This is a genomic window from Flavobacterium chilense, assembly GCF_001602525.1.
Taxonomy (GTDB): Bacteria; Bacteroidota; Bacteroidia; order Flavobacteriales; family Flavobacteriaceae; genus Flavobacterium; species Flavobacterium chilense.
Genome location: NZ_LSYT01000001.1, coordinates 1095757 through 1153427, shown reverse-complemented (window position 1 = coordinate 1153427; position 57671 = coordinate 1095757). Strand labels below are relative to the sequence as shown.

Genomic DNA, 57671 nt, shown 5'->3' with positions numbered 1-57671 from the left:
AAATTCTCCAATGGATTTTGGAGGCGGAGGTTTCAGCGGAGGAGGTTCAGAAGGAAGTTTTTAATTAATTGTTAATTGTGAAATAAAAAAGTGAGATGTCAACTTTGTAAAGCCTGCATCTCACTTTTATTAATATCATTTCACATTTTACACTTTACTTTTCAACGCTTCAGCATCAATATCACTATGAGAAACATCATAAACAGCTTTTCCGTTTCTTATTAATATCAATTGTGGCGATTCATGATATACATTAAATCTGCTGGCAATTTCATTTGATATATCGCGATGTGCAATCAAATCTAAAAAATAAGCAGCAACTGTATCATTTAAATCGTATTCACGTTCAAATTGTTTCAGTGCCATACGGCTAATACTGCATCTTGTACTGTGTTTAAAAATAACCACTGGTTTTTCATTAGAGATCGCTTCAATTTCCATTAATTGAGCGATGTCAGTTAATTCTGTCCAGTTTACATTGCTTTTTGGAGATTCTGTGTTGTCTGAATTTCCGAAGATTGAATTTAAAAAACTCATATTTGACTTGTTTTATGACTTTTTGACGTTTAAAAATGATAAAAATCAGGTTTTTAATGTCATTTTGTCTGTATTTTTAATGTGGAATATAATTTGAATGTTCTCAGGCAAAGTTATATCATTTAAGTTAAACATTTAATCCAATAAATTGTAATTTTAATGGTATTGAACTTTATAACTAAAAATCAAACCTAAATCGTATACATATGAACATAAATAAATTTACAATTAAGTCGCAGGAAGCCATTCAGTTATCGCAACAATTGGCTCAACGCAACGGACAGCAACAAATAGAAAATGAACACATTTTTAAAGCTATTTTTGAAGTAGATGAAAATGTTGCTCCTTTTATCTTGAAAAAACTCAATGTAAATGTTCCGTTGTTTTTACAAATATTAGACAGTACCATTCAGAGCTTTCCAAAAGTTTCCGGAGGAGATATTTTACTTTCCAGAGATGCTAATAAAGCATTGAATGAAGCGGAGATTATTGCACAAAAAATGAACGATGAATATGTTTCTATTGAGCATTTGATTTTGGCAATTTTCGACTCAAAAAGCAAAGTTTCCCAAATCTTAAAAGATCAGGGTGTTACCGGAAAAGGACTTAAAGCTGCAATTGAAGAACTACGTAAAGGAGAAAGAGTGACATCGGCTTCAGCTGAAGAAACGTATAACTCATTAAATAAATATGCTAAAAATCTAAACGAATTAGCACGTACAGGGAAACTAGATCCTGTTATTGGACGTGACGAAGAAATCCGTCGTGTATTGCAGATCCTAACCCGTAGAACAAAAAACAACCCAATGTTAGTAGGTGAACCAGGAGTTGGTAAAACCGCTATTGCAGAAGGTTTAGCACACAGAATTGTTGATGGTGACGTACCGGAAAACTTAAAAGATAAAATTGTTTTCTCTCTGGATATGGGAGCGCTGATTGCAGGTGCAAAATTCAAAGGAGAATTCGAAGAACGTTTAAAATCGGTAGTAAAAGAAGTTACAGCTGCCGAAGGTGATATCGTATTGTTTATCGATGAGATTCATACACTTGTAGGTGCAGGTGGAGGAGAAGGTGCAATGGATGCAGCTAATATCCTGAAACCAGCTTTGGCTCGTGGTGAGTTAAGAGCAATTGGAGCTACAACTCTGGATGAATATCAAAAATATTTTGAAAAAGATAAAGCTTTAGAAAGACGTTTCCAGAAAGTACTAATTGATGAACCGGATACCGAAAGTGCGATTTCAATTTTACGTGGAATCAAAGAAAAGTACGAAACACATCATAAAGTTCAGATTAAAGACGAGGCAATTATTGCGGCAGTTGAACTTTCTCAACGTTATATTACAAATCGTTTCTTACCGGATAAAGCGATTGACTTAATGGATGAAGCAGCTTCTAAACTGCGTATGGAAATCAATTCAAAACCAGAAGAATTAGACGTTTTGGATCGTAAAATCATGCAGTTAGAAATTGAAATTGAAGCCATCAAACGTGAAAAAGAAGAAAGTAAGCTGAAAATTTTAGGCATGGAGCTGGCGAATCTCAAAGAGGAACGCAATGAAATTTTTGCAAAATGGAAATCAGAAAAAGATATTGTTGACGGAATTCAAACCGTAAAACAGGAAATCGAAGATTTTAAATACGAAGCAGAACGTGCAGAACGTGATGGTGATTACGGAAAAGTAGCCGAAATTCGCTACGGAAAAATTAAAGAAGCACAAGAACGTCTTGACGTTTTACAAAAACAATTACAAGAATACCAATCAGGTACATCTTTGATTAAAGAAGAAGTAACCCGAGAAGATATTGCAGAAGTAGTAGCTAAATGGACTGGAATTCCTGTTATGAAAATGCTTCAGACAGAAAGAGAAAAACTCTTGCATCTTGAAGACGAATTACACAAGCGTGTAGTAGGGCAGGAAGAAGCAATTGAAGCCGTAAGTGATGCTGTTCGTAGAAGCCGTGCCGGTTTGCAGGATATGAAAAAACCAGTTGGAACGTTCTTATTTTTAGGAACAACCGGAGTGGGTAAAACTGAGTTGGCAAAAGCTTTGGCTGAATATCTTTTTGATGACGAAAATGCGATGACCCGTATCGATATGAGTGAGTATCAGGAACGTCATAGTGTGAGTCGTTTAGTTGGTGCACCTCCGGGATATGTAGGTTATGATGAAGGTGGTCAATTGACCGAAGCAGTTCGTAGAAAACCATATTCTGTAATTTTGTTAGACGAGATCGAAAAAGCGCATCCGGATACGTTCAATATCTTATTGCAAGTTTTGGATGAAGGTCGTTTAACAGATAACAAGGGGCGTCTGGCAGATTTTAAAAATACTATTATCATCATGACATCCAATATGGGAAGTCAGATCATACAAGATAAATTTGAAAACTTAAAAGGAAGCATTGAATCTGCTACAGAAGCTGCAAAAGTGGAAGTTTTAGGATTGCTGAAACAAACCGTTCGTCCGGAGTTTATAAACCGTATCGACGAAATCGTAATGTTTACGCCTTTAACAGTAGATAACATTTCTAAAATTGTTAGTTTACAACTTAAGAGTGTTACAAAAATGCTGGCTTTACAAGGTATCACCATGGATGCAACTCCAGAAGCGATCAAATATTTATCAGACAAAGGCTATGACCCACAGTTTGGTGCAAGACCAGTAAAACGTGTGGTACAAAGAGAAGTACTCAATCAATTGTCTAAAGAAATTTTGGCAGGAAACATCACTACAGACAGCATTATTTTATTAGATGCTTTTGATGGGCAATTGGTCTTTAGAAATCAAACCCACATTGAAAAATAATTTTTTAGTTTTAATATTCAGAAAACACCAGCGGAAACGTTGGTGTTTTTTTTATATGTTTTTTATGAATCCCTTCTTTTTATTAATGTGTTTATGTAAGAATTAATATATATTTGAATAATGAAATAAGCTTTGATTTTATTCAAATAAAAGAATTAACAACTAAAACTATTATATGAGAAGAAACCAACAAACTTTTTTTACTTTATTTATTAGCAGTATTTCGTTTATTACCAGTAGTTATTCTCAGCAGAGTGTAGTAGCTGCAGGCGGAACTGGTATGGGAACAGGAGGCTCATCGAATTATTCAATTGGTCAGATCGCCTATACAGGCTTATCCGGATCAAATGGTTCTGTTTTGCAAGGTGTTCAACAAACTTATGAGATAATTACTTTGGGTAATGATGAATTTTCAGGAATTAAGCTTATGATGACTGCCTATCCAAATCCTACTACAGATATACTTAATTTAATTGTGGTTAATGATAAACAAAATGATTTATCCTATAATTTATATGATATTAATGGCAAAATAGTATCTAAAAAATCTAAAATAACCACTTCTGAGACCAGTATTTCAATGCAGGAATTAAATCAGGGAATTTATTTTCTATCGGTAAGCGATAACAATAAAACAATAAAAACATTTAAAATCATAAAAAAATAACCATTTAACCGAAGAAAGATATATGAAAAAAATTACTCTGATAGTACTATTATTAAGTTCTTTTACAATTTTATTTGCGCAGGTTCCGCAGAGAATGAGTTACCAGTCAGTCATTCGTAAAGCTGACGGAACACTTGTTACGAATACGTTAGTAAGTATAAAAACCAGTATTATATTCGATATTGCAAATGGTAACCCTAGTTATATCGAAACACAAACAACAACAACAAACAACAACGGATTAGCAACTATTGAAATAGGTGGAGGAACTGCAGTTACTGGAACTTTTGCAGCTATAAATTGGGGGGCAGGTTCTCATTTTATCAAAACAGAAATTGATCCAACAGGAGGAAGCAACTACACCATTAGCGGTACAAGTCAGCTTTTAAGTGTGCCTTATGCTTTATATGCTGGCAATAGCAAATCTAATCAAGGAAAAACAAGTATTGTAATAACAGGTGATATTACAGATGCACAAGCAGTAGCACAAGTAACAGCAGAGTTTGGACCCAACACAGAAAACATTTATGTTAATGGTACAACAAATTTGACAACTTTAGATTTAGCAGTAGTAAAAAAACTAATAAATCTAAGAATAATAGACAATCTAAAATTAACGAATGTAAGTTTAAATAACCTTACTGAAGTTTATAGTGATTTGAATATAGGAAATAATGCAAAATTGAGTTCAATTTCATTTCCTGTTTTGAAAACTATTTATGGATTTGATTCTAGTATTAGTAGAAATTCTTCTTTGCAATCTATTTTGATGCCTTCATTAATCAAAGCTCAGAGTATTTTTTTTAGAAAAAATCCTTTTTTAAGTTCTATTGAAATACCGGTTTTAACTACAGTTTATGGTGAAGAGGCAAGTCTAAATTTTGATTATAATGCACTTTCTAGTTCTCAAGTTAACTTGATTTTAAGCCGAATATTAAATATTTCTCCGGCTTCAGGTAAATATATTCAATTGCAAGGACAAACTCCACCAGCTCCTCCTACGGGACAAGGAATCGTTTACAAGACAAATCTAATCAATGCTGGCAATAGCGTTACAACGGATTAATTTATTATAATAATTATATAACTAATTATTATTCAGAAAACACCAGCAGAAACGTTGGTGTTTTTTTATTTACAAAAGTTTCAAAACCGTAAATCATGAAACTTTTAGTTAAAGTAATATAAATAGAATTAGAGATTAGTTTATCAAATTTACAATAGTATACTTTTATTTATAATTAATTGAATAACACTATAAAATCAACATCATGAACAATATTTTTAGAGGATTAATTGCAGGTTACGGTGCGAAAAAATTAGGAGGCGGTTGTTTGGGGACTGTTTTAGTTTTTGTAATTATCTGGGTGCTTTTAGGACAATGCAGTTAATCTTTAAATGAAAAAATTAACAAAAAAGTCTTAGATTAGCACAGATAAATAACCCAATTTGTGAATTAAATTGATTGCTAAAAGTCAGTGAATTACACAATTTTTAAAACAAATAAATTAAAATGGCATCAGGTTTTTTTGTACTATTAGATGATATTGCGGCAATTATGGACGATGTTGCAGTAATGAGTAAAGTTGCAGCAAAAAAAACAGCAGGAATTTTAGGCGATGATTTAGCAGTAAATGCAGAGAAAGCTTCAGGTTTTGCTTCATCCAGAGAACTTCCGGTATTGTGGGCAATCAGTAAAGGTTCATTACTTAACAAAGTAATCATTTTACCAATTGCATTTTTGCTAAGTGCATTTTTGCCAATTGCAATTATTATAATTTTAGTACTTGGCGGACTTTTCCTTGCTTATGAAGGAGCCGAAAAAATATACGAATTTATCTTTCCTCACGCACACGAAGAATCTGAAGGAATAACAGCAGAAACTTTAACAGAAGCAGAGATTCTGGAAGCTGAAAAAGGAAAAGTAAAATCAGCAATCCTGACCGATTTTATTTTATCAGTCGAAATCGTCATTATTGCATTAGGTACTGTAATTGGAAAACCTATTTTTCAGCAAATCATTGTAGTATCTATAATTGCTGTAATAGCAACAATTGGTGTTTATGGCATTGTAGCTCTAATTGTCAGAATGGACGAAGCAGGGTTTAAACTCATTCAGATTAGCAAAAAAGAAAATAGCATTTTAAAATTCATTGGTAATATTTTAGTTCAGGCACTTCCTAAAGTTATCAAAGCGTTGACAGTTATTGGTACAATCGCATTAATTTTAGTGGCTGGCGGAATCTTTGTGCACAACATTGATTTCTTTCATCATTTAGTACCACAATTACCTTCAATCATAAAAGAATTTGTTGTTGGATTAGTACTAGGATTTATAGTTCTGGCAATTGTAAACGTATTTAAAAAAGTATTTTCAAAGAAAAAATAAATATAGTTTATTATAAAATTTCAAAACACCAGTCAGGAGGCTGGTGTTTTTTTTTGGAGCAAAACAATCATTTTCAATAGACCATTTGTCCCGCTGTTCACTATATCTTTTTCCTGCTTCAGTCAGCAGGAAAAAGGATGCCGTTTCCATCGGGGCTAGGTTAGTGCAATTTAATTTTTACAAGAAAATACTGTTATTGTGTGATTTTTTTTATTGAGGTAAGTTTTTGATTTGTAATTGTTTAGTCTTTATTTGAAATTATTTAACAATTTATCTAAGCAACCAAAGCAACGCATTTACATCTTCATAGTAATTAACAATTAATTATTATTTTATATGAAAAGTTTTAAATTAAAATCAGCTTTAGTAGTATTATTTTTATCAACAGTATTTGTTTCGTGTAGTAATGACGATGATCATGCAGTTGCTCCTGCAAAAACAAAAGTAGCATTAGTAACCGAAGTTAAAGGTCCGGCAACCGGAAAAGTAAATGAAGAATTGAGTTATGATGTTACTTTTATTGTAGACAATGCCTGCGGAGAATTCGATAAAATTGAAGATACTAAAATTGGAGAAATAAAAGGTTTGCAAGTTGTAGCAAAATATCCATCAGAAGTTTGTACACAGCAAGTTCCGGATCCTAAAAAAACAGTTTACAAATTTAAATCAGCTACAAAAGGAAGTTTTGAGATTAAATTTAAAAAATCTGAAACTGAATTTATTACAACAAAAGTCGTTATTGAATAATTCAGTTTCTGGTTGGTAAGTTTTGGTTATGAAACCATTTTGCAGAGATTAATTTTTTAATTAATGCAAAATGGTTTTCTGCTAATAGCAAGAAGATAAACTTTACATTGTTTTTGGGCTCTTTGAGGTGAATAACGAAACTTTGTCATTCCTTTAAAAATTACTATTTTTGCACTCTAAATTTTATGTCATGCCGAAAAGAAAATATAAAATAGCCGTTATTCAGTTAAATCTGAATGACGTTGCCGAAAATAATCTTAAAAAGTGTATTAGCTGGGTAAAAGATGCTGCCAATAAAGGCGCCGAAGTAATTTTATTACCAGAATTATATAGTAGTCATTATTTTTGCCAAAGTGAAGATGTAGATAATTTTGCATTAGCAGAACCACTTTACAGTACTTCATTTATTGCTTTTAGTGAACTGGCAAAAGAATTAGGAGTAGTAATCATTGTTCCTTTCTTCGAAAAAAGAATGGCAGGAATTTACCACAACAGTGCTTATATTATTGACACTGACGGAACAGAAGCTGGTTTATACCGTAAAATGCACATTCCGGACGATCCGCATTTCTACGAAAAATTCTATTTTACTCCTGGTGATTTAGGATTTCAGGCAATCGAAACCAAAAAAGGAAAAATTGGAACCCTTATTTGTTGGGATCAATGGTATCCGGAAGCAGCACGTATTACAGCTTTAAAAGGTGCTGAGGTTTTATTCTATCCAACAGCAATTGGATGGCATCCAAAAGAAAAAGAACAATACGGAGAAAATCAATACGGTGCATGGATGAACGTTATGAAAGGTCATGCTGTTGCAAATGGTGTTTTTGTTGCCGCTGCAAACAGAATTGGTTTAGAAAAATATATTGAAGGAACAGAGGGAATTCAGTTTTGGGGAGCTTCATTTATTGCCGGACCACAAGGCGAAATTTTAGCTCAGGCTTCTCACGATCAGGAAGAAATTCTAATTGCCGAAGTTGATTTGGATTTACAGGAAAATGTGCGTCAGAACTGGCCGTTTTTCAGAGACAGAAGAATTGATGCTTTTGGCGATATCACAAAAAGAGCGATTGACTAAATAACTATAAAGTTAATGTGTAAATATAAAAAAGGACGAAATATTAATTTCGTCCTTTTTTAGTTTATATAGAATTGTAATTGAAAATCATATTTTTAAAGATATTTCAAATACGTTTTTCTCTGACAATGAATTTTTGGATCAAAGTTTTTCCAGAGTAAATGAATTGCTGTATTCTCTGCTAATTCAGGAGTTCTGATACAATTCTTAATTCCTTTTTCAGAGAAAGTTTTAAAATACTCATCGAAAATAATGGCAGTCACACCTTTGTTTTGATATTCAGGATGAACACCAATTAAATAAAAAACAACGTCTTTACTCTTTTTTCTGGCTCTTAAAAGATGAATAAAGCCAAACGGGAATAATTTTCCTTTAGCTTTTTGTAAGGCTTCGGAAAAACTAGGCATTACGATACTAAAAGCAACTAAATTATCGTCTTTATCAACTACAAATTTAATATATTCAGGATTGATAAAACTGATGTATTTCTTCTTGAAATATTCTTTTTGAATATCAGAAATAGCAACAAACGAGGCTAATTTGGCATACGATTCGTTGAACAAATCAAACATTTTGTCAACATGAGGCATAATGTCTTTTGTTTTGGTAAAAGTCAATGCACGTAAACCATATCTTTTTTTAATTAATTCCTGGGCTTTTAGAAAAAATTCAGGTTTAACATTTGAGAAAGGAAAAATACTTTCGATATATTCTTTTTCTACCTGAAAACCAAGTTTTTCAAAATGAGTTACATAATACGGATTGTTGTACCATGTAATCATAGTTCCCATTTGATCGTAACCTTCAGTTAAAACACCAACTTTATCCAGATTTGAAAACCCCATCGGACCTTCGACATGTTCCAGATTATGCTGTTTCCCTAATTCGTATACTTTTTCTAATAAAGCTTTTGTGACTTCAATGTCATCAATAACATCAAACCAGCCAAAACGAACTTTTCTTTTATGCTGATTATTTACTTCAGACCAATTGATAATGGCTGTAATTCTGCCAACAATTTCGTTGTCTTTATAAGCGATATAAAAATAAGCTTCTGCATTGTCAAAAGCAGGATTTTTTGTTTTATCAAATGATTCTAATTCATCAGCAATAATGGGCGGAACCCAATATGGGTTGTCTTTATATAATGAAAACGGAAATTTGATATAATCAGTTAGTTCTTTCTTGGTTTTGGCTTCTTTAATTGTAATCATTAAGGTTTTCTTTGTTAAGAATGTTGCTTTAAACTAAATCTTGAGATTTTAGAAACGAATATAGGTATCTTTGAATTAACAAAAAAAGAATTAAATAAAAAAGCCCAAATTAATGGGCTTGAATAATCGTTTAAAGTGTACCAAAATAACTTGGTTAGATAGTGAAATTTTGTTCTGTCTTGACTTTTTGTCAATGTCTTTTCGTATTTTTTTATAAGCTCCTAAAATCAGACCATCAGAAGTTTTGGCGAAATTAAAAGAACTGGAATCTTTATCTGCATGAACGGAGCCGTTAACTGTTTTAGAATAAATAATTTCTAAATTGTTCAAATCATATATTTCCATCACAAATACAATTTCATTTTTATGCTCTTTGGATAGTTTGTTATGTGAAGAATAATCAATAGCTCCTATTTCGTCTTTAACTACTTTAGCTTTTATATTTATAAAATAATCAAAATTGGTTCCGGTTTTTAAGTTAGAGAGTTCTTTTCGATTTGGATTAAATGTTATGTTTTGTGGTAATAATAAACCTTTTGTTGTGGGGACATAACTTAAGCTTGTTTTTAAATGTTTGTTAAAATCATCAATAACATTTTTAGTTAATTTCTTATTTACAAAATATGGGGCATCAATAGTATTCAATAACCATTTTCCAGAGGTAAAGTCTAAACCACTTTGCATTTTTTGATCCTGAAAAACATATGTTGGAAAAGAGCAGGAAGTTAATAGAAAATAAAAGATAAATAATAATGATATATTTTTTTTCATTGAAAACATTTAATAAAGTATGTCTTGTTTAATTGGTATTTAAGTTTTTTGAGTAATGATATATCTTAATGACTATTCGTATTTTGCTTTACGTTTTCTTTCTTTAGCCTGATAATCTATTTCTCTTTGTTCCATCTCATTATCTTTATTCTTTTTGGCTTTTTCCTTGTTCTTAAATTCCATTTGTTTTTCTTTATAACTTCCGTCATAACGCCATGAAACACCAACTCCGCCGTATAAAATTGAAGGCGTATTTTTAAAATTAGTACTCACTGATGCATCCACCTGAAGGTTGGAGTTGATTAAGTAAGCTGCACCGCCACGAACAATGGCATCGCTGTAGAAATCACTTTTGTATCCTTGATTTTCGATAAAACCAGACCATTTATCATTAAAACCATGTGTTAAGGTTAATACATAGCCATAACTTGGATAATCTGTGCCAATATAATCTGCAATGATATTGGTTACAAAAACCCATTTTCCGCCTCCGAATAAATTTTGTGTAATCAAAGCCACTTTAGGTGAAATGGCTGATTGCGGAGAAAAGTAATAAGGGTTATCTGCTCCAACAAAATTTGCTCCTGCAAATAGGGAAACAGCTGGGATTAGTTCGTGCCAGTTGAAACTATGATTGGCTTTATAGCTGTAGATGTTTGCTTCTTTCTTATAGTTTTTATACGGGTCATAAATTAAATACTTAGCTCCTAAAACTGTTTGTCTGAAATTGTTCTTTTTATAACTGGTGTAAGGAGTATCAAAATTTTCCATTTGGTACTGAAGATCCAGTATAAATTCCAGTTTTTCTAAAAACGCACCATAACGCAAAGTTAAATCTGTACCAAATCCGCTAGCATCATAATTTAATAAATCGTGTTTTTCTTTGATACCATATACACCAAGTTCTGCCTGAATAACAGATTTACCAACTGCATACGCCGACATGGTTTCACCAGGACGATTCGAATTAATGACATCAGTATACTGAGCGAAGAAAAATTGTGGAATAAAACAAAGAGCTGTAAGGAATAAGTTTTTATTTTTTAACATATATGTTTTTTTTGATTAAAAAGTAATAACGCATTTCAAATGTACTATATTTTATTATTTATTTAAGATTGATATTTTAATTTTAAACAATGGATTTATTAATTTTGGAAAAAAATTATATGATCATGCAAGAAGCATCTTTTACAAATTTGTTTAAAACGATAATGTGGATTATTGCGTTTTATTATATTTTTAAATTTTTGGCCCGAATCTTTTTACCGGTATTAGTAAAAAAAGCTGTTGAAAAAGCAGGGGAGAATTTTCAGAGACAACAACAATACAATCAGGATAATACATGGCAGAAAACGTATAAAAACAATGATGAAATTATCATTGATACTGCTAATGCAAAAAAACCGCGTGAAACCAAAAAGGTTGGCGATTATGTTGATTACGAAGAAATAGATTAAATTTGTGACCTAGAGTTATAGGATTCATCATTTAACCCAAACCAACCTAAATTGAAAATAGTAAATAAGTTCTATCCGCATGCCCTTGTTATACTGGGCTTTATTATCGTTTCATTAATTTATTTTTATCCGGTTTTACAAGGAAAACAAATCTTCCAGTCGGATATTGCTCAATACACCGGAATGGCAAAAGAGCAAAATGATTTTAGAGCTACAGAGCATTCTGAACCCTATTGGACAAATTCAGCTTTTGGTGGTATGCCAACATATCAGTTAGGAGCAAATTATCCTAACGATTATGTGGGGAAAATAGATGATGCGTTGCGTTTTTTACCGCGTCCTGCTGATTATTTATTTTTATATTTCTTAGGTTTCTACGGTTTATTACTGGTCTTGAAAACAGATCCTTTAAAAGCATTTATTGGAGCCATTGCCTTTGGTTTTTCTACCTATTTAATTATCATTCTTGGAGTTGGACATAATGCAAAAGCACATGCTATTGCTTATATGCCACTTGTTATTGCAGGATTTATACTCGTCTTTCAGAAAAAATATATTTGGGGAGGTTTGCTCACCATGTTTGCGGTTGCCTTAGAGATTAATGCCAATCACTTTCAAATGACCTATTATTTATTGATATTCTTATTGATTTTATCCGGTTATTTTGCTTTTAATTTCATCAAAGAAAAACAATACAAACCACTTTTGACTGCTATTGGAGTTTTGGCTGTAGCCGGAATTTTTGCCATTGGTGCTAATGCTACTAATTTAATGGCAACCAGCGAATATGCTAAATTTAGTACACGTAGTAACAGCGAATTGACTTTTAATCCTGATGGAACTAAAAAGACAAACGAAAATGCTTTAAGCCGTGAATACATTACAGAATACAGTTATGGAATTGCAGAAAGTTTTAACCTGATTGCTCCAAGACTTTTTGGAGGTTCAAATCATGAAAATGTAGGTACAGACAGTCGTATGTATTCGTTTATGATTGAGCAGGGAGTTCCGTCAGAGCAAGCACAGGATTTTGTATCCGGAATGCCAACTTATTGGGGAGATCAGCCTATTGTTGCTGCTCCGGCATATATTGGGGTAGTTGTTTTCTTTTTGGCAGTTTTAGCCTTATTTATCGATGATCGAAAAATAAAATACGTATTCCTTTCCGGAGCACTGGTTTCATTGGTACTTTCATGGGGAAAAAACTTCTCATTACTGACTGACTTTTTTATTGATTATGTTCCAATGTATGATAAGTTTAGAGCGGTTTCATCAATTCAGGTTGTTCTTGAATTGTGTTTTCCTGTTTTGGCCATCATGGGATTACAATCCTTTTTTAAAGCTAAAGAAGAGCCAAAATTACAGCAAAGTGCACTTGTAAAAACAGGTGTTTTTGGTTTAGGAGTTATTTTGATTTTGGTATTTGCAAAAAGCATGTTTCATTTTACAGGAAGCAACGATAATTATTTCCTTCAAAGCTACGGTCCGGCTTTTGTCGATGCTTTAAAAGAAGACAGAATGAGTTTGTATTCTGCTGATTTATTGCGTTCAGGCTTTTTTATTGTAGTGACTTTTGGAATTTTATGGTTGTTTATCAAAAATAAACTGGCTCAGAATACTACTTTAATCATTGTAGGGATTTTAATGATTTTTGATTTGTTCTTTGTAGATAAAAAATATGTTTCAGCTAAAGATTTCGTGAGCCCTGTTCAAATTGCAGCTCCGTTTCAGGAAACAGCTTCAGATGCGAAGATTTTACAAGATACAACACATTACAGGGTTTTTGAGGTAAGTGGTAATATGTCCAGTGCACGTGCTTCTTATTTTCACCATTCTTTGGGAGGATATCATGCTGCAAAACCTAGAAGAATTCAACAATTGTTTGATTACCAGATTGCAAAAAACAATATGGAAGTGCTGGATATGCTAAATGTAAAATACATTATCCAAACAGATAAAGAAGGAAAAGAATTTCCAACGATAAATCCAAATACAAATGGAAATGCGTGGTTTGTAAGCACTGTGAAACTGGTTAATAAACCAGATGATGTAATGAAAGCATTAGATCATATTGATACAAAGAGAGTTGCGGTATTTAATGTTCATGAAAATGAAGCAAAATTCCAAAATGCCCGTATGAAAAAACAATGGGATACAACCGGAACTATTAAAGTAGTACAATACAAGCCAAATTATATCAAATATAAATCAGATAACGAAAAAGATGGTTTAGCTGTTTTTTCTGAAATGTATTATAAAAATGGCTGGAATGCTTATGTCGATGGTAAATTAACAGATCACTTTCCTGTTGATTATGTTTTAAGAGCAATGGAAATTCCAGGCGGAAAACATACTATAGAGTTTAAATTTGAACCTCAGGTAGTAAAAACCGGAAGTATGATTACTTTGGCAAGTTCAATTGGAATGTTATTGCTTTTGATTGGCGGAATTTATTTTGAAAGAAAAAACTATAGCGATAATAAGAGCCAATATAAAGAATAATTGTTTTGAAAGATCATTTATTCTCTTTGTTCTAAATATCTGAAAGACTAAACAATGAAAAAAAACTGTGCTAAATTTTGGTAGTCCACAAGAGTTGGAGGCTAAGAGAATAGCTGATATAGAATCTCTTTCATGTTTAGAGAGATTAATGGCTATTATTGAAGTCTCTTATACTTTAGACTGCAAAAGTAATTCGATCTAAAAAACAATGAATCAGCAAATAATTGATGAGCTGGAAAAATTGAATAATGAGAATTAAGAAAATATATAACTAGCATATGCTGGATTATGACAGCAATAAATAAACTTTGGAACAAAAAAAACTCTTAATCATTACCTATTATTTTCCGCCAGCAGGAGGGCCTGGTGTACAGCGTTGGTTGAAATTTGTAAAATACTTACCGGAATTTGATATTCAGCCAATTGTTTATGTTCCTGAGAATCCAACCTATCCCATAATAGATGAAGGTTTAGTTGGTCAGATTTCGGAAAAAGCAATTGTATTAAAAAATAGAATTTGGGAACCTTATCAGTTGGCTTCCATTTTTTCAAAAAATAAAACCAAGAAGATTAGTTCAGGAATTTTTCCGCATAAGAAAAAGCAAACTTTTTTAGATAAAACATTTCTTTGGGTTCGCGGAAATTTATTTATTCCTGATGCCCGTGTTTTTTGGGTAAAACCTTCAGTATCTTATCTGGAAAACTATATTAAGGAAAATAATATAGATACTATTGTAACCTCTGGACCGCCACATAGTTTACATTTAATAGGTTTAGAATTAAAAGAAAAACTAAATGTAAAGTGGTTTGCAGATTTTCGTGATCCATGGACTACAATTGGATATCATAAAGCATTGCGTTTATCTGATTATGCAGCTAGTAAGCACAAAAATCTGGAGCATAAAGTATTAAACTCAGCGGATACTATTATTGTAACGAGTAAAACTACAAAAACAGAATTTCAGGCCATTACCAATAAACCAATTTCGGTAATTACCAATGGTTATGATATCGAAAATGTCGAGAAACAGACTTTAGATACGAAGTTTACCCTGGCACATATCGGATCGTTTTTGTCTGATCGTAATCCTAGGTTTTTATGGGAATCTCTGGTTGAATTGCTTCAGGAGGTTCCGGATTTTAAATCACATCTCGAAATCAAACTGATAGGAGCAGTAAGTCAGGAAGTACTTGATTCCATTTCTGAGTTTCATTTGAATGATTATTTAAATCTTTTGGGATATGTTTCGCATCACGAAGCAATCGCACATCAAAAAAAATCTCAGGTTTTACTTCTAATCGAGATTAATTCTGAAGATACTAAAAGCATTATTCCGGGAAAATTATTCGAATATATGGTGTCAAATCGCCCTATTATAGCGATTGGACCTCAAGGTTCTGATTTTGCCGATATTATAAAAGAAACCAATACCGGAGTATTTTTTGATTATTCTGAAAAAGAGAAATTAAAAAGTGTAATTTTGGACTTTTATAATCAATTTTTGGAAGGAAGATTACAAGCTAATGGCGTTGGTTTACAACAATATTCAAGAAAAAACCTAACCAAACAATTAGCGCAATTGATTAAGGAATAAAAACTTAAAATCAATCCTGATCATTTTCAGGAATAAAATCTAAATTCAGAAATCCAAACATGGGTATTGTTTTAAATCAGTCTTTCAAAAATACAATTATTACTTACATAGGTTTTGCAATTGGAGCCATTAATACACTTTATTTGTATCCTGTTTTTCTTGGCGCTACTTTCTATGGTTTAACTAATTATGTAACATCCTGTGCCAATGTGATTATGCCTTTATTTGCGATTGGAATGCAAAATACTCTGGTCAAATTTTATTCGCAATATCAAACCGACGAAGAAAAATCCCGTTTTTTATCCTTTACTGTTTTATTTCCGTTACTGCTAATTATTCCACTTTTACTAATTGGTCTTGTTTTTTACGATGAGATTCTGTTCTTTTTGTCCAAAAAGAATGCGATTGTAAAAAGTTATATCTGGTTAATACCATTTATAGGATTATGTATGGCATATTTTGAAATTTTTTATGCCTGGTTGCGCGTAAATATGCATTCTGTTTTTGGAAACTTTGTTAAAGAAGTCGGCTTACGTTTATTTTCATTATTTCTATTAATAGGTGTTTACTACAATTGGCTTAGCGTAGAAGGATTCGTTTACGCAACAGCAGTTTTATATTTTGTAGCATTTCTGATAACCATGTTATATGCATTTAGTATTCAGAAACCAACTTTTCAGTTTACAATACCTGCAAATACAAAAGATATCCTGGTATATACTTTTTACATTATTTTATCCGGGAGTGTTGCCAATTTGCTTTTGGATGGAGATAAAATGATATTAAACCAGTATATGCAGATTGAGAATATTGCTTTCTATTCTGTTGCTACCTATATTGCTTTGGTAATTTCTGTTCCAAGTCGTGCTATGCACCAAATTGTATATCCAATTACGGCAAAATTAATGCACGAGAACAAACACGATGAGTTGAACCAGCTTTACAAAAAAACCTCAATAAACCTGCAAATTGTAGGTGGCTTTGTAATGCTTTGCATTTTTGTAAATATCAGTCAGTTGTATGAGTTGGTTCCAAAAGAATACAGCGGTGGAATTGCTGTTGTTTTTATGATTGGTTTGTCTAAATACTTTGATTTAATTTTAGGAAACAATAACGCTATCATTTTTAATACAAAATATTACCGTATGGTATTGTATTTAGGATTAATGCTGGTGGTGTTAACTGTAGTTTTAAATATGATCTTTATTCCAATTTTCGGAATTTTCGGGTCTGCATTTGCTACTTTATTATCGATTACTTTATACAGTCTGGCAAAATTGCTCTTCGTGGTAAAAAAGCTTCATTTGTATCCTTTTACCATACAAACGATATATTCGATGTTAATTACATTTGCATTGTTTTTATTGTTTTATTTTTGGGAATTTCCTTTTTATCAATTGATCAGCATTGCTTTAAAATCAGTTTTGGTTACCATTTTATATGTATACATAAACTACAGGTTTAATATTTCTCCGGATATTAATAAAGTTATAGATACAATTCTGAAAAAGTTAGGAATTAAGATTTAGTACGATTTTATTGAGAAATTAGAAAGTAATTTAAAATCTAATCTATTTTGTCTTTATATTTGTTAGAAAGGAGATCTAACTTATTGCCAGCAAAATATGAAAAAGAATTTAATTTGTTTTTTCGCGTTTTTCATTGCTTTGTATTCTTCAGATGTGATTGCCCAAAAGGACAGTTTGCTTACCTCAAGAACCATTGTCCCGGAAATAAAGCAAAAGAGATATCCGGTTACTCCTTTTAAAGACACACTTTTTTATGTTTATAATAAAGTAGGTTCTTTTTCTGCCGAAAACAGGGCAAATGCTATCACAGAAAAAATCAGAAAACTGTATGAAGATTCTTTTTTTGAAAAAGATTCTATTTCAGTTGTTCCTTCAGACATCTCTCAGGATATCATATACAAGAATGATTTTGTTATAATGTCTGTTTTAGATGTTGATGGAAAATCAGAAAATCAGACAGCCGCTTATATTGCCAAACGAAATTTAAACCTGATAAAAAGAGCTATTATTTATCAGAATGAAAACTACTCCATGCTGCCCAAAAGGCTTGGTTATACAGCATTGCTTGTTTTGATTATTGGAGTTGTTTTATATTTTGTAGGTAAAATATTTAACAGAGTAAAATATCATATTTTAAAGAACAGCGACAAATATTTTAAAGGCATCAGATATAACAACATTAATATTCTTATGCCTCAAAAACAGCAGTTTCTGTTTATGAAAGTGTATAGTTTTATAAAGTGGCTGACATTAGTTTTAATCGTTTATCTTTCGTTACCCTTGTTGTTCAGTATTTTTCCGGCAACAGAAGCTTATACCAAAACGTTACTACATTGGATTCTTTCTCCGGCAAAACTGGCCGTGATGGGATTTGTTCGTTTCCTGCCAAGTTTTGTTACCATAATCGTTATTATTATCATTTTTAAATATGCCATAAAAGTGATTCGGTTCTTTTTTGATGAGATTAAAAAAGAGAATATTAAAATTGATGGTTTTTACAGCGATTGGGCAATGCCAACGTTTAACATCATCCGGTTTTTACTTTTAGCTTTTATGGTAGTGGTTATATTTCCGTATTTACCGGGCTCAGATTCTTCAATTTTTAAAGGTGTTTCTGTGTTTGTAGGTGTTTTGTTTTCATTAGGTTCATCCAATGCCATTGCAAATATGGTAGCAGGATTAGTGATTACTTATATGCGTCCGTTTAAGATAGGCGATTTTATAAAAATTGGGGACGAAAGCGGAGAAGTAATCGAAAAAACAGCGCTGGTAACCCGAATCAGAACACCAAAATTTGAAGACATCACTATTCCTAACTCGACAGTTTTATCGAGTACATCAACCAATTATTCTTCAAATACAAATCAGGTTAATAATGGTTTATTGATTCATAGTACGGTTTCAATTGGTTACGATGTACCTTGGAAAGACATTCATAAAGCTTTAATTGAAGCGGCATTAAAAACAGAAATGATTGAGAAATCTCCAACTCCTTTTGTTTTGCAAACCAGTTTAGATGACTTTTATGTTTCTTATCAGATCAATGTATATACCAAATATCCAACCAAACAACCTTTGATTTATTCCTCCCTCCATCAAAACATTCAGGATTCATTTAATGCTGCCGGAATCGAAATTATGTCACCACATTACAATGCAATACGTGACGGAAATACAACGACTATTCCGGAAAACTATTTGAAAAATGATTATGAAACACCTTCTTTTAATATTAAAAATAAAAAGTAAAGTCTTGATAATCTTTACTTCCTCTTAAAATTTTAACAGCTGCTTATTTTGTAATCTGATTTATAAAAATTAAATTTATGTCAGAAATAAGCTCCAAGCTTCGGGATTGATAAAATATTGACAATACAAAAATCACCAAAAGTGGGTATTGCGGTATTTTTTTACTTTAAATAATTTTGCAAAAAAATGTAAGATGAAATGGAAGTGTAGTACTATTTGGATTAATTTTAGATCATTAATTATGAAAAACAATCAACTCAGTCAGGAACAAAGTGTGCAGGTATTTTCTAATATGATATCGAATAAAGTTAATAATGGATTTACATTAGAAGAACGAAATGATGAATTACTTTTTGCTGTTCTTTCAAAAGGTGGAAAAGTAGTCAATCATGGTTTAAACTTTATCATTTTTTGCCTGACTTTAGGATTATGGTCATTTGCATGGCTTTATTTGACGATCGAGGCTTCAAAGCAAAAAAAAGTAATAGTAGCCATCGATGAAGATGGTTATCCTTTTGAAGAAAGATGTTTAGTTGCTTAAACAGTTTAATTTTAAAACACAAAAGCCATAAATTAAAAACAATTTAATTTATGGCTTTTTTTATGAAACTTAGAAACTTAGTTTCTTCTCTATAGTTTATCTTTTAAATAGATTCCGGTTACGGATTCTTTTACTTTTACAATATCTTCAGGAGTTCCTGCGGCTAGTAAATGTCCTCCGTTTTCACCGCCTTCAGGTCCCAGATCGATAATCCAGTCGGCACATTTTATCAAATCAAGATTATGCTCAATAACAATTATCGAATGTCCTTTTTCGATTAAAGCATCAAACGAAGCCATCAATTTTTTGATATCATGAAAATGTAAACCTGTTGTAGGCTCATCAAAAACAAACAAAGCTTTGTCTTTTGTCGCTCCTTTTACTAAAAACGAAGCCAGCTTGATACGTTGCGCTTCACCACCGGAAAGAGTAGAAGAAGATTGTCCTAACTGAACATATCCTAAACCTACGTCCTGAAGTGGCTGTAGTTTCTGAGTGATTTTAGTCTGTTTGTTTTTATCAAAAAAGGCAATTGCATCATCAATAGTCATGGTTAGAATATCGTTGATGTTTTTATCGTCAAAATTAATCTCTAATATTTCTTTTTTAAATCGTTTTCCACCACAGGTTTCACATGGCAGCGAAACATCGGCCATAAAGACCATCTCGACATTAATAGAACCTTCTCCTTTACAGGTTTCGCATCGTCCGCCATCTACGTTAAAAGAAAAATGTTTAGCCTGATAACCTCTTATTTTAGATAGTTTTTCTTTGGCATACAAATCACGAATATCATCGTATGCTTTTATGTAGGTAACAGGATTCGATCTTGAACTTCTCCCAATTGGGTTTTGATCAACATATTCAATATGTTTAATTTGTGAAAAAGAACCTTTAATATCGCTAAACTGACCTGCTTTTTCGGCAGCATTATCCAGTTTTTTCTGCATAGCCGGAAATAATATCTTTTTAATCAAAGTACTTTTTCCACTTCCTGAAACTCCTGTAATAACGGTTAAAACATCAAGAGGAAAGGTAACATTAATATTCTTCAGGTTATTTTCTCTGGCTCCGATAATATCGATATGATTTTTGAATTTTCGTCTTTTTTTAGGAACTGAAATTTCTAAATCGCCATTCAGATATTGCGCTGTTAAAGAGTCTGATTTTAAGATCTCATCATACGTTCCCTGAGCCACTAATTTTCCTCCAAAAGTTCCGGCTTCAGGACCAATATCAATAATCATATCGGCGGCTTTCATAATATCTTCGTCGTGTTCTACTACAATAACCGTATTTCCTAAATCACGCAACGAAAGTAAAACCTTAATCAATCGCTCAGAATCTTTTGGGTGTAAACCAATACTTGGTTCATCCAGAATATACATAGAACCCACCAAACTGCTTCCTAATGAAGTGGCAAGGTTTATACGTTGCGATTCTCCTCCGGAAAGTGTTGCCGAATTTCTGTTTAAAGTCAGGTAATCCAAACCAACTTCTGTCAAAAAGGATAAACGATTGTTGATTTCGATCATCAAACGTTTGGCAATTTGCTGTTCATAAACATTCAAATCAATGTTTTTGAAAAATGTAACTAAATGTTTAATTGGTAAATCGACTAAATCAGAAACTGTTTTGCCATTTATTTTTACATATGAAGCCTCTTCGCGTAAACGTTTCCCACGGCAGGCGTGACATTTCGTTTTTCCGCGATAACGTGATAACATCACACGATTTTGAATCTTATAATTTTTTTCTTCTAACTCTTTAAAGAAGTCATTTAGTCCTTGAAAATACTGATTTCCTTTCCAGATTAAATCTTTTTGCTCATCCGAAAGTTCAAAAAATGGCTTATGAATAGGAAAATCAAATTTATAAGCATGTTTAACCAGTTCGTCCTTGTACCAGCTCATACTTTCGCCTCTCCACGGATAAATTGCACTTTCAAAGACAGATAAAGAAGTATTAGGAACAACCAAATCAGCATCAATACCAATAATGTTTCCGTAACCTTCGCAAACCGGACAAGCTCCGTAAGGATTATTAAAGCTGAATAAATGAACATTGGGTTCTAAAAAAGTAATGCCATCCAGCTCAAAATTATTTGAATATGAAAACCTCTTTTCGCCGTTTAATTCCTGTAAATAACAAATTCCTTTTCCTTCAAAAAAAGCAGTTTGCACAGCATCAGCAAGACGATTGTAGAATTCTTCTTCATCTTTAACCACGATACGGTCAATTATCAGTAAAATATCTTTATTGTCTAATTGATGAAGATCAGATGATGTAAAATCATCCAGACGAACCATTTCGTTATTTACCAGAATACGGGCAAAACCTTGTTGCAAAAGCACTTTAAGCTTGTCTTCGAGTTGTCTGCCTTCTTCCAGATGAATAGGAGCAAGAAGGAGCCATTTGCTGTCGATTTCTAATGATTTTACATCAGAAACGACATCGGTAACTGTATTTTTTTTAACCTCTTGTCCTGAAATTGGAGAATAAGTTCTTCCAATTCGGGCAAATAAAAGTTTGATATAATCGTAGATTTCTGTAGAAGTTCCAACAGTCGAACGTGCATTGGTAGTATTCACCTTTTGCTCAATCGCAATTGCCGGCGCAATACCTTTAATGTATTCTACTTTTGGTTTGTCCAAACGTCCCAAAAACTGACGTGCGTAGGATGATAAACTTTCTACATAGCGACGTTGTCCTTCGGCATATAAAGTATCAAACGCCAAACTGGATTTACCTGATCCTGAAAGACCTGTAATTACTACCAGTTTATTTCTTGGAATAGCAACATCTACATTTTTTAAATTATGTACCTGCGCTCCTTTAATTATAATATTATGTTTTGGGTCGAGTGTCGAAAGATCAATTTGCATAAAAAAAGTCAATTTGTACAAAAGTAATCAATTTTGACTGGAGTTTTGTTAATGAGATTGTTCCAAATTCTAACAGAATTACATGCTATGGATTTCTTTTTGGCATCAATATTTTTTTTATTAAAAACTTGTGCTTTCAACACAAAATAAGCTATTTTAGAACTGTTTTTCCACCAAATTAATACCTTAACCAAATTTGAAAACTAAATTTTCTCTACTGTTATTTTTGATGGGTTTTCTCTTGTTTTCACAGGAGTTTCCGCCAATTATCAAGTATTCATCTGCAGTTTATGGCGCGGGAAACCAGAGCTGGATGATTGCTCAGGACAATCAAAACTTTTTATATTTTGCCAACAATGACGGACTTTTAGAATACAACGGCACAAATTGGCAGTTATATCCTACACCGGATGAAACCATTATTCGTTCTGTAAAAGTAATTGGTAATAAGGTTTTTACGGGGTGTTATATGAATTTTGGGTATTGGACAAGACAAACCAACGGGAAATTAAAATATACGTCGCTGAGTGATACAATCAAAAATAAGATTTTAGACGACGAGCAATTCTGGAATATTCTGCAATACGATCACTGGATTTTGTTTCAGTCGTTAAACCGGATTTATATTTACGATACCAAAACGGGCAAATTTAAAATCATTGCACCTAAAAACGGAGTGGTTAAATCTTTTGCACATAAAAATGCCATTTATTTCCAGACTTTAAAAGAAGGACTTTTTGAGATTGAAAGCGGAAAGGAGAAACTGGTTTCAGACGACCCGATTCTTAAAAAGTATATTATCGTGAATGTATTCACATCAGAAAATGGTTTGATGATCCAGACACAACTGGATGGTATTTACAAATTAGAAGGAAATACTTTAACCCGTTTTTCAACAGATGTTGATGCGGCACTAAAATCAAATTTTGTTTACAGCAGTCAGTTGCTTCAGGACGGCAGTTTTGCTTTGGGAACGGTTTCAAGCGGAATTTATATTCTATCAAGTACAGGAAAATTAAAATACCATATTTCGCAAAGTAAAGGTTTAAGTAATAATACAGTATTGTCGCTTTTTGAAGATAAGGATCAGAATTTATGGGCAGGATTGGATAACGGGATTAATTGTATCAATATTCAGTCACCGGTACACAGTTTTACAGATGATACAGGAGTTTTAGGAACAGTATATGCATCAGCTACTTTTAATGGTTTGTTGTATATAGGAACAAATCAGGGCTTATTTTGCAAACCGGTTCAGAGCAATACAGAGTTTAAATTCATCAACGGAACAAAAGGGCAGGTCTGGTCGCTTTTTGTTTATGACAATACGCTGTTTTGCGGACATGATTCCGGAACTTTTATCGTTAACAATGATTCGGCTAAAAGTATCTTTTCATCTTCCGGAACCTGGAAGTTTGAAGCAGTTCCGAATTCAAAATATCAATTGCTTCAGGGAAATTATTACGGAATTTCGGTTCTTGAAAAAGTCAACAATCAGTGGGTTTTCAAAAATAAAATAAAGGGTTTTGATTATTCTTCCCGTTATTTTGAAATCACAAAAGACCTTGATGTATATGTAAGTCATGAATACAAAGGAATATTTAGACTAAAGATCGATAAAACACTCTCGGGAACAAATGGTTTTTATACCTATAAATCGCCTCAGAAAGGAAAAAATGCCAGTTTGGTGAAGTTTAACAATGCCATTTATTATGCTTACAAAGGCGGAATTTTTAAATTGAATCAAAATACGAAACTGTTCGAAAAAGATAATTTATTAAGCTCTATTTTTGAAAAAGACGAATATACATCAGGTAAATTAATTGTAGATAATTCGAACAAAATCTGGTTGTTTTCTAAAAATTATATTCATTATTTCTCTGCCAGTAAACTCAGCAATCAGTTAAAGCAAAATGTAATCCCGATTCCGTCATCGTTAACCAATTCGATGCTGGGATATGAAAATATTACCCAGATTTCAAAGTCAACATATTTAATAGGGACTACAGATGGTTATTATACTTTGAATATTGATGATTTGAGTTTTAAAAACTATTCAGTTCTTATAACCGATATTACGGTCAACAGGCAAAATGAGATTCTAAAAAATGTAGCTATTCAGAGCGAAGGCAGCTTTCATTCAAACGAAAATAATATTACTTTAAATTATACTGTTCCCGAATATAACAAATACATCAATTCAGAATACCAGTATTTATTAGAAGGTTTTCAGAACGAATGGAGCGAGTGGAGCACAAAAGCAACCGTAAACTTTAAAAATTTATCACCCGGAAAATATACATTTAGAGTAAGGGCAAAATATGCCAATACGATTTTACAAAATACAGCAACTTATACTTTTGTTATTTTAAAACCGTGGTATCTCACCAATCTGGCTTGTTTTGTCTATTTTCTTTTAATTCTGGTTCTGGCTTATTTTATAAATAAAGCGTATCGCAATTTTTATCAGAAGCAAAAAGAAAAATTGATTGAAGAGAATAACCTTTTATTAGAAATTAAAGAATTAGAAAACGAACAGCAATTAATGAAACTCAGAAATGAGCAATTATCTCAGGATGTTGATAACAAAAACAGAGAATTAGCCGTTTCGACAATGAGCCTGAACAGTAAGAATGAATTGCTGGCTTTTATAAAAGAAGATTTAAAAAAGACAACTCAAAATGACAGTAATAATATAAAATCAGTTATTAGTACGATTAATAAAAATATTACTGAGGAGGATTCCTGGAATGTCTTTAAAGAAGCTTTTGATAATGCCGATAAAGATTTCTTAAAACGAATTAAACAGTTGCATCCGTTATTAACTCCAAACGATTTACGACTTTGTGCGTACCTGAGACTGAATCTTTCTTCAAAAGAAATTGCTCCGTTATTTAATATTTCTGTCCGAAGCGTAGAAATAAAAAGATATCGTTTGCGTAAAAAAATGGATTTACAACACGAAATCGGTTTAGTAGAATACATTCTGGCTGTATAGTACATCAAAAAACAGGCTGAAAAAACTATACATTACCACAACATTAACGATTTGTTGTGATTTTGCAGCGTTTATGTTAAAGAAATTAACATTCATGATTAAGAGTTAAATAAGGCTGTTTTTTGATATATCCTGAAATTAGCGGTATTTTTTTTATGATGTATGTTTTTTGTTGAGGTTAATTTTATCGTTTTCCTAAGCGGATCGAATAAATTTATCTTTCAATAAAAACTAACTAATTATGAAATCCAAATTATTACTAACCGTACTAATGCTGTTTACATCTTTTGCGTTTTCGCAATCTTTTGATGTAAGCGGAACAGTACTTGATGGCTCGGGCTTGTCACTGCCGGGCGTAAATGTAAAAGTTAAAAGTTCGTCACAAAGTACAACCACAGACTTCGACGGATCTTTTAAATTAACAGGAGTTCCAAAAGGAACTATAATTGTTTTTAGTTATATAGGTTACCGAACGCAGGAAGTTGTTGTTTCAGGAACCAAAATAACTGTTAAAATGAGCGACGATGCCAAATCACTTGATGAGGTCGTTGTTATTGGTTACGGAACCCAAAAGAAAAGAGAAGTAACCGGAGCCGTTTCTGTAGTAGACAGCAAAACACTCGAGATTTTAAAACCTATAAAAGTAGAACAAGCATTACAAGGTACAGTTTCTGGTGTAAATGTTACTACGCAATCCGGATCACCGGGAGCTAAACTGGATATTCGTATTCGTGGTATTGCTACCAATGGAGAAAATGGTCCGCAAGCTATTATTGATGGTTATGTAGGCGATTTAAGTTTGTTGAATCCAAATGATATAGAAACCATTACTGTTTTAAAAGATGCACAAGCAGCAATTTACGGAACGATTGGTGCTAACGGAATTATTTTGGTTACGACTAAAATGGGTAAAAAGAACTCAAAAACAAAAGTTTCGTTTAACAGTTATACCGGATTTCAGGAAACATCCAGAAAACTACCAACTCTAAATGCTACTGAATATGCTCTTTTACTAAACGAAAGTTATGCAAATGGTGGCAATGCAGTTCCTTATCCAAATGTAAGCGGTTTAGGAAATGGAACGAACTGGCAGGATGAAGTATTTAAAAAAGCCCCTATTATCAGCAATGATTTAACTATTTCCGGAGGTTCAGAAAAAATTTCGTATGCCTTAAGTGGTTCACATTTGGATCAGGAAGGAATTGTAGGCGGAGATAAATCAGGTTTTTTGAGAAATACTGCCAGATTAGGTTTAAACGCTGATTTAAGTGATAAAATCAAAGTAAAAACAAATGTAATCTACACTTATTTTACCAGAAAAACATTAAACGAAAATGGTTTAGGTTCTGTTTTATTTAATGCCTTAAATGTACCGGCAATTTATAGTGTGCGTGATGCAAATGGTGATTTTACCAAGATTCCAACTTCATTAGGAAACGAGATTATCAATCCGTTAGCACAAATAGAGAATACTTATAACGACTATAATTATAAAAAACTGAACGGAAATTTTGGTTTGGATTATAAAATTTTCAAAGGATTCGTATTATCAAGTTCAATAGGTTTTAATACCTCAAACAGTGAATCGAAAGTATTTGGTAAACAAATTTTATACTGGGTTAATCCAAGTGATAAAGTATTTGACGTAGTAAGGAGTTCTGTAACTCAGGGTGCAGTAAACGATAATAACTATTCGTTTGACCTTTTTGGAACCTATACCACTAAAATTGCCGAAAATCATAATCTTGTTGGAACTGTTGGTACTACCATTTTTAAAGAATGGGGTAACGGACTTTATGCAACAGGTTTTGATGTACCAAATAACTCATGGGATTTTGCCGATATTTCTTTGACAAAAGGCCTGTCATCTGCTTTAAACAATAGTGCTTATGTATATGATCAAAGAAGACTTTCTTATTTTGGACGCGTACAATACGATTACAAAGGCAGATATTTATTGTCGGCTATGTTGCGTCGTGATTCTTCGACCAAATTTGGACCAGGAAACAAAGTAGCTTACTTTCCTTCTTTTACAGGAGGTTGGGTAATTTCTGATGAAGGTTTCTTTGGGCAGTCAAAAACAGTTAACTTTTTAAAATTAAGAGCCAGTTATGGTACTTTAGGAAATGACCAAATTCCAAATTACGGATACTTAGGTACTTTAACAGGAGAAGCAACTTATGTGTTTGATGGTGCATTGGCAAACGGAACTGCAACAGGACAAGTTCCAAATCCTGATTTAAAATGGGAAGAAGCTAAAAAGTTTGATGTTGGTTTCGATTTAAGACTGTTTAATGATAAAGTTTCTGTAGTAGCAGATTATTTTATTGATACCAGAAAAGATTTATTAATACCAAATATTCCTGTTTCAGGTATTATTGGTACTGGTGCTCCCGGAGCAAGTTCCCCAACAATTAATGCCGGAACAGTAAGAAACTCAGGAGTTGAGTTTGCTATTGATTATAAAGAAAAATTCTCAGACAGTTTTAGCATGAGTTTAGGTTATAATGTAACATTTATAAAAAATGAAGTGTTACAGGTAAACAATGGTACAAGAGTAATCGAAGGTGGTGCTTTTGGAGTAGGACAGCCATTTCCGGCAAGAATGGAAGAAGCTTTACCGGGGCAAAAAAAGTTGCCAATAGGATATTTTTATGGATATAAAACAGATGGTATCTTTCAAAATCAGGCAGAAGTTGATGCACATCCTTCTCAGGTAGCATTAGGTGCTGCGGCTTCACCGGGAGATATTCGTTTTGTAGATGTTAATGGAGACGGTGTAATCGATGCAAAAGATAAAACCAATATTGGAGATCCAATTCCTGATGCTACAATGGGCTTTAACTTACAATTGAACTACAAGAACCTGGATTTTGCAATGTATACATTTGCTTCAATAGGAAACGATATGGTTCGTAATTATGAAAGAACAAACCCTAATGTAAATCATTTAGATTATGTTTTGGACCGATGGACTGGCGAAGGAACAAGTACTACTGTTCCAAGAGTAACAACAAGCGCTACTTCAAACAATAATTTTTCAGATTATTTTGTAGAAGATGCTTCTTATGTAAGAATTCAAAATATTCAGTTAGGATATACCCTTAATCCAAACATATCTCAGAAAGCCGGAATAACAAAATTAAGACTTTATACAGGAGTAAATAATTTATACACATTTACCAAATACAAAGGCTTTGATCCGGGAGCTTCAAGCGGAGCTCCGATTGGAGGCGGAATTGACTATGGATTTTATCCAATTCCGAGAACCTATTTATTGGGCTTAAACATTAATTTTTAATTTCAGTTAAAATGAAAAAATATTTATTTACAACCATTATAACGCTAGCTCTATTCTCGACAATAAGTATTTCTTGTTCAGATGAGTTTGTAGATCCAACCCCAAAATATTCTATAGATTCTGAAAATTATTTTAATTCAAAAGCAGATTACGACAATGCATTAATTGCTGCTTACGATTTACTTCAGTCATCTTATGCAAATGTTATATTGGGAGAAATTGCTTCAGACAATACATTGGCAGGAGGAGAAAGTCCAACAGATGTAATTGGCTGGCAACAAGTAGACGACATGATTCATACACCTGTAAACAGTAATTTAAGAGACATCTGGAACTGGATGTTTGCAGGAGTTCAAAGAGCTAATTATATTCTTGAGTTTAAAGATAAAACCAATTTTGAGGGCAAAAACCAGCTACTTGCAGAAACCCGTTTTCTGAGAGCATATTACCAGTTTGAGTTAGTGAAATGGTTTGGTGGAATCCCGATGAAAGGAGATGCAAGATTTAAAATTGGAGATGAAAGAACAATACCGCGTTCATCAGTTGAAGAAGTTTATGCTTCAATCGAAGCTGATTTAATTTACGCTGCTGCTAATTTATCTCCAATAGCATCTCAAAAAGGAAGAGTTACAAAAGGTGCTGCTCAGGCATTATTAGGAAAAGCTTATTTATACCAAAATAAATACGCTCAGGCTGCTACAGCACTTGATGCCGTTATAAGTTCCGGAAAATATTCATTACAGACAGATTATAATGCAATGTTTGAATTGGATGGAGAAAACGGATCAGAATCAGTTTTTGAAGTTCAGTATACTGATGTTGAAGGTGCAAGTTTTACATGTCTGCAATGTAGTGAAGGAAACGTTGCAGTAGGTTTTAGCGGAATCAGAAATTATTCAGGACCGCTTTTCACATCAGGTTTTAGTTTTAATATTCCAACAAAAGAAAGTGCTGATGCTTTTGAAGTTGGGGATAAACGCAAAGATGTGGCTATACTCGATATTGTAGCCTGGGCAGCAGCAAATACTTCTTATAATGATGGAAAAGGAGTGACTTATGGGAAAGGAAATGAAGATACCGGATATTTTAACAGAAAATATCTTCCGAGAAAAAGAAGTACCAATGCACAGGGAGATTTGAACTTAACCAATCCAAATAATTACAGAGCTATTCGTTATGCCGATGTTTTATTAATGGCTGCAGAAGCTTATAACAGAGGCGGAATTGATGATACAAAAGCAAGAACCTATTTAAATCAGGTAAGAAGGCGTGCTTTTGGAGATACCAATCATGATATAGCTGCTTCAGGAGCTGCACTTACTGATTTTATTTTGGCAGAAAGAAGAGTAGAGCTTTTTGGAGAAGGACATCGTTTCTTTGATTTAGTAAGAACCGGAAAAGCAGTTGGAAAAATACCAGGTTTTAAAGCAAACAAAAACGAGTTATTTCCGCTGCCAATTGAAGAAATTCAATTTGCAAACGGAAACTGGAAACAAAACCCTGGATACTAAAAATAACTATAATGAAATCGTCAGGATTCTAAATCATAATGAAGCATGACGATTTTATATTCCAATAAAAGCAAATATGATCTAATATGAAAAAAATACATTTTATTATAAGTCTTTTCGTTTTAACAATACTTATAGGTTGTTCAGGCGATGACAGCAGTAATATTGACTTAGATGGCATTAGTGCGCCAACCAATATAACTGCTTTGGTAACTGTGACGCAAGACAATACAGGTAATGTAACCTTTGTACCTAAAGGAGAAGGAGTAACCCAATTCAAAATCAATTTTGGAGACGGAACAGCGGAGTCAAATAATGTATCACCCGGAGTGACCATTCCGCATGTTTACAAAGAAGGCGTTTATCATGCCAAAATTAAAGCAATGGGAATAAACGGAAAAACAACCGAAGTTGATCAGGAAGTAGTAGTCTCGTTTAGAGCGCCAGAAAACCTGAAAGTATTGATTACCAATGATCTGGCAGTTTCTAAAAAAGTAACAGTAAAAGCAACTGCAGATTTTGCCTTGTTTTATGATGTTTATTTTGGAGAAACCGGAAAACCGGAACCAGTTTCGGCTAATATTGGCGAATCAGTTTCTTATGTTTATAAAGATGCCGGTGTTTATTCGATTAGAGTAGTAGCAAAAAGTGCCGCAATAAAAACTACCGAAAGTAAGCAGGATTTTACCGCAATACTTGTAGTGAGCCCAAGTGCTTCAGCTCCAACACCACCAAACAGAGCAGCAGGAAATGTTATTTCAATCTATAGTTCAAAATATACCAATATAGCCGGAACAAACTTCTACCCAAATTGGGGACAATCAGGAGGTTATACAGAGTTTGATCTGAATGGAGATAAAATACTGAATTATACCAACTTAAATTATCAGGGAATTGCATTAGCAGATAATGTAACAATTGATGTTTCTGGCATGGAATTTATCCATATGGATGTCTGGACCGCAGATTTAGACAAATTAGAAACTTCATTAATCAGTAAATCTAATGGTGAAAGACCAGTAGTTAAAGATCTGACTGCAAATCAATGGACCAGTATTGATATTCCAATTTCGGCATTTACCAGTCAGACAAATTTTAAAGTAGCTGATATTTTTCAATTGAAACTAGTTGGAACTCCTGCAGGTAAAAACGTTTTTATAGATAATATTTATTTTTATAAAAATGTACAATCCTTAACAACAGCAGCTCCAACGCCTACAAAACCAGCAAGTGATGTTATATCCTTGTTTAGCGATGCTTATACAAACATACCAATTGCAACATGGCGTACAGAGTGGTCAGCAGCAACATTAGAAGAAACTTCGGTAGCAGGAAATGCAGTAAAAAAATATTCTGATTTGAACTTTGTGGGTATCGAACCGGTTTCGACAATTGATGCTACAGGAATGACACATTTTCATGTAGATGTATGGTCGGCAGATTTTACAGAATTCAGAATAAAATTAGTCGATTTTGGTGCCAATGGCGTTTATAATGGAGGCGGAGATGACAAAGAACATGAACTTAAATTTACCGCACCGGCAAAAGGAACCTGGGTAAGTCTGGATATTCCTTTAAGCGATTTTACAGGATTAACTACCAGAGGGCATATAGCACAGCTTATCTATTCCGGAAATCCAAGTGGGGCACATACTATATATATCGATAATGTTTATTTTCATAAATAGAAAGTAACATCTTATGATTTAAAGTGAATTTACATTTTATAAAAAACATCAAAATGAAAAAATATAATAAATACTTCGTATTCCTTTTTGCATTTCTCCTGGCGATTAGTTGTCAAAAAGACGATTATAGTTTTGGAGACATAAATGCGCCAACAAACTTTAAAGTAACGGCTGAAATTATCGGTAAAACAGCCACTGCACCAGATGGTGACGGATCAGGAATGGTAAAACTTACAGCAACTGCAGATAATGCAATATCTTATCAATATGTGTTTTCTGATGGTTCAAGTGTAAATTCTCCAAGCGGAATTTATACCAAACGGTTTACCAAAACAAGCGTAAATAAGTATGTAGTAACTGTAATCGCTACAGGAAAAGCTGGTGTTGCCAGTACAACCACAATCGAAGTTCAGGTGCTAAGTAACTTTAGAGACGACGAAGCAGTTGCATTTTTAACAGGCGGAACTTCTAAAAAATGGTATTGGTCAGCTTCTGAGCCTGGACATTTGGGAGTAGGTCAAAATGATAGTGATGCTACCAAAAATTACTTTCCTAACTATTACTCAGCCGGAGCTTTTGAAAAAGCCGGATCACCTGCAAGCAGCTGTTTATATCAAAACGTGCTGACATTCTCTGTAGAAGGAGATCAGCTTAAATTTGAATTGGATAATGGTGGAGCTACATTCTTCAATGCTGCTTTTGCAAGTGTAGGTGGAGGAAGCGGGCCAGATGATTCTTGTTTGACCTATAATACTAAAGGAAAGAAAACAGTATTATTAAGTCCGTCTGAATCTGTGGTAACAAAAAATCCAAATCATGCAACCCAAACCAGAGGAACAATGATGAACTTTACTGATGGAGGTTTTATGGGGTATTATATAGGACAGAGTTCATATGAAATTCTATCGATTACAGCGAACAGAATGGTCGTAAGAGCTGTAATGGGAGGAAACCCGGCATTAGCATGGTACCATATCTTTACTACTACACCTCCAACTCAGACTCCAACAACAGATTATACAAAACTGGTTTGGTCTGATGAGTTTAATACGGATGGAGCTCCAGATGCAACAAAATGGAATTATGATTTAGGAAGAGGAGACAACGGTTGGGGAAATAATGAAAAACAAAATTATACCAACTCAGCAACAAACGTAATTGTACAAGGAGGTAATCTTAAAATTACAGCCAAAAAAGAAGCTTCAGGCGGAGCAGACTATTCTTCGGCACGACTTAAAACAGATGCTAAATTTAGTTTTACTTACGGAAAAATCGAAGTACGCGCTAAATTGCCAATCGGAGCAGGAACATGGCCGGCAATCTGGATGCTAGGGCAAAATTATGCAACAAAACCATGGCCAGCTTGTGGAGAAATTGATATAATGGAACATGTTGGAAACAATCAGAATGTTATTTTGAGCACACTTCATTATCCCGGACATTCTGGCGGAAATGGAAATACAGGTTCTAAAACAATACCAAATGTGTCAACAGAATTTCATGTGTATAAAGCGATCTGGAGTCCGGCATCTGTTACCACATTTGTAGACGATGTTCAGATTCATTCCGTTCCAAACGATGGTTCTTTGCCTTTTAATAGCGACTTTTTCCTGATTTTAAATGTCGCAATGGGAGGTAATCTAGGCGGAAATATTGATCCAGCCTTTACGCAATCTTCGATGGAGGTCGATTATGTTAGAGTGTATCAATAGATTACAAATTAATTAGTAATGCAATGAGAAGGTCAGTGTTACGGCTGACCTTCTTAATTTTAGCAATTTTAAACACATATTATGCAAAAAGTAATTATACTATTATTGATTACAACGTTTGGTTTCGCACAACAGGAAAAAAGAAAATTAGTGTGGGAAGAAAATTTTAATAAAAAAGATATAAACGAAACCTTCTGGAATTTCGAATTGGGAGACGGATGCCCCAATTTATGTGGTTATGGTAATAATGAAAGACAAATTTATACCAAAACAAATCACGTAATCAAAGATGGAAACTTAATCATCGAAGCCAGAAAAGAGGGAACTAAATATACGTCGACTAAAATTACAACAAAAGGTAAAAAAGAGTTTAAATATGGCCGAATCGAAGCGAGAGCAAAACTGCCTGTAGGTCATGGTTTATGGCCGGCATTCTGGATGCTGGGTGCCAATATTGATGAGGTAAAATGGCCTAAAACAGGAGAAATTGATATTTTAGAATATATTGGCAGAGATCCGCATATGGTATATACCACATTACATACACAGGCAAGCCATGGTAATACCATTAATACAAAACGAACAGCATTTCCTAATATTGAAGAAGGATATCATGTTTATGCGATTGAATGGACAAAAGATAAAATCGATTTTTTTGTAGATAAAACGTTAGTTTATACTTTTAATCCGGAAGATAAAAATGAAGATACCTGGCCATTTGACAAGCCATTTTACATTATCCTGAATTTAGCAATAGGAGGAAATTTTGGAGGACCTGATGTAGATGACACTATATTGCCTCAAAAATATTATGTTGACTATGTTCGTGTATATCAGTAATAATTAAAAAAAGAATACAGAAATCAGATATAAACAGGTCAATTTATTGGTTTTTAGTTGTTTATATCTGATTTTATGTGTTAAAAATGAAGAGTGATTTACTTATTTTGCGACCAAATTTAAGTTTGTCCTGCAATAATTAACAATTTATTGTTAATTATTCTTCATTTTGTTTGCTTTTTAAAATAATAATTTGTTAAATTTGATCAGAATATTAACATAACTCTCAAACCCAGGATAAGCCTATAGAATAAAACTACTTTTTAGAAAATTAACTCCAAATTATAGAAACTAAAAAAGTAGTATTATGGCTGATCTGCATACACCAGACGCTCTATTAGTAAAAAAATATGTCGATGGCAATGAACTTGCTCTTTCGACATTAATAAAGAGGCACGAATCTAAGATATATGGATTTATATATTCAAAGATTGCTGATAGAGATATTTCAAACGATATTTTTCAGGACACTTTCATAAAGGTAATCAGAACCCTTAAAAGTAATTCATACAATGAAGAAGGTAAATTTCTGCCTTGGGTTATGCGTATTTCGCACAACTTAATTGTAGACCATTTTCGTAAAACCAAAAAAATGCCCATGTATAGAGAAACCGAAGAGTTTTCGATTTTTTCTATCATGTCTGATGATGCTTTAACCATCGAAAATAAAATGATTTTTGATCAGGTCGAAGTCGATTTAAAAAAGATTATTGAAGAACTTCCTGAAGATCAAAAAGAAGTATTAGTGATGCGCATGTATCAGGATATGAGTTTTAAGGAAATTTCAGAAATTACAGGCGTTAGCATTAACACTGCTTTAGGGAGAATGCGTTATGCATTGATGAATTTGAGAAAAATAATAGACAAACATCAAATTATTTTAACCAACTAATACTATTTTTAGTAATAGTCCGTTATACTATAATAAAACATTTTGATAGTATGGGGAAAATTTACTCTAAAAAAGCATTAGCTTCAAAAAACTTAAAACCTAAAAAAGAAGTTATTTCCTTTTTATTAAGTTATTCACAAGCACTTACTGTTGTGAAAATAGAAAATAAAGATTTTGAAATTATAGCTAATTAAACAGCCCGCTATCCGGTAGGATGTTTATTTGAAAGAAAAACCAAATGGTCGTTTTGGTTAAAAGCTCACTATTTGTATGCAAATACAAGTAGTGAGTTTTTTTTGCATCTTACTTTTTCTTTCATATTAAAGCCTTACTATACATTTACATCAACTTTACAATTTATTAGTTTACAGGATAAAAATAATTGTATTGTTAAAATTCTATATTTTCACTTATTATCAAAATTTTATTTTATATTTAGCTTTCTTTTAGTTAAAAACTAGTTTTTTATTCAATGAAATTGAAATATAAAAGCGATTTATGTATTAAAAAACTTTCAATAATAGGAAAAATTTAATTATTAGTAATATTAATATAGTGTAACCAAAACCAAATAATCTATGAAGAAAAACTACTTTAAATCTGTTTTGTTTGTTGTTCATCTTAATGTCTTATAGTGAATATTAAGAGATAATGAGAATTTACTAATTCTTAATGCCAGATAAGAGTTAATCTTTTTTACTCTTTAAAAACAGTATCTGCAGTAAATATCTCGATAGTACCCAATAATCTATTTAACAACCAAACTTAACTGAAAAAATGAAAAAGAACCTTAAGATGTTATCATTGCTGCTATTGATAAATGTAGGAGCATTTGCTCAAAAAGAAGAAATAAAAGAAGCACAGTCTTATTATAGTAAAGGGAAAGTCCAGGAGTCATTGGCGATTTTGAAAAAAATAGAATATCTCATCGTAAATGCACCGGTTGATGTTAAGTCAGACTTCTATTTTACAAAAGGAAATGTTTACAAAGATTTAGCGACCAAAAATATAGATGCAGCAGCTAATTTTGCTTTAGCAGTAGGTGCTTATCAGGATGTATTGCTATACGAAAATGATTCTCAGATTTATAAGTATGCCTTTAAGGCCAGTTTAGCTTTAAAAGAAATGAAATCCAAGTTGGTAGACGGAGCTTATAATGATTATAAAGCCGGAAAGTTTAAAGAAAGTGCCGATAAGAGCTACGAAGTATACCTGTTTGATAAAAAAGATGTTGCAAACCTTTTCAATGCAGCATCAACAGCTTTATCAGCCAAAGAGTATAAATCTGCAATTAAATATTTTGAGGAACTTAAAAGACTGAACTATACAGGTGAAGTAGTTATATTTTATGCTACCAATAAAAAAACAAAAGTAGAGGAAGCCTTTAGCTCAATGAGTGCAAGGGAAGCGAGTATTCAGGAAGGTCTTTATGAAAAGCCAAGAAATGTAAATCCACCATCAAAGAAAGAAGAAATTTTGACTTCTCTGGCTTTTGCTTATATGGAGACTAACGATTATTGCAGCGCAGAAAAATATTATGAAGATGCTTTGCAGGTCAATCAAAATTGCATTACCTGTTATATTAACCTTGCTTATGTTAAAATGCAGTTTAAGAAAGAATTACTGGATTTAATGGCCACTTTAGGAACCGGTCCAAAAGAAATGGAGCAATATGATAAACTGGATAGTCAAAAAGACGAAATCGTAAAAAGTGCCATACCGTATCTGAAAAAAGCATTAAATATAGAGCCTAAAAACGAAAACGCTACAAAATCACTTTTAGGAATCTACAGATCACTTAATATGACAAGTGAATATAATACGCTAAAAAATAGCATGTAAAAACAATAAAGAAGCTACTAAACTTTCTTTTTAGTAGCTTCTTCTATTACTGATTTCTTACCAATCGTTTTTGTAATGATATCTTTATCGAGGCTCCATCCTCTGGCAGGCGAATATTCACGGCCGTACCAGATAATCTGTAAGTGAAGATCATTCCATAATTCTCTCGGAAATAATCTTTTAGCATCTTTTTCAGTCTGTGCTACATTTTTTCCGTTAGAAAGATTCCATCTGTACATCAATCTGTGAATATGAGTATCCACCGGAAAAGCAGGAACGCCAAATGCCTGAGACATCACCACACTGGCAGTTTTGTGTCCAACAGCAGGCAATTCTTCAAGAGCTTCAAAACTTTCCGGAACTTTACCATTATGTTTATCAATCAAAATGTGTGATAAACCGTAAATTCCTTTTGATTTCATTGGTGATAAACCACAAGGACGAATAATTTCTTTGATTTCTTCTACAGACATTTTAATCATATCATATGGATTATCCGCTTTTGCAAAAAGCAATGGTGTAATCTGGTTTACACGTACATCCGTACATTGAGCCGAAAGTAAAACTGCAATCAACAAAGTATAAGGATCTTTATGGTCTAAGGGGACAGGTATAGTAGGGTAGAGTTCTTTTAACGTATTTATAACAAATTGTACGCGAGCTTCTTTATTCATTTCCGTATTTTTAATCCTGTAAAAATAATGAATTATAAGTTATAAGTTATCTTTGCTATTGAATCTAAAAGCAATAATCAACAATCTAAAATAAAAATATGACAACATTAAAGGCGGGTGATAAAGCACCTCAATTTTCAGGAATAGATCAGGATGGAAAAACACATAAACTGGCAGATTATGCCGGAAAAAAATTAGTAGTTTTCTTTTATCCAAAAGCAAGCACACCAGGGTGTACAGCAGAGGCATGTGATTTGAGAGATAATTTTGAGCGTTTTAAAGCCAATAATTATGAACTTTTAGGTGTGAGTGCCGATAGTCAGAAAGCACAGTTAAAATTTAAAGATAAATATGAATTTCCTTTTCCGTTATTGGCTGACGAAGACAAATCAGTAATCAATGCATTTGGAGTTTGGGGGCCAAAAAAAATCATGGGAAAAGAATACGACGGAATCCACAGAACCACTTTTGTAATAGACGAAAAAGGAATCATCGATGAGGTTATCGAAAAAGTAAAAACAAAAGAACACGCAGCGCAGATTTTGAAATAGTTTTGTGTTTCATGTTGTCTTTTGAGGTGTGTAATTTTTACTGCAAAGTGCGCTAAGTTTTTTTGATCTGAGAAAACTTTATAAAAACACAAAGTTCGCAAAGCTATGTCAATAAAAGCTTTGCGAACTTTGTGCATTGTAAATGCAATCTTTTAAAAACTTAGCGCACTTTGCGGTAAAATTTTATTCGGTTCAAACCTGAAACAAAAAAAGTCCCAATTAAGGGACTTTTTTATTAAGCATTTTGTTCCAGTTCTTTTTGCGGATGATATCCAAAAAGATGGTGCTCTTTTATAATTTCGGCAATACCCGGAGGAAGCATTGGTTCCCAGCCGGTTTTTCCCTGATTGATCATTTTTAATACTTCACGTGAGAAAACCTCTAAGTTATGCGGGTCGTAATCTGCAATGTCAACCACTTTTCCGTTGAATTTGAAGAATTTATACAATTCTTTCATTCTCGGATGCACTTTTAAGTTGTTTGAATTCATTAAAACACCATTATCGTCCAGCATTGGATATAAGAAAACTTTCATATCCCTGTAGAATAACTTTCCAAATGCTTCCAGAATTCCACCACTTAAATGACGGTAATATTTCTCATCAAAAATATCTACTAAATTGTTTACACCCATTGCCAATCCCATTCTGGCTTTGGTATAATTAGCAAAATATTCAACCACTTTATAATATTCCTGAAAATTCGAGATCATTACAGTCTGACCTAAAGAACAAAGTAATTCAGCTCTGTCCATAAAATCACGTTCATCAATTTCACCATCCGAACGTAAATTCGAAAGTGTAATTTCAAAAATCACCAAAGTATTGTCTTTTTCGACCTTATTTTCTTCAAGGAACATTTTAAGTGATTTCTCATACATGTCCATATTTACTTTCGTAACCGGACGAAAACTTCCTCTTAAAGCAAGAAGGTTCTTTTTGTATAAAATAGCAGCAGGCAAAATGTTTTTCCCTTCAGGGTTAAACATTACAGCATCAGTCATTCCGTTTTTAACCAGTTGCAAACTCATTAAACGATTGTCAACATCAGCAAAACGTGGTCCTGAGAAGTTGATGGTATCGATTTCGAGTTGGTCTTTGTCTAAGTGATCGTATAAATAACGAAGCAATCGTTTTGGATCGTTGTATTTGTAAAAAGCACCGTAAATTAAGTTTACTCCTAAAATTCCCAGTGTTTCTTGTTGTAGTCTTGCATCCGTTTCTTTAAAACGAATGTGCAGAATAATTTCGTTGTAAGCTTCGTCAGGTTCAATTTGGTATCGAATTCCAACCCAGCCGTGACCTTTAAATTGTTTGGCAAAATCTATAGTAGCAACCGTATTGGCATAACTAAAGAAAAGTTTGGTAGGATGTTTTTCTCTGCTTAAACGCTCTTCAATGATCTGGCCTTCGTGGGTCAGCATTTTTTTTAAACGCTCTTCGGTTACATAACGACCATCGCTTTCAACACCATAGACAGCATCACTAAAATCTTTGTCATAGGCAGACATTGCTTTTGCAATTGTTCCTGAAGAACCTCCGGATCTGAAAAAATGCCTAACCGTTTCTTGCCCGGCACCAATTTCTGCAAATGTTCCGTAAATATTCTCGTTTAAATTAATGCGTAACGCTTTGTCTTTTATGGAAGGAATCTGTTCGATGACCTTGTCACCTTTGAGTTTTATTTCTGTACCCATTTTATTTTAAATAGATTTGTTACAAAGTTAGTAAATTAGCCTTCTAATGAAAGAGAAATAATCCTATTTTTGTAAAAAAAATAAGTTCAATTGAAGGTATATTTTTTAGGTACTGGTACTTCTCAGGGCATTCCGATAATCGGGGTGGATCATCCAGTTTGTAAAAGCACTGATGCTAAGGATAAAAGACTTCGGGTATCCATCTGGATCACTTGGGGTGAGCACTCTTATGTGATAGATTGTGGCCCTGATTTCAGGCAGCAAATGTTATCTTGTGGCTGCACAAAGCTTGATGCTATTTTGTTTACACATGAACATGCTGATCATACGGCTGGTTTGGATGATATTCGTCCGTTTAATTTCAGGCAGGGCGAAATTCCTGTTTATGCACATCAGCGTGTAATCGATAATTTGAAACGTCGTTTTGATTATGTTTTCGAAACCGTAAACAAATATCCGGGCGCTCCAAGCGTTAAGACTATTGAAGTCATCAACAATGAATCTTTTGCTGTTGGAGACAAAATGGCTATTCCTATAAACGTTATGCATGGCGATTTACAGGTTTTTGGCTATCGAATTGATGATTTTGCTTATTTGACAGATGTTAAAACGATTGATGAAGCAGAAGTCGAAAAACTAAAAAATCTTAAAGTTTTGGTGGTAAATGCACTACGGTTAGAACCACATGATACACACTTTAATTTGCAGGAAGCACTTGATTTTATTGATCTGGTGAAACCTGAAGTTGCTTATTTAACCCATATTAGCCATGTTTTAGGTTTTCATGAAGAGGTACAAAAACAACTGCCTCAAAATGTATTCCTGGCTTACGATAACTTAGAAATTACAATTTAATTATTCCATAAAAATGAAAAAATCCTTAATGCTTTATCTTTTTATCCTTGCGATATTAATGAATGTTTTTACTTATATGTTTTATAGTAGCGAAGTAAAATTCGGGCAGGAAAGATATGATAAAACCACAAAAAAGCTAAGAGACAGTATTGAATTAGTAAAAACTCAATTGGCTGATGCTAATTATTTTTCTCTTGAACATAATGAAAATGCACAAAACTACTTCGATAATAGTGCTTCTGGAGGAAAAGTTATTTTATATGAAAAGCTGATTCCGGTTGTAACCGAAAAGTTAATGGACTTTAATGCAAATCCAAACGGAAATCCTTATACAGGACAAGATAAAATTGGCCCGAATAAATTTATCATCAATAAAATAAAAATTCTGAACCACAGATGGATCATTGCTGATTACAGTAATGGCGAATTATGGGGAGAAGTTTTGTTAAAATATTTTGTAGATCAGGATGATAAGATTACTTTTGAAGTAAATCAAACCTGGTTGTATCAAAAATAGAATTTTATAATTCTATTTTTTTTATCTAATTTTTAAAAATAGGATTTATGAAAAAGATATTTTTATTTTCGATTATTGTTGGTTTGTCGTTTTCATGTGCCAAAAAAGTTTCACAGGATTCTGTTGGCACTAAAGAGGAAACAAAAAAAGAAATTGTTGGCGGCGATTCTGATGTTCATGGATGCAAGGCTTCTGCCGGTTATACCTGGTCTGCGCTTAAAAAAGAATGTGTACGTCTTTTTGAAATCGGTACGAAATTATCGCATGCCGAAGATGGAAAAACATATTCGACAGTTGCTTACGTTATTTTCGAAGGAAATAAAGCTGAACTTTTTCTGGATACTCAAAAAGAGCCAATCCTTTTAGAAAGAAAATCCGAAGGTGATTCCTGGACTAAAGATGATTATCAATTAATTCCCTGGAAAGGTTATGTTCTAAAGAAAGCAGGGAAGATAATTTATACAGGAGAGTAAATGTTAGATGTGAAAAGTAAGATGTAAAATGATAAAAAAGATACATCTTACTTTTCACATTTTACTTTTTACATCGAAAGCCAATTCTTAAAATCAAAGAAATTTTGCGGAGCAACGCCATGGCCAACAGGATATTCCTTATAAGTTACTGGAATATTTAATTTCTCTAAAATAGCAGGAGTTTTTCTAGCCCATTCAATCGGAATAACCTGATCGACAGTTCCGTGGGAAGCGAATATTTTCAAGTTTTTAAAGTCGTTCTTCTCGTAACCTTCTTTAATGATTTCTTCGTTAAAATAGCCGCTCATTGCTACTACTCGCTGAATTTTTTCAGGGTAAGAAAGGGCAACCGCATAACTCAAAATAGAGCCCTGGCTAAAACCAATAAGAGTTACATTGTTTGCGTCAATTGGGTAGTTAGCTGCCAGTTCATCTACAAAAACAGCAATTAAATCGCGTGAGGTTTTAGCCTGTTCATTATCTGAAAATTTATTCTGATCTGCATCAAAATTTATGGCATACCATGCATAAGCACCATATTGTAAATCATAAGGAGCTCTGGCCGAAATAATATAATAATGATCAGGAAGTTCTGTAGCAAACGAAAACAAATCAGCTTCGTTACTTCCATATCCGTGTAATAATAATAAAACAGGATTTTTGTCTAAGATAACTTTTGGTTCTTGTATTTTATATTCTAAAGATAGATTCATTTTAATGGTAAATTATGAATTATGAGTTTTCTACTTTGTCAAAGTTTTTAAGTTTGAAATTTAATTTATCCAATGCTTTTAAACCATTTTTGAAATAAATTTCCAACCAACGGAATTGGTCTTGTTTGTCCCTGAATAGCACTAAAAATTCCATACGCCCACAATATCGAAATACAAATCCACATGGGGAAAGTGATAAAAAAGCTGTCGAAATTGCTAATAATGGCGCCAAAAGAAATAAAAGTAAGCGATAATCCTAAAGCCTGACGGATGTGAAAAGAAGCAAAACTATTTTTATTTTCAGAGTTCATAGACATTGCGATTAAAACTCCAATAATTAAAATATAACTGGTAATAGCAATTGCTTTTCCCTCTTCGATTGTATTCTTCATTGTATTATTTTGTGACAAGTTGATTTTGATTTAAGATTCCGTAAACAGAACCTTTAATTTCAGTTCCTAAAAAGGCAGAATTTTTAGATTTTGAAAGAATGTTTTCTTTTGTAAAAGTTGAAGTTCCTTCTGGAGAAAAGAAAGTCAGATTAGCTTTTGAACCTTCTGAAATGGTATCATTTTCAATTCCGAAAATCGTTTTTCCAGAAGTTAATTTATCGATTACAGTTTCAAGAGGTAAAACAGTTAGTAAGGCACCAAAAGCACTTTCTAAACCAATCGTTCCGTTTTTAGCAGTATCAAATTCCATTTTCTTGAATTCAATATCAATTGGATTATGATCTGAAGTGATTGTATCGATTGTTCCGTCTAAAACTGCATTTATAAGTGCAGTTCTGTCAGATTCAGTTCTTAATGGTGGTGTAACTTTAAAACGGGTATCAAAACCTTCCAGTTTTTCATCTGTTAAAACCAGATGATGTACAGCAACACTGCAAGTAACCTGTAAACCTTTTGCTTTTGCTTCTTTTATTAATTCAACCGATTTTGCTGTGGAAATTGTTGGAATATGAAGTTTTCCTCCTGTATATTCTAATAGAAATAAGTTTCTGGATATTTGTAATTCTTCGGCTAAATTCGGAATTCCTTTCAGACCTAATTTTGTTGAAACGATACCTTCATTAGCAACACCATTTCCTTTTATGTTTGGATCTTGTGCATAGGTAATTACTAAGCCTTCGAAATCCTGCACATATTGTAAAGCGATCTTTAACAGATTAGCGTTGTCGATACTTTTATTGTAATCTCCAAAAGCTATTGCTCCGGATTTTTTCATGTCAAATAATTCTGCCATATCTTTTCCTTCGCTGTTTTTGGTTAAAGCACCAATAGGAAAAAGTTCTGTTGCAAAACCATTTGCTTTATTTTTTACAAAATTTACCTGCGACTGATTATCGATAACAGGGAAGGAGTTTGGTTGTAAAGCAATTGCAGTAAAACCGCTTTTTGCAGCAACATTGAGTCCGTTTGCAATGGTTTCTCTGTCTTCATAACCTGGCTCTCCCAGAGAAACACTACTGTCAAACCAACCCTTGGAAAGGTGTAAGTTGTCAAATTTTACTTCAATTGAATCATCGATATCCAGAATTGAAGTTCCTATTTTTTCTATTAAACCATCTGCAATTAAAAGATCAACGGTCTGATTGTGAAACGGACTTTTTGAATCGATAATTTTGGCGCTTCTGATGATTATTTTCATATGTAGAGAAATTTATTTTGTACTTAAATCGTAAAATGATTTTTGTAAAAAGTAAAATGTTTAAAAGTAAACAGGATAATTACTTTACAAATTTTATAATTGCCATTTCTAATGCTAAAAATAACAGTGCAAAGATAACAAACCATTTCCAAATTTGACTGTCTGTTCGCTCAGTTTGTAGCGTGTTAAATATGGTTGAAATTGTGTCTGCAGTTTTAAAATCTGAAACAATATTGGTGTTAACCTGACTCAGATCACTTTCGCTTCTTTTGTAATTGAAACTTAGGTTTTCAACCCATTCTTTTTTGTCGTAAATACTATAATTTCCCGCTGTTTCAGGAAAATCATTAAAAGTTAGTTTTACTTTATTGTTCAGTATTTGCTGAATCGGAATAAATGAATCATCATTTCCTTTTACTTCCAGAATTGCATCTTTGGTTAATAATACATCTACAAAATAAGGCTGATTATTGCCAATAGTCAAAGCATTTACTCCTGTTTTTTGGTTGTTTTGACCCATTTTGTAAAATAACGGAACAATTATAGGAGATTGCTGAAAGTTTGAATTTGTTGTATTTATTGGGGCTGAAAAAACAGTAATTCCCGAAACCGGATTCTGGATTGCAGTTACAAATACACTTTGATCTTCATAGGATAAAACAGCCGGATATGGGCTGGAAATAGCAAATGAGCTGTTTGTTTTTGGGTATTGGAAATTCGTGATTTTGTTCTCAAAAACCCCTGAGAATAAAGGATGATCAAAATTTATTTTGGTAATTAATTTGCTGTTGTTTTCCAGGTTTTTAAACTGAATTTTTCCAAAATTACCCAGGAAAGCATTCAGATTTGAAACAGAACTTTTTTCAGAAGGAATCACAACCAGATTTCCGCCTTTAGCTACAAAAGCTTTTAATGTAGTTTGCAAAGCTTGCGGAACCTCGGTTAATTCATTTAGAATAATGGTATTTTGTCTGTCTAAGCTATTATAATCTAAAGTACTAATAGAGTAGTTGCTGTAATTGAATTCAGCAGAAGTGTAAATTCGGGACAGGAAATTACTTTTTTCCGGTTCTCCAATACTAATAACATTTGTTTTTTTGGCTTTCGAAATACTGAAATAAAGTTTATTGTCATACGTCAGACCATTATCTTCAATAGTAACATAACCGTGAAAAGCTTCTTTAGGAATGGTAAAGTTGATTTTCTTTTTTCTGGTATCAAATTTTATAATGGTTTTGGCAATCAGTTTGTTTTGATTGTACAAAGCCATTGAGACAGGTTTGAAATCTTCTCCATAAGCCGATAAATTCACACTTAGTTCATAGAAGTTTTCTAAAGTCTGATTTATAAAAACGCTGTCAATAGCAATGTTGTTCTTCTGTTCAGCTTCCGGAATGATAAAATAAGGTTTCTCTTCAGTATCAATATTTTTAATGTCTTTTTCGCTTAAACCAACAGCATCCGTAATGATAACAATATCTTTTTTATAAGCCGACTTATGGGCTTTTATTTTTGCCATAATCGACGGAAGTTCAAAAGGTGTTGCGCTGTATTGTAGATTTTGCAAGGCACTTTTTGAAGATTTTATATCTGTGTTCCAATAATTTTCGGTGTTGGTTAACAATGAAAATTGTGTGTTTTCCGGAGTGTTTTCCAGTAATTCCTGAACAGCACGTTTTAGCAATTCGCCTTTTTTACCTTTTGCCTGCATGCTGAAGGAATTGTCGAGAATGATATACATTTCGTTAGTAGCATTTTTGCTGTCTTTGGCTTCAAAAAAAGGCTGGGCAAAAGCGAGAATAATACACGTTAATAAAAGTAAACGCGTAGCTAATAATAAACGCTTTTTGATTTTTGAACTTTTTCTGGTTTGAATTGAAAGTTCTTTTAAGAAACGAACATTAGTAAAAAAAGAGGTTTTAAAACGTCGTAATTGAAATAAATGAACCAAAATTGGAACAATCAACAAAAACAGAAAGTATAGAATTTCGGGATGTTTAAAATGCATTCTGGTTTAGATTTATTTCACTACATTTTGTAGATGCTGGTCAAAAATACAAATTTTTAGCCAAACCATATAAGTAATATAAGTTCATTTAATTTTTGCCTGAATCAAGCCTTGCTTATAATCTCTTACAATACTTATATGGTTTAAATTAGAGAGTGAGAAGTTTGAAAAATGTAACTTTTGTAATTTCTTTTGTAACAAAAAAGAGGTTTAGAAAAGATATTATTGTTTATTTTAGCATATTCAAAAAACAAATAAAAAACTATGAAAAGATTATATATACTGCTTTTTTCAGCTTTAGCATTACATACTTTGCAGGCACAGAATAAGTTTAATTTATTGGTTGGTACCTATACCAATACTTGTGACAGTAAAGGAATATATGTATATGAATTCGATGCTAATACAGGCGAATTTAAACTGAAAAATTCTTCTGAAAATGTGGTGAGTCCGAGTTATTTGTCAGTTTCAGCAAATAATAAATTTGTTTATGCTGTAAACGAAAACGGAACTCAAAGTGCTGTAAGTGCCTTTTCTTATGATTCTGCTAACGGTAAACTTAAATTATTAAATACAAACGCTTCTTTGGGAGCTGATCCGTGTCATTTGATCAACGATGATAAAAACGTAATTATTGCTAATTACTCTGGTGGAAGCATTGCTGTATTTAAGAAAAATGCTGACGGAAGCATAACCGAAGGACAGCAGTTAATTCAGCATGAAGGAAAAGGTCCAAATGCAGCGCGTCAGGAAAAAGCGCATGTGCATCAGGTTGTTTTTTCTCCGGATAAAAAGTTTGTTTTATCGAATGATCTGGGAGAGGATAAAGTTTTTATTTATAAATACAATCCAGGTTCGAAACATGAAATTCTTACTTTAAAAGAAACGGTTGATGTAAAAGCAGGAAGCGGCCCAAGGCATTTGACTTTTAGTAAGGATGGTAAATTTGTATATCTGATTCAGGAATTAGATGCTACTTTAACTACTTTTAGTTATGACAAATCAGGAAGTTTAAAAATAATTGCCCAAATCAGTATTTTACCAAAAGGATTTACAGGAGGAACAGGTGCTGCAGCGATTAAAATTTCGCCAGACGGTAGCTTTTTATATGTAACAGATCGTGTAGATGCTAACTCAATTGCGGTATATAAAATACTTAAAGATGGTAAAATCGAACAGGTTGAACAATTAAGTACTTTAGGAAAAGGCCCAAGAGATTTTGCAATTGACCCAACAGGAAATTATCTTTTGGTTGGACATCAATACACCAATAATATTGTAATCTTTAAAAGAGACAAAACCACAGGAAAACTCACTGATACCGGAAAAAGAATCGAATTGTGTTCGCCGGTTGGTTTGGTGTTTACGAAGATATAATTTTTAAAGGTTCAAAGCCACAAAGGCTCAAAGGTGCAAAGGTTTATGCTAAAGAAAAAGGCTAAAAAACGAAAAGTTTAATTTTCGTTTTTTAGCCTTTTGTATGCTTTGTCCCTTTGAACCTTTGCTCCTCAGAAAAAAAACTATTTATTCTTATCTTTTCTCTTTTTGTCTCTGGTTTTCAACATGTTTCTATTAACAGATCCGTGAGTTTTCTTTTTTGTTTTGGATGGTCCGCCCAGATTGACTTTTTTGTTCTTTTTAGATTTTTCATGAAATGCACCATCACCTTCAAGTTTAGGTTTTTTCATTAAAAATTTAATAGGCTGACGGTCTTTTTCAGGCTCAATTAATTTTGCGGATATTTCGACTTCTTCTGGAAATTCAGCAATTTCAAGCTCTTGATTCATTAAAACTTCAACTTCAATTTTAAATTCTTCTTCACGAGGCGTGATAAAACTAATTGCGGTTCCTGTAGCGTCAGCACGACCTGTACGACCAATTCTGTGCATATACAATTCCGGAAATTCGGGAAGTTCAAAGTTTATAACGTGAGAAATGTTCGAAATGTCCAAACCTCTTGCCATAATATCCGTTGTGATTAATCCGCGAAGGTTTCCTTCCTGAAATTCTGCCATAGTACTCAAACGGTAATTTTGAGATTTATTGGAGTGAATTACCCCAAACTGACCTTCAAAATCTTCTTCGATTCGGGTATGAAGCATGTCTGAAATCTTTTTATTGTTCACAAAAACCAAAACACGTTCCATGCTTTCGTCTGTAGCCAATAAATGTTTTAAAAGATTTACTTTAGTATTAAAGTTAGGAACATTATAAGTAATTTGAGTAATATTTTCAAGTGGTGTTCCGGATGCAGCCAGGGTAACTTCTTCAGGAAAATCAAAAAAGTCATTCAAAACAGCATCAACTTCATCTGTCATAGTTGCAGAGAATAGAATGTTCTGGCGTTTGTTTTTCATCATCGCCAAAAGTGCTGTTAATTGTGTACGGAAACCTAAATTTAGCATTTCGTCAAACTCGTCAATTACTAATTTTTGAGTTTCATCAAAGCGAACAACAGCATCAAGCGCTAAATCCATTGTACGTCCGGGAGTCCCAACTAAAATATCAACTCCTTCGTAAACTGCTTTTTTTTGTGTATTGATATTTACTCCACCAAAAATACCCAATGTTTTAACAGACATGTATTTCGTCAGTTTCTCGACTTCTTCTACAACCTGTACAACTAATTCACGTGTTGGAACCAGTACTACAATTTTTGGTGTATTGGTTGGTGTAAATTTGTATAACTTTAAAAGTGGTAATAAATAGGCAAATGTTTTACCGGTACCGGTTTGTGCAATTCCCATCATATCTCGGCCAGACATAATCACAGAAAATGATTTTTCCTGAATAGGAGTTGGTGTAACAAATCCCAGTTCGTCGATTGCTTTTTGTAGTGATTTTGGAAGATTGAATTTTTCGAAAGTGCTCATTTGCATTAAATTTTGTGCAAAGGTACGTTAAAATGACGGTTAGATTGCTAAAATTTTCGAATCATCTCATAATTAAGTGATTTAAAAGTCTGATTTTTAGGTGTCAAACGCTTCAAAAACAACATTTATTGATGCGTATTTGAGAATTTAAGAGCTAAATGAAATGAAGTTTTGAATAAATAAAAGTGGCTTTAAGGTTTTGTAATTTCTTTTGAATATTTTTGAAACTGTAAAAAAAAACTTTTTGCAGATAAATAAGATGGGAACATTTTCGCAAACCAATATTAAATGTAAAGACATAGAAATTGTACTGGCAGAGTTAAAAAAATATTTGCCACTGGGCAGGCAGATATGGTTTGACACTAGTAAAGAATGGTTTTATAATGTACCACATGATGAAAATTCTTTCGATGGTCAAAATTTAACGATAGTAATTTCAAAAAACATAAGCAAAGATTGGGTCGAAGTTGAGTTTGATTTTCAGGTTGGGTTATATTTTTATGATGAAATCCTGAAACAAATTTCAAAGAATCTTGAGACTGAGATTTTCTTAGCTTATTATCAGTCTACTAGTTGTGAAGGAAGACTGGCGAAATTTAAAAATGGACTATTGGAGTTGTCTTACTTTGAAAAATATTTTTATGAGGTTATTATTGAAAATAATTTTCGAACTGAAAAAAGCAACTATATAGCAGATAATTTTGGAGTTGCAAATTCTAAACTTGAATTACTTAAAAATTCAAAGTTGGGAGAAGAATCTCTATTAATTGACCACGCTTTCATAAATAAATTTTATGAATCAGAAGGATGGCTGCCTGATTTGGGAAAGAATTTTTTTGAGGATGAATTTTTATATTTGCATGTAGAGCAATTAAAATGATTTCGGGTTTTAAAATTTAAAATCCTTCAAAAACACCCAAACCAAATAAAGCGAAATCGTATTTTACAGGATCTGCAGCATCCATTTCACGAAGTTTTTTGTCTAATTCGGCAAGCGCTTTACCATCGTTTTGTTTTCGTTCTAAAATCCCGAGTTTTCTGGCAACATTTCCTGAATGTACATCCAGCGGACAGGATAATAACGAAGGCGAAATAGTTTTCCAGATTCCTAAATCAACGCCTTTGGTATCCTGACGAACCATCCAGCGCAAATACATGTTGATTCTTTTGGCTGCTGAATTGTTTAACGGATCTGAAATGTGTTTTTGAGTTCGGGGCAAATGATCGATTTCGAAAAATATTTTTTTAAACTCGTGAATACTTTTCTGTAAGCTGTCTTTTTCCTGATATTTTGCAAAAACATTTTCTAAGCCGTTATGATTTTTATAGATGTGCTGTAAGCCTTTTATAAATCCTGAAAAGTCTTTTCCGTTAAAAGTTCTATGAACGAAATTCTCTAAACGGGTGAGGTCTTCATCAGAATGTGACATGACAAAATCGTAAGGTGTATTGCCCATTAATTCCATCATTTGATGCGAATTTTTGATGATCATTTTACGATTTCCCCAGGCAATAGTAGCGCTTAGAAAACCAGCGATTTCAATATCTTCTTTTTGCGTAAATAAATGCGGAATCTGCACAGGGTCACTTTCAATAAAGTCCTGATTGTTATATTGAATGACTTTTTCGTCAAGAAATTCTTTGAGTTCTTTTTGGTTCATGTTTAAAATGAAAGTTCTTATTATTCGAATGCCCTAGCCCAGATGGAAACGGCATCCTTTTGTGGTGGGGTTCACCACAAAAGATATAGTGAACAGCTGGAAATAGCTCCTGATGCTAATTACTGATCTGACCATCAACCATAACTAATTTTCTGTCGGCCATATTTGCCAGTTCTTCGTTATGGGTTACAATCACAAAAGTTTGTCCAAATTCGTCGCGAAGCTGAAAGAATAACTGATGTAGATTTTCGGCAGAATGTGTGTCGAGATTTCCAGAAGGCTCATCGGCAAAAATTACATCCGGTTTATTGATTAAGGCACGCGCCACGGCAACTCTTTGTTGTTCACCTCCCGAAAGTTCGCTTGGTTTATGATGGATACGGTGTGATAAACCTAAATATTCTAAAATTCGTTTTGCTTCTTTTTCGGTTTCGGCTTTTGGTTTATTTGCCATAAAGGCAGGAATACAAACGTTTTCTAAAGCCGTAAATTCAGGAAGTAATTGGTGAAACTGAAAGATAAAGCCCAGATTTAAATTTCGGAAATTAGATAATGTTTTATCTTGTTTGCTTTTCTTTTTAAAATAGCGGTTTAGATAAATAGCGAGTGCTAAAATGGGTAAAAATAAAGCTCCAACAATACTATTTCTCGTAAGATCGTCCATTATGATGTGTTTGAAGAAAAACACAAAAACGATCAGGGCAACTATATACACAAAACCAATCCAGGAAACCCACTTGAATGTTTTTTCCTGTTTTGAATTGTCTGTTTCAGTGTCTTGTAATTTTAAAACATTTTCACCATTAATGGTCAAAGACGACTGCGTATTTATTTCTGGTTTGTCTAATGTTCCGAGAATTTGTAAAAGTGTTGTTTTTCCGGCTCCTGAGGCTCCAACGATCGAAACAATTTCTCCTTTTTTAATATGTAAGTCAACTCCTTTTAGAACTTCTAATTTATCGTAAAACTTATGTATATTTTTTGCGTGTATCATTTTGAAACTGTTTTTACAAAGAAACAAAGATTCTGCCGATATAAAAATGCCATCTAACAGAATTTTAAGAAGTAATCTCTAATCGCTTTTTTATTTTATATTTATGTAGAAAAAAATAGGTGAAAAATGAAATTGAAAATAACGCTTTTAGCTTTCTTACTAGTATTTGTTGTTTTTTTTGTTGGTGCAAAAAGTTATTACGAAAGTCCTTTTTTGACTTATACTGTAGATCTTAAAAAACAGGATTTAAAACTGTTCTGGAAAGATGAAAAAGGGAAACGTTTTGGGAGTATCGAAAATCTTAAACTCTGGATTGAGAAAAAGAACCTGAAATTAGACTTTGCAATGAATGCCGGAATGTATAAGACTGATAATTCTCCGCAGGGACTTTATATTGAAAAACAAAAAACGCTATCGCCTTTAGATACGATAAAAGCTGCCGGGAATTTTTATTTAAAACCCAATGGAGTGTTTTATATTACAACATCAAATATTGCGAAAATTTGTACGACTGAAATGTTTCGTCCGAATGAAAAAATAGCTTATGCGACGCAATCCGGACCCATGCTGGTGATTAACGAACAAATTCATCCTGACTTTAAAGAAGGATCTGTAAACCTGAATGTCAGGAACGGAGTGGGAATTTTGCCTGATGGAAAAGTGGTTTTTGTATTGTCGAAAAAAGAAATTAATTTTTATGATTTTGCCAGTTATTTCAAGGGTTTAGGATGTAAAAATGCATTGTATCTGGATGGTTTTGTGTCTCGTGCTTATCTCCCTTCCGGAAACTGGATTCAGACTGACGGAAATTTTGGTGCGTTATTTGCAGTGACAAGAAAATAAAAAATTGATTGTATGGGAATTACAGAATAAATTCCGGTCAATACATAAGTCAGTTCTTATGATTTTTTTTAATTTTAAGTAACATCTAAACCAAAGAAAAATGCAGGAAATAAATGTAACAAGTGAGGATAGAGTTGGAAAACTTTTGTTAGGTATTCTTTTAGATGGAGTTGGAATGATTTCATTTACGATTCCGCTTTTGGGTGAATTCTCAGATGTGATCTGGGCTCCGGTCGCAGCTTTTATTATGACCAGAATGTACAAAGGCAGAGTAGGAAGAGTAGCGAGTGTTTTGACTTTTATCGAAGAGGCATTGCCTTTTACGGATTTTGTTCCGTCGTTTACACTTACATGGATTTACACCTATTATTTTCAAAGAAGGGAATAATTAAAAAATTAGCAATGTTTATAAATAGAAAATGGCAACTCGTTGAGTTGCCATTTCTTTTTTTTGATTTTAGTGTACTATGATTTTTTTGACATGCATTACTTTTTTAGTATTCGGATTTGAAACCTTAACAATAAAAACACCTTTTGCCTGCAGGTGAATGTTTTCAGGAGTTTGTCCGTTAATAGTTCGTTTTAAGACTTCTTTGCCCAAAATGTGATATATTTTAAGATCTGCTTTTTCGATATCATTTTCTAATAAAACAGAGAAATATCCATTGTTAGGAACTGGCCAGACTTTTAAATTGTCTTGGGTTTCTTTAGTTATTTCATCTATTCCTAATGTTGTATAACCGCTTACAATATTTACTTTTCGTGTCATTGTTCCGCCTTCAGAATCTGTAACCGTAAAGTTGAAAGAACATAAACCGGCTGCTGCTGGCGTAAACTCAACAATATTTGAAGAAAGAACTGTGCTTCCGTTTACCACATTCGATAAACTATAGGAAACTCCGCTGGTAAAACCTCGTGAAAGTTTCTGAATATCGATGTTTATTTTACTTCCTGTTGGAGATTCATAATGAGGTTGTGACATCCATTGTAGATATTCATCAAGATTGGTGTAGCCATCCTGATTGGTATCTGCATTAGCATCTGAAAAATTACCTGTTCCAGAGTTAATGTTTGTTCCAATAATGGTCTCCCACCAATTAGGTAGCCCATCCTGATCCGTATCCCAATTTGCATCTCTGTTTATTACAGGATAATTTTCAAAACCGCCTACATCAGATTCATTGTCTGGAAATCCGGGTTTATTGGTTACGCTTCCTGTGATAGAGTAAGTTCCGTTTAAGGTTTCGGTAATGATTCTTTGATCGTGTTCGTCAAATTCCGGCTGTGTACAGCCCACATCCGAAAGTACAATTTTATAGGCATTTTTAGCAGATTGTGTTGTTACATAAGATGGGAAAAACGGAGTATTGACAAAGTTCTCATAAGAAACGGTAACACCGGAAGCTTTTCTTCCTGCTGTTTGACTGGTTTCGTCAAAATAACCCGGCATTACATTCCCGCTAAAATAGCATTGCTGCATTCCTGTTCCTGCGCCTTCATTTTGCTGATTGAAAGCGACAAATATTTTAGAACCTGCTCCGGGTTTATAATAATTGTTTACAAAATTTACTTCTTTCGTTCCGCCATCAGTAGTTCTGGAGCCCCAGTTGTATACGACATTGTTGGTAATATCCATTCGTCCTGCATATGCACCGCTTCCGTCTAATCCACCACCTAAGCTCCAATTACGTCCATAATTATGAGCTAAAAGATTATGATGAAAACTCCCGATATCGCCGCCAATAGTAGCAGCATATCCATGTTCTGTTCCTGCAGGATAATTTTGATGTCCGGCAGCATTTAAAGCTTCTGAAATTAAAGTTTTTTGAAGTGTAATATTTTTCCCGGAACGTGAACTAAACGATTCGTCGATGGTCCAGCTAATCGAGCAATGATCTATAATGCTGTAATCTGCTCCGGTTAAACCCATTCCGTCATACGTTGGGCCACCGCCAACGCGAACACGAACATTTTGAACAACGGCATCATTTCCGGTAACGCCAAACGGAGCCGAGCGAATACAAATTCCTTTTCCCGGAGCAGTTTGTCCCGCCACAGTTACATAAGGCTGACTTAATACCAGACGAGAGTTAAGCTGAATAATGCCCGAAGTATTAAAAACAATGGTTCTTGGGCCAATATCATTTGTTACTGCTTCGCGTAGACTTCCCGGGCCGCTGTCATTTAAGTTGGTTACAGGAACTACTTTTCCGCCTCGTCCGCCACGGGCAAAACGACCATAACCTTCGGCTTCAGGAAACGCGAGCTGTGCAGGACGAAAACGCCAAATATTTCCTTTTTCTACAACATTGCCGGCTAATACTTCATCAACACGCCAGTAATAGGTTGCTCCGGTATATAGTCCGTTTATTTGGTATGATGCATTAGTTTTGATCTGGTTTCCTTTGTATTCCGGTGATGCAGTTGTCGCAGCTTCTACAGCAGCGGCATTTGTTCCAAAATAAATGTTGTGTGATAATGCGTTTGTAGCAGCAGTCCATGATAGTAGTTTTCCTCCTGAAGTCAATTCTACGTGCTCATCATTGTGTTTTGGAGCAGGATTGGTCGCCTGATGAAATATATTGGGCGTATTTAATTCAAAACCGTTGAGGATAAAGTTTTTTACATTTTCGGTACCGGAAGTTTCGGCAGCAAATAGCAAGACTACATCAGTATTGGCTACGGCCTGAAATTTTAAATAAGTAGATTTGGCATCGGCTGTTGTGGTGGCTCTTACACTCGGAATTAAATTGTCGACCACTAAATTGCCATTGATAAAAATATCAATTGGACTAAAATTATTTCCAACAGGACTATCCACAGCATTAAAAAAAGCGAGTAAAGTATGTTCTCCTGCAGCTAATCCGGTTATCTTAAGTTCGATTTGAGCACCAAGGTTTGCAGTTGTACCTTTTACAGTAAGTCCGTCGCAAACCAATCGGGCATAATATGGAGCCTGTATTCCGGCTTTGTACCAGTTGGTTCCTAATGCATCTCCTTTGTCACCAGCACGGGTTACGGTAAAAGTGACTCCGTTTTCAGTATAAGTGCTGGTATTGCCTGATGCGATTACCCAAGAGGTATAATCGGGATCATTTACTTCGGCTTTGGGTCTTCCGGATTGGTCAAAATCGATTTTGACTACAGGATTTTGGGCAAAAAGTGTTGTGATTGACATTGTAAGGCAGGCGAGTGCCATTACACATCGTAATTTTAAGGTAATTTTCGACATTTTGATACTTTTTTTGGTTAGTTAGTTAAAGTAAAATCTGTAATTACTTGTAAAGTTTTATTTAAGATGTAGCAAACGTTTTAGTCAACTATTTGTAATATTATTAAATTCAACTTTGTGGTTATGAGTAATGTAAAGATTGAGAATACTCAAAATAAAACTATCCTGCACCATCCTGTAGAAATGATTATTCAGTAAAAAAATGTATATATTTTTTTGGTAAATATAATTTATATCTTAAATTTTTAAGATTTTTCTGTAGTAAGGATTTGTTGAACTGATCAGTAGCGTGTGAGAGAAGAATTTTTTAAAACAGAATTATTGCTTTTGATTTAAATCAAAAACAGATAAAACGTTTGCGAAGAAAAATGTATTTTTTAGAAAAAAGCGAGTTATTGAGGCGTATTTTCTTTTTTGAATAAAAATCCAAGTCCCATGTTTTTAAGCATTTTCTTTTCGAAATTCCAAAAGAAACGGAATTGACCAAAAACGGTACCAATAGCAACTAATAAAACCTGATAGATAGGGAAAATAATCAACAATCGAATTAAAGTAAACCAGCCGCCAAAATCTTCTTTGGTAATGCCCAGCCATACACAAAACGGTTTAGACAACCATGCAGATGCCGATCCTGTGATGGCAAAAACAGTAAGGATGATAATGGCTTGTACATTTGAGGTAATGCCCCAACGTTTCTTTAATCTGTTCATTCTTTATTTATAACGATTACAAATATAAGAACATTATCTTATAGGAACATAGCCGGCGAGCTTTTGTTTGTATGTATTTTGAAAATAAATCATATAATTATAAATTAAATAATTTACTTCATATCCGTAATGTATCTCCGGACGATAATCGATAGTCATTTCATACAAATTTGGGTTATAACGTTGCGGTTGCAAAACGCGGTTATTCCATTCTGTAACGTATAAGTAATTTTTGTTTTCAAGATAAGAGAGTGAGTAATAATTTCGCGGAAGCGCAGTTGAAGCCAGCCAGGTACTAAAACCATTGTCAATAATAATCACTTCATATTCTAAAGAGTCATTGGCGATTCGTACAGTATCATTTACAGCAACTTTTGGAGTAGGTACAGTATTTGGCGCAATACTATTTTTAGAAGCAGTAGAGCAGGCTATTATAGTGAACAAAAGGATTAATATGTAGAGGTATTTTTTCATGGCATTTGTTTCAGGCTTAAATTTACAAATAAGTAAGGGAAGAATTTTGTTATTTAACTTTTGTATAAGAGGTTCAGAGGTTCAAAGTCGCAAAGGCTCAGAGGTATTTTAATAAAAAAAGCTGTTTTGCTTTTGGCAAAACAGCTTTTACAATTTATATTTTAAACCTATGTTCCTTTGCAGCTTTGAATCTTTGGAACTAAAAAAAAACTCTTATTTACTTCCAAATAATTTCCCTATAAATCCGGCTATTCCGCCTTTGCTTTTGGTAACTACCAGAACATCGGCTACATCTACTTTTCCGTCATTGTTTTGATCTAGACCAAATTGCATTCCGTATTTGTTAATTGTATCCATTATTCCCGAAGCCTGTCCGCTGTTTCCGGCAATAGAAGAGATAATATCTGAAATTTGAAAACTACTGTCATTAGGATCTTTAGCTTTATTAACCAAAGAATTTAAAACTTGCGGAATCATACCGGCAGCCAC

At 33.3% G+C, this 57671-nt stretch carries 47 protein-coding genes and 2 pseudogenes (2 of these 49 only partly in view); 30 read left to right on the top strand and 19 right to left on the bottom strand.

Features of this window, described 5'->3' with window-relative positions:
* Positions 1-64, top strand: the 3' portion of a protein-coding gene (locus tag A4F88_RS04805; protein WP_068841361.1) for a hypothetical protein. The gene continues 1112 nt to the left of window position 1, outside the view; 64 of the gene's 1176 nt are visible here — the last part of the coding sequence; the start codon falls outside the window, past its left edge; the stop codon is at positions 62-64.
* Positions 65-147: 83 nt separating this feature from the next.
* Here the strand turns inward: A4F88_RS04805 and ytxJ are convergent, their stop codons facing one another.
* On the bottom strand, positions 148-537 hold the full coding sequence (gene ytxJ / locus A4F88_RS04800) for a bacillithiol system redox-active protein YtxJ (RefSeq protein WP_068841360.1): 390 nt from the start codon (positions 535-537) through the stop codon (positions 148-150).
* Positions 538-743: 206 nt separating this feature from the next.
* On the opposite strand from ytxJ, the gene clpB reads away from it, so the two are divergent.
* The 6 genes from clpB (at position 744) to A4F88_RS04770 (ending at position 8228) form a co-directional block, all read left to right on the top strand.
* Positions 744-3347 (top strand): ATP-dependent chaperone ClpB, encoded by a 2604-nt coding sequence (clpB, locus tag A4F88_RS04795; protein WP_068841359.1) that lies wholly within the window; start codon positions 744-746, stop codon positions 3345-3347.
* 175 nt (positions 3348-3522) lie between these two features.
* Positions 3523-4014, top strand: coding sequence for a T9SS type A sorting domain-containing protein (locus A4F88_RS04790; RefSeq protein WP_068841358.1), 492 nt, complete (start codon positions 3523-3525; stop codon positions 4012-4014).
* A gap of 22 nt (positions 4015-4036) precedes the next feature.
* Positions 4037-5080 carry a receptor L domain-containing protein gene (locus A4F88_RS04785; RefSeq protein ID WP_068841357.1) on the top strand — a complete coding sequence of 348 codons (1044 nt, stop codon included), beginning with the start codon at positions 4037-4039 and terminating at the stop codon, positions 5078-5080.
* Between the two features lie 447 nt (positions 5081-5527).
* The gene (locus A4F88_RS04780; protein WP_068841356.1) at positions 5528-6403 is read left to right on the top strand and encodes a DUF808 domain-containing protein; all 876 of its coding nucleotides are present in this window, start codon (positions 5528-5530) and stop codon (positions 6401-6403) included.
* A gap of 336 nt (positions 6404-6739) precedes the next feature.
* A complete protein-coding gene (locus A4F88_RS04775) occupies positions 6740-7150 on the top strand; it encodes a hypothetical protein (protein WP_068841355.1) in 411 nt (136 codons plus the stop codon).
* Positions 7151-7340: 190 nt separating this feature from the next.
* A complete protein-coding gene (locus A4F88_RS04770) occupies positions 7341-8228 on the top strand; it encodes a carbon-nitrogen hydrolase (RefSeq protein ID WP_056251458.1) in 888 nt (295 codons plus the stop codon).
* Between the two features lie 95 nt (positions 8229-8323).
* On the opposite strand, the gene A4F88_RS04765 is transcribed toward A4F88_RS04770, so the two are convergent.
* From A4F88_RS04765 to A4F88_RS04755, 3 genes are all read right to left on the bottom strand, one after another.
* Positions 8324-9442, bottom strand: coding sequence for a GNAT family N-acetyltransferase (locus A4F88_RS04765; RefSeq protein WP_068841354.1), 1119 nt, complete (start codon positions 9440-9442; stop codon positions 8324-8326).
* A gap of 90 nt (positions 9443-9532) precedes the next feature.
* Positions 9533-10213 (bottom strand): hypothetical protein, encoded by a 681-nt coding sequence (locus A4F88_RS04760; protein WP_068841353.1) that lies wholly within the window; start codon positions 10211-10213, stop codon positions 9533-9535.
* A gap of 72 nt (positions 10214-10285) precedes the next feature.
* Complete coding sequence (locus A4F88_RS04755) at positions 10286-11263, bottom strand: transporter (protein ID WP_068841352.1); 978 nt, start codon at positions 11261-11263, stop codon at positions 10286-10288.
* An 89-nt stretch (positions 11264-11352) separates the two neighbouring features.
* Between A4F88_RS04755 and A4F88_RS04750 the strand changes: the two genes are divergently transcribed.
* From A4F88_RS04750 to A4F88_RS04725, 6 genes are all read left to right on the top strand, one after another.
* Positions 11353-11673, top strand: coding sequence for a DUF4834 family protein (locus tag A4F88_RS04750; RefSeq protein ID WP_082815696.1), 321 nt, complete (start codon positions 11353-11355; stop codon positions 11671-11673).
* A gap of 51 nt (positions 11674-11724) precedes the next feature.
* A complete protein-coding gene (locus tag A4F88_RS04745) occupies positions 11725-14175 on the top strand; it encodes a YfhO family protein (RefSeq protein WP_068841351.1) in 2451 nt (816 codons plus the stop codon).
* A gap of 308 nt (positions 14176-14483) precedes the next feature.
* A complete protein-coding gene (locus tag A4F88_RS04740; protein ID WP_068841350.1) occupies positions 14484-15770 on the top strand; it encodes a glycosyltransferase family 4 protein in 1287 nt (428 codons plus the stop codon).
* A 59-nt stretch (positions 15771-15829) separates the two neighbouring features.
* Positions 15830-17299 (top strand): lipopolysaccharide biosynthesis protein, encoded by a 1470-nt coding sequence (locus A4F88_RS04735; protein ID WP_068841349.1) that lies wholly within the window; start codon positions 15830-15832, stop codon positions 17297-17299.
* Between the two features lie 96 nt (positions 17300-17395).
* The gene (locus A4F88_RS04730; protein ID WP_068841348.1) at positions 17396-19048 is read left to right on the top strand and encodes a mechanosensitive ion channel family protein; all 1653 of its coding nucleotides are present in this window, start codon (positions 17396-17398) and stop codon (positions 19046-19048) included.
* 193 nt (positions 19049-19241) lie between these two features.
* Positions 19242-19589, top strand: a complete 348-nt coding sequence (locus tag A4F88_RS04725) for a hypothetical protein (protein WP_245179028.1) — start codon at positions 19242-19244, stop codon at positions 19587-19589.
* Positions 19590-19678: 89 nt separating this feature from the next.
* Here A4F88_RS04725 and uvrA read toward each other — a convergent pair whose 3' ends face one another.
* Positions 19679-22474, bottom strand: a complete 2796-nt coding sequence (uvrA, locus tag A4F88_RS04720; RefSeq protein WP_068841346.1) for an excinuclease ABC subunit UvrA — start codon at positions 22472-22474, stop codon at positions 19679-19681.
* 196 nt (positions 22475-22670) lie between these two features.
* Between uvrA and A4F88_RS04710 the strand changes: the two genes are divergently transcribed.
* From A4F88_RS04710 to A4F88_RS04675, 9 genes are all read left to right on the top strand, one after another.
* The gene (locus A4F88_RS04710; protein WP_280653635.1) at positions 22671-25472 is read left to right on the top strand and encodes a triple tyrosine motif-containing protein; all 2802 of its coding nucleotides are present in this window, start codon (positions 22671-22673) and stop codon (positions 25470-25472) included.
* Positions 25473-25713: 241 nt separating this feature from the next.
* Complete coding sequence (locus A4F88_RS04705) at positions 25714-28773, top strand: SusC/RagA family TonB-linked outer membrane protein (RefSeq protein ID WP_068841343.1); 3060 nt, start codon at positions 25714-25716, stop codon at positions 28771-28773.
* 11 nt (positions 28774-28784) lie between these two features.
* Positions 28785-30284, top strand: a complete 1500-nt coding sequence (locus A4F88_RS04700) for a RagB/SusD family nutrient uptake outer membrane protein (protein ID WP_068841342.1) — start codon at positions 28785-28787, stop codon at positions 30282-30284.
* Between the two features lie 86 nt (positions 30285-30370).
* The gene (locus A4F88_RS04695; RefSeq protein ID WP_245179027.1) at positions 30371-31972 is read left to right on the top strand and encodes a hypothetical protein; all 1602 of its coding nucleotides are present in this window, start codon (positions 30371-30373) and stop codon (positions 31970-31972) included.
* Between the two features lie 53 nt (positions 31973-32025).
* Entirely contained in the window at positions 32026-33684 is a 1659-nt protein-coding gene (locus A4F88_RS04690; RefSeq protein WP_068841341.1) for a glycoside hydrolase family 16 protein, read from the top strand.
* An 81-nt stretch (positions 33685-33765) separates the two neighbouring features.
* Positions 33766-34524, top strand: coding sequence for a glycoside hydrolase family 16 protein (locus A4F88_RS04685; protein WP_068841340.1), 759 nt, complete (start codon positions 33766-33768; stop codon positions 34522-34524).
* 307 nt (positions 34525-34831) lie between these two features.
* Complete coding sequence (locus A4F88_RS04680) at positions 34832-35416, top strand: RNA polymerase sigma factor (RefSeq protein WP_068841339.1); 585 nt, start codon at positions 34832-34834, stop codon at positions 35414-35416.
* Positions 35417-35466: 50 nt separating this feature from the next.
* Positions 35467-35610, top strand: a complete 144-nt coding sequence (locus tag A4F88_RS25605) for a hypothetical protein (RefSeq protein WP_167349254.1) — start codon at positions 35467-35469, stop codon at positions 35608-35610.
* 583 nt (positions 35611-36193) lie between these two features.
* Positions 36194-37258: a tetratricopeptide repeat protein gene (locus A4F88_RS04675; RefSeq protein ID WP_068841338.1), complete on the top strand. Its 1065-nt coding sequence runs from the start codon at positions 36194-36196 to the stop codon at positions 37256-37258.
* A gap of 17 nt (positions 37259-37275) precedes the next feature.
* Here the strand turns inward: A4F88_RS04675 and A4F88_RS04670 are convergent, their stop codons facing one another.
* Positions 37276-37932: an endonuclease III domain-containing protein gene (locus A4F88_RS04670; protein WP_068841337.1), complete on the bottom strand. Its 657-nt coding sequence runs from the start codon at positions 37930-37932 to the stop codon at positions 37276-37278.
* 98 nt (positions 37933-38030) lie between these two features.
* Between A4F88_RS04670 and bcp the strand changes: the two genes are divergently transcribed.
* The gene (gene bcp, locus A4F88_RS04665; protein WP_068841336.1) at positions 38031-38483 is read left to right on the top strand and encodes a thioredoxin-dependent thiol peroxidase; all 453 of its coding nucleotides are present in this window, start codon (positions 38031-38033) and stop codon (positions 38481-38483) included.
* Between the two features lie 235 nt (positions 38484-38718).
* Here the strand turns inward: bcp and A4F88_RS04660 are convergent, their stop codons facing one another.
* On the bottom strand, positions 38719-40179 hold the full coding sequence (locus tag A4F88_RS04660; protein ID WP_068841335.1) for a TonB-dependent receptor: 1461 nt from the start codon (positions 40177-40179) through the stop codon (positions 38719-38721).
* Between the two features lie 90 nt (positions 40180-40269).
* On the opposite strand from A4F88_RS04660, the gene A4F88_RS04655 reads away from it, so the two are divergent.
* Genes A4F88_RS04655 through A4F88_RS04645 form a run of 3 tightly spaced genes read left to right on the top strand, consistent with a single transcriptional unit; the run spans position 40270 to position 42024 of the window.
* Positions 40270-41034 carry an MBL fold metallo-hydrolase gene (locus A4F88_RS04655; RefSeq protein WP_068841334.1) on the top strand — a complete coding sequence of 255 codons (765 nt, stop codon included), beginning with the start codon at positions 40270-40272 and terminating at the stop codon, positions 41032-41034.
* A 13-nt stretch (positions 41035-41047) separates the two neighbouring features.
* Entirely contained in the window at positions 41048-41551 is a 504-nt protein-coding gene (locus tag A4F88_RS04650) for a hypothetical protein (protein WP_068841333.1), read from the top strand.
* A 47-nt stretch (positions 41552-41598) separates the two neighbouring features.
* A complete protein-coding gene (locus tag A4F88_RS04645; RefSeq protein WP_068841332.1) occupies positions 41599-42024 on the top strand; it encodes a hypothetical protein in 426 nt (141 codons plus the stop codon).
* A gap of 68 nt (positions 42025-42092) precedes the next feature.
* Here the strand turns inward: A4F88_RS04645 and A4F88_RS04640 are convergent, their stop codons facing one another.
* From A4F88_RS04640 to A4F88_RS04625, 4 genes are all read right to left on the bottom strand, one after another.
* Positions 42093-42737 carry an alpha/beta hydrolase gene (locus tag A4F88_RS04640; protein ID WP_068841331.1) on the bottom strand — a complete coding sequence of 215 codons (645 nt, stop codon included), beginning with the start codon at positions 42735-42737 and terminating at the stop codon, positions 42093-42095.
* Positions 42738-42802: 65 nt separating this feature from the next.
* The gene (locus A4F88_RS04635) at positions 42803-43129 is read right to left on the bottom strand and encodes a hypothetical protein (RefSeq protein WP_068841480.1); all 327 of its coding nucleotides are present in this window, start codon (positions 43127-43129) and stop codon (positions 42803-42805) included.
* A 4-nt stretch (positions 43130-43133) separates the two neighbouring features.
* Positions 43134-44387 (bottom strand): dihydroorotase, encoded by a 1254-nt coding sequence (locus A4F88_RS04630; RefSeq protein ID WP_068841330.1) that lies wholly within the window; start codon positions 44385-44387, stop codon positions 43134-43136.
* A 79-nt stretch (positions 44388-44466) separates the two neighbouring features.
* Complete coding sequence (locus A4F88_RS04625; protein ID WP_068841329.1) at positions 44467-46395, bottom strand: vWA domain-containing protein; 1929 nt, start codon at positions 46393-46395, stop codon at positions 44467-44469.
* A gap of 264 nt (positions 46396-46659) precedes the next feature.
* Between A4F88_RS04625 and A4F88_RS04620 the strand changes: the two genes are divergently transcribed.
* Positions 46660-47772 carry a lactonase family protein gene (locus A4F88_RS04620; RefSeq protein WP_068841328.1) on the top strand — a complete coding sequence of 371 codons (1113 nt, stop codon included), beginning with the start codon at positions 46660-46662 and terminating at the stop codon, positions 47770-47772.
* A 143-nt stretch (positions 47773-47915) separates the two neighbouring features.
* Here A4F88_RS04620 and A4F88_RS04615 read toward each other — a convergent pair whose 3' ends face one another.
* Positions 47916-49268: a DEAD/DEAH box helicase gene (locus tag A4F88_RS04615; RefSeq protein WP_068841479.1), complete on the bottom strand. Its 1353-nt coding sequence runs from the start codon at positions 49266-49268 to the stop codon at positions 47916-47918.
* Between the two features lie 259 nt (positions 49269-49527).
* Between A4F88_RS04615 and A4F88_RS04610 the strand changes: the two genes are divergently transcribed.
* Complete coding sequence (locus A4F88_RS04610; protein WP_068841327.1) at positions 49528-50148, top strand: hypothetical protein; 621 nt, start codon at positions 49528-49530, stop codon at positions 50146-50148.
* Between the two features lie 16 nt (positions 50149-50164).
* Here the strand turns inward: A4F88_RS04610 and A4F88_RS04605 are convergent, their stop codons facing one another.
* From A4F88_RS04605 to A4F88_RS25895, 3 genes and pseudogenes are all read right to left on the bottom strand, one after another.
* Complete coding sequence (locus tag A4F88_RS04605; RefSeq protein WP_068841326.1) at positions 50165-50929, bottom strand: TIGR02757 family protein; 765 nt, start codon at positions 50927-50929, stop codon at positions 50165-50167.
* A 115-nt stretch (positions 50930-51044) separates the two neighbouring features.
* Positions 51045-51494: pseudogene (locus tag A4F88_RS25900) on the bottom strand (ABC transporter ATP-binding protein); the annotation flags it as partial.
* A gap of 204 nt (positions 51495-51698) precedes the next feature.
* A pseudogene (locus tag A4F88_RS25895) lies at positions 51699-51923 on the bottom strand (ATP-binding cassette domain-containing protein); the annotation flags it as partial.
* A gap of 126 nt (positions 51924-52049) precedes the next feature.
* Between A4F88_RS25895 and A4F88_RS04595 the strand changes: the two are divergent.
* Together A4F88_RS04595 and A4F88_RS04590 are read left to right on the top strand one after the other, a co-directional pair.
* Positions 52050-52766: a phosphodiester glycosidase family protein gene (locus A4F88_RS04595; RefSeq protein ID WP_068841324.1), complete on the top strand. Its 717-nt coding sequence runs from the start codon at positions 52050-52052 to the stop codon at positions 52764-52766.
* Between the two features lie 100 nt (positions 52767-52866).
* Entirely contained in the window at positions 52867-53154 is a 288-nt protein-coding gene (locus A4F88_RS04590; protein ID WP_068841323.1) for a hypothetical protein, read from the top strand.
* 69 nt (positions 53155-53223) lie between these two features.
* Here A4F88_RS04590 and A4F88_RS04585 read toward each other — a convergent pair whose 3' ends face one another.
* The 4 genes from A4F88_RS04585 to A4F88_RS04570 all read right to left on the bottom strand — a co-directional run.
* The gene (locus A4F88_RS04585) at positions 53224-55998 is read right to left on the bottom strand and encodes a T9SS type A sorting domain-containing protein (RefSeq protein WP_082815695.1); all 2775 of its coding nucleotides are present in this window, start codon (positions 55996-55998) and stop codon (positions 53224-53226) included.
* A gap of 392 nt (positions 55999-56390) precedes the next feature.
* The gene (locus A4F88_RS04580; protein WP_068841322.1) at positions 56391-56708 is read right to left on the bottom strand and encodes a DUF6787 family protein; all 318 of its coding nucleotides are present in this window, start codon (positions 56706-56708) and stop codon (positions 56391-56393) included.
* 33 nt (positions 56709-56741) lie between these two features.
* Positions 56742-57182 (bottom strand): DUF6146 family protein, encoded by a 441-nt coding sequence (locus tag A4F88_RS04575; protein ID WP_068841321.1) that lies wholly within the window; start codon positions 57180-57182, stop codon positions 56742-56744.
* 213 nt (positions 57183-57395) lie between these two features.
* Positions 57396-57671, bottom strand: partial view of a hypothetical protein gene (locus A4F88_RS04570; RefSeq protein ID WP_068841320.1) — the 3' end only. The gene runs 288 nt beyond the window's last position; only the last 276 of its 564 coding nucleotides appear in the window; its start codon lies off the right edge, out of view; its stop codon occupies positions 57396-57398.

What these genes read in the sequence shown, in the direction of transcription:
- ytxJ (WP_068841360.1), bottom strand. Translation starts at nt 537, where the DNA reads ATGAGTTTTTTAAATTCAATCTTCGGAAATTCAGACAACACAGAATCT.
- clpB (WP_068841359.1), top strand. Translation starts at nt 744, where the DNA reads ATGAACATAAATAAATTTACAATTAAGTCGCAGGAAGCCATTCAGTTA.
- A4F88_RS04790 (WP_068841358.1), top strand. Translation starts at nt 3,523, where the DNA reads ATGAGAAGAAACCAACAAACTTTTTTTACTTTATTTATTAGCAGTATT.
- A4F88_RS04785 (WP_068841357.1), top strand. Translation starts at nt 4,037, where the DNA reads ATGAAAAAAATTACTCTGATAGTACTATTATTAAGTTCTTTTACAATT.
- A4F88_RS04780 (WP_068841356.1), top strand. Translation starts at nt 5,528, where the DNA reads ATGGCATCAGGTTTTTTTGTACTATTAGATGATATTGCGGCAATTATG.
- A4F88_RS04775 (WP_068841355.1), top strand. Translation starts at nt 6,740, where the DNA reads ATGAAAAGTTTTAAATTAAAATCAGCTTTAGTAGTATTATTTTTATCA.
- A4F88_RS04770 (WP_056251458.1), top strand. Translation starts at nt 7,341, where the DNA reads ATGCCGAAAAGAAAATATAAAATAGCCGTTATTCAGTTAAATCTGAAT.
- A4F88_RS04765 (WP_068841354.1), bottom strand. Translation starts at nt 9,442, where the DNA reads ATGATTACAATTAAAGAAGCCAAAACCAAGAAAGAACTAACTGATTAT.
- A4F88_RS04760 (WP_068841353.1), bottom strand. Translation starts at nt 10,213, where the DNA reads ATGAAAAAAAATATATCATTATTATTTATCTTTTATTTTCTATTAACT.
- A4F88_RS04755 (WP_068841352.1), bottom strand. Translation starts at nt 11,263, where the DNA reads ATGTTAAAAAATAAAAACTTATTCCTTACAGCTCTTTGTTTTATTCCA.
- A4F88_RS04750 (WP_082815696.1), top strand. Translation starts at nt 11,353, where the DNA reads ATGGATTTATTAATTTTGGAAAAAAATTATATGATCATGCAAGAAGCA.
- A4F88_RS04735 (WP_068841349.1), top strand. Translation starts at nt 15,830, where the DNA reads ATGGGTATTGTTTTAAATCAGTCTTTCAAAAATACAATTATTACTTAC.
- A4F88_RS04730 (WP_068841348.1), top strand. Translation starts at nt 17,396, where the DNA reads ATGAAAAAGAATTTAATTTGTTTTTTCGCGTTTTTCATTGCTTTGTAT.
- A4F88_RS04725 (WP_245179028.1), top strand. Translation starts at nt 19,242, where the DNA reads ATGAAATGGAAGTGTAGTACTATTTGGATTAATTTTAGATCATTAATT.
- uvrA (WP_068841346.1), bottom strand. Translation starts at nt 22,474, where the DNA reads ATGCAAATTGATCTTTCGACACTCGACCCAAAACATAATATTATAATT.
- A4F88_RS04705 (WP_068841343.1), top strand. Translation starts at nt 25,714, where the DNA reads ATGAAATCCAAATTATTACTAACCGTACTAATGCTGTTTACATCTTTT.
- A4F88_RS04700 (WP_068841342.1), top strand. Translation starts at nt 28,785, where the DNA reads ATGAAAAAATATTTATTTACAACCATTATAACGCTAGCTCTATTCTCG.
- A4F88_RS04695 (WP_245179027.1), top strand. Translation starts at nt 30,371, where the DNA reads ATGAAAAAAATACATTTTATTATAAGTCTTTTCGTTTTAACAATACTT.
- A4F88_RS04690 (WP_068841341.1), top strand. Translation starts at nt 32,026, where the DNA reads ATGAAAAAATATAATAAATACTTCGTATTCCTTTTTGCATTTCTCCTG.
- A4F88_RS04685 (WP_068841340.1), top strand. Translation starts at nt 33,766, where the DNA reads ATGCAAAAAGTAATTATACTATTATTGATTACAACGTTTGGTTTCGCA.
- A4F88_RS04680 (WP_068841339.1), top strand. Translation starts at nt 34,832, where the DNA reads ATGGCTGATCTGCATACACCAGACGCTCTATTAGTAAAAAAATATGTC.
- A4F88_RS25605 (WP_167349254.1), top strand. Translation starts at nt 35,467, where the DNA reads ATGGGGAAAATTTACTCTAAAAAAGCATTAGCTTCAAAAAACTTAAAA.
- A4F88_RS04675 (WP_068841338.1), top strand. Translation starts at nt 36,194, where the DNA reads ATGAAAAAGAACCTTAAGATGTTATCATTGCTGCTATTGATAAATGTA.
- A4F88_RS04670 (WP_068841337.1), bottom strand. Translation starts at nt 37,932, where the DNA reads ATGAATAAAGAAGCTCGCGTACAATTTGTTATAAATACGTTAAAAGAA.
- bcp (WP_068841336.1), top strand. Translation starts at nt 38,031, where the DNA reads ATGACAACATTAAAGGCGGGTGATAAAGCACCTCAATTTTCAGGAATA.
- A4F88_RS04660 (WP_068841335.1), bottom strand. Translation starts at nt 40,179, where the DNA reads ATGGGTACAGAAATAAAACTCAAAGGTGACAAGGTCATCGAACAGATT.
- A4F88_RS04650 (WP_068841333.1), top strand. Translation starts at nt 41,048, where the DNA reads ATGAAAAAATCCTTAATGCTTTATCTTTTTATCCTTGCGATATTAATG.
- A4F88_RS04645 (WP_068841332.1), top strand. Translation starts at nt 41,599, where the DNA reads ATGAAAAAGATATTTTTATTTTCGATTATTGTTGGTTTGTCGTTTTCA.
- A4F88_RS04640 (WP_068841331.1), bottom strand. Translation starts at nt 42,737, where the DNA reads ATGAATCTATCTTTAGAATATAAAATACAAGAACCAAAAGTTATCTTA.
- A4F88_RS04635 (WP_068841480.1), bottom strand. Translation starts at nt 43,129, where the DNA reads ATGAAGAATACAATCGAAGAGGGAAAAGCAATTGCTATTACCAGTTAT.
- A4F88_RS04630 (WP_068841330.1), bottom strand. Translation starts at nt 44,387, where the DNA reads ATGAAAATAATCATCAGAAGCGCCAAAATTATCGATTCAAAAAGTCCG.
- A4F88_RS04625 (WP_068841329.1), bottom strand. Translation starts at nt 46,395, where the DNA reads ATGCATTTTAAACATCCCGAAATTCTATACTTTCTGTTTTTGTTGATT.
- A4F88_RS04620 (WP_068841328.1), top strand. Translation starts at nt 46,660, where the DNA reads ATGAAAAGATTATATATACTGCTTTTTTCAGCTTTAGCATTACATACT.
- A4F88_RS04615 (WP_068841479.1), bottom strand. Translation starts at nt 49,268, where the DNA reads ATGAGCACTTTCGAAAAATTCAATCTTCCAAAATCACTACAAAAAGCA.
- A4F88_RS04610 (WP_068841327.1), top strand. Translation starts at nt 49,528, where the DNA reads ATGGGAACATTTTCGCAAACCAATATTAAATGTAAAGACATAGAAATT.
- A4F88_RS04605 (WP_068841326.1), bottom strand. Translation starts at nt 50,929, where the DNA reads ATGAACCAAAAAGAACTCAAAGAATTTCTTGACGAAAAAGTCATTCAA.
- A4F88_RS04595 (WP_068841324.1), top strand. Translation starts at nt 52,050, where the DNA reads ATGAAATTGAAAATAACGCTTTTAGCTTTCTTACTAGTATTTGTTGTT.
- A4F88_RS04590 (WP_068841323.1), top strand. Translation starts at nt 52,867, where the DNA reads ATGCAGGAAATAAATGTAACAAGTGAGGATAGAGTTGGAAAACTTTTG.
- A4F88_RS04585 (WP_082815695.1), bottom strand. Translation starts at nt 55,998, where the DNA reads ATGTCGAAAATTACCTTAAAATTACGATGTGTAATGGCACTCGCCTGC.
- A4F88_RS04580 (WP_068841322.1), bottom strand. Translation starts at nt 56,708, where the DNA reads ATGAACAGATTAAAGAAACGTTGGGGCATTACCTCAAATGTACAAGCC.
- A4F88_RS04575 (WP_068841321.1), bottom strand. Translation starts at nt 57,182, where the DNA reads ATGAAAAAATACCTCTACATATTAATCCTTTTGTTCACTATAATAGCC.